At 43.3% G+C, this 57671-nt stretch carries 55 protein-coding genes, 2 pseudogenes and 1 riboswitch (2 of these 58 only partly in view); of the genes and pseudogenes, 19 read left to right on the top strand and 38 right to left on the bottom strand.

From position 1 onward, the window contains the following. A protein-coding gene (locus tag MFF31_RS09845; RefSeq protein WP_238187834.1) for a serine hydrolase domain-containing protein crosses the window boundary here: on the top strand, window positions 1-94 show its end. It extends 965 nt beyond the left edge of the window; only the last 94 of its 1059 coding nucleotides appear in the window; its start codon lies off the left edge, out of view; it ends in the stop codon at window positions 92-94. Window positions 95-105: 11 nt separating this feature from the next. On the opposite strand, the gene MFF31_RS09840 is transcribed toward MFF31_RS09845, so the two are convergent. The 6 genes from MFF31_RS09840 to MFF31_RS09815 form a co-directional block, all read right to left on the bottom strand. Next, complete coding sequence (locus MFF31_RS09840) at window positions 106-906, bottom strand: ABC transporter permease subunit (RefSeq protein ID WP_238187833.1); 801 nt, start codon at window positions 904-906, stop codon at window positions 106-108. Window positions 907-924: 18 nt separating this feature from the next. Next, window positions 925-1722, bottom strand: coding sequence for an ABC transporter permease subunit (locus tag MFF31_RS09835; RefSeq protein WP_238187832.1), 798 nt, complete (start codon window positions 1720-1722; stop codon window positions 925-927). Further along, window positions 1703-2614: an ABC transporter ATP-binding protein gene (locus MFF31_RS09830; RefSeq protein ID WP_238187831.1), complete on the bottom strand. Its 912-nt coding sequence runs from the start codon at window positions 2612-2614 to the stop codon at window positions 1703-1705. The genes MFF31_RS09835 and MFF31_RS09830 overlap by 20 nt, the downstream gene beginning before the upstream one ends. A gap of 64 nt (window positions 2615-2678) precedes the next feature. After that, window positions 2679-3299 (bottom strand): TetR/AcrR family transcriptional regulator, encoded by a 621-nt coding sequence (locus tag MFF31_RS09825; RefSeq protein ID WP_238187830.1) that lies wholly within the window; start codon window positions 3297-3299, stop codon window positions 2679-2681. A 367-nt stretch (window positions 3300-3666) separates the two neighbouring features. Further along, complete coding sequence (locus MFF31_RS09820) at window positions 3667-5019, bottom strand: ABC transporter permease (protein WP_238187829.1); 1353 nt, start codon at window positions 5017-5019, stop codon at window positions 3667-3669. Beyond that, entirely contained in the window at window positions 5009-5716 is a 708-nt protein-coding gene (locus MFF31_RS09815; RefSeq protein WP_238187828.1) for an ABC transporter ATP-binding protein, read from the bottom strand. Before MFF31_RS09815 ends, MFF31_RS09820 begins: the two co-directional genes overlap by 11 nt. Before the next feature lie 300 nt (window positions 5717-6016). Here MFF31_RS09815 and MFF31_RS09810 point away from each other — a divergent pair, with 300 nt between their 5' ends. From MFF31_RS09810 to MFF31_RS09780, 7 genes are all read left to right on the top strand, one after another. Beyond that, window positions 6017-7078 carry a glycosyltransferase family 2 protein gene (locus tag MFF31_RS09810; RefSeq protein WP_238187827.1) on the top strand — a complete coding sequence of 354 codons (1062 nt, stop codon included), beginning with the start codon at window positions 6017-6019 and terminating at the stop codon, window positions 7076-7078. Window positions 7079-7115: 37 nt separating this feature from the next. Beyond that, entirely contained in the window at window positions 7116-8180 is a 1065-nt protein-coding gene (locus tag MFF31_RS09805) for a glycosyltransferase family 2 protein (protein ID WP_238187826.1), read from the top strand. Window positions 8181-8229: 49 nt separating this feature from the next. Next, window positions 8230-9177: a helix-turn-helix transcriptional regulator gene (locus tag MFF31_RS09800; RefSeq protein WP_238187825.1), complete on the top strand. Its 948-nt coding sequence runs from the start codon at window positions 8230-8232 to the stop codon at window positions 9175-9177. A 108-nt stretch (window positions 9178-9285) separates the two neighbouring features. Further along, window positions 9286-9558 (top strand): zinc ribbon domain-containing protein, encoded by a 273-nt coding sequence (locus MFF31_RS09795; RefSeq protein ID WP_238188555.1) that lies wholly within the window; start codon window positions 9286-9288, stop codon window positions 9556-9558. A 122-nt stretch (window positions 9559-9680) separates the two neighbouring features. Beyond that, window positions 9681-11597 carry an ATP-dependent DNA helicase gene (locus MFF31_RS09790; protein WP_238187824.1) on the top strand — a complete coding sequence of 639 codons (1917 nt, stop codon included), beginning with the start codon at window positions 9681-9683 and terminating at the stop codon, window positions 11595-11597. Window positions 11598-12001: 404 nt separating this feature from the next. Further along, the gene (locus MFF31_RS09785) at window positions 12002-12772 is read left to right on the top strand and encodes a hypothetical protein (RefSeq protein ID WP_248565443.1); all 771 of its coding nucleotides are present in this window, start codon (window positions 12002-12004) and stop codon (window positions 12770-12772) included. After that, window positions 12769-13356, top strand: coding sequence for a hypothetical protein (locus tag MFF31_RS09780; RefSeq protein ID WP_238187822.1), 588 nt, complete (start codon window positions 12769-12771; stop codon window positions 13354-13356). Before MFF31_RS09785 ends, MFF31_RS09780 begins: the two co-directional genes overlap by 4 nt. Window positions 13357-13514: 158 nt before the next feature. Here MFF31_RS09780 and rlmN read toward each other — a convergent pair whose 3' ends face one another. From rlmN to MFF31_RS09725, 11 genes are all read right to left on the bottom strand, one after another. Continuing rightward, window positions 13515-14579 (bottom strand): dual-specificity RNA methyltransferase RlmN, encoded by a 1065-nt coding sequence (rlmN, locus tag MFF31_RS09775; protein WP_238187821.1) that lies wholly within the window; start codon window positions 14577-14579, stop codon window positions 13515-13517. 162 nt (window positions 14580-14741) lie between these two features. After that, entirely contained in the window at window positions 14742-15848 is a 1107-nt protein-coding gene (locus tag MFF31_RS09770) for a TlpA family protein disulfide reductase (protein ID WP_238187820.1), read from the bottom strand. 236 nt (window positions 15849-16084) lie between these two features. Beyond that, window positions 16085-17074 carry a hypothetical protein gene (locus MFF31_RS09765; protein ID WP_238187819.1) on the bottom strand — a complete coding sequence of 330 codons (990 nt, stop codon included), beginning with the start codon at window positions 17072-17074 and terminating at the stop codon, window positions 16085-16087. Further along, complete coding sequence (locus MFF31_RS09760; RefSeq protein WP_238187818.1) at window positions 17064-17639, bottom strand: sigma-70 family RNA polymerase sigma factor; 576 nt, start codon at window positions 17637-17639, stop codon at window positions 17064-17066. The genes MFF31_RS09765 and MFF31_RS09760 overlap by 11 nt, the downstream gene beginning before the upstream one ends. Window positions 17640-17699: 60 nt before the next feature. After that, the gene (locus MFF31_RS09755) at window positions 17700-18719 is read right to left on the bottom strand and encodes a hypothetical protein (RefSeq protein WP_238187817.1); all 1020 of its coding nucleotides are present in this window, start codon (window positions 18717-18719) and stop codon (window positions 17700-17702) included. Then, window positions 18709-19782, bottom strand: a complete 1074-nt coding sequence (locus MFF31_RS09750) for a hypothetical protein (RefSeq protein WP_238187816.1) — start codon at window positions 19780-19782, stop codon at window positions 18709-18711. The genes MFF31_RS09755 and MFF31_RS09750 overlap by 11 nt, the downstream gene beginning before the upstream one ends. Window position 19783: 1 nt before the next feature. Then, window positions 19784-20284, bottom strand: a complete 501-nt coding sequence (locus MFF31_RS09745; protein ID WP_238187815.1) for a hypothetical protein — start codon at window positions 20282-20284, stop codon at window positions 19784-19786. A 276-nt stretch (window positions 20285-20560) separates the two neighbouring features. After that, window positions 20561-21706 carry an ABC transporter permease gene (locus MFF31_RS09740; protein ID WP_238187814.1) on the bottom strand — a complete coding sequence of 382 codons (1146 nt, stop codon included), beginning with the start codon at window positions 21704-21706 and terminating at the stop codon, window positions 20561-20563. 45 nt (window positions 21707-21751) lie between these two features. After that, window positions 21752-22672, bottom strand: coding sequence for an ABC transporter ATP-binding protein (locus MFF31_RS09735; protein WP_238187813.1), 921 nt, complete (start codon window positions 22670-22672; stop codon window positions 21752-21754). 109 nt (window positions 22673-22781) lie between these two features. Then, window positions 22782-23192 carry a DUF3021 domain-containing protein gene (locus MFF31_RS09730; RefSeq protein ID WP_238187812.1) on the bottom strand — a complete coding sequence of 137 codons (411 nt, stop codon included), beginning with the start codon at window positions 23190-23192 and terminating at the stop codon, window positions 22782-22784. Then, window positions 23182-23640 (bottom strand): LytTR family DNA-binding domain-containing protein, encoded by a 459-nt coding sequence (locus MFF31_RS09725; protein WP_238188554.1) that lies wholly within the window; start codon window positions 23638-23640, stop codon window positions 23182-23184. The genes MFF31_RS09730 and MFF31_RS09725 overlap by 11 nt, the downstream gene beginning before the upstream one ends. Before the next feature lie 272 nt (window positions 23641-23912). On the opposite strand from MFF31_RS09725, the gene MFF31_RS09720 reads away from it, so the two are divergent. From MFF31_RS09720 to MFF31_RS09700, 6 genes and pseudogenes are all read left to right on the top strand, one after another. After that, window positions 23913-25094, top strand: coding sequence for a glycerate kinase family protein (locus MFF31_RS09720; protein ID WP_238187811.1), 1182 nt, complete (start codon window positions 23913-23915; stop codon window positions 25092-25094). Window positions 25095-25147: 53 nt separating this feature from the next. Continuing rightward, complete coding sequence (locus tag MFF31_RS09715) at window positions 25148-26599, top strand: SLC13 family permease (protein ID WP_375541310.1); 1452 nt, start codon at window positions 25148-25150, stop codon at window positions 26597-26599. 379 nt (window positions 26600-26978) lie between these two features. After that, window positions 26979-27185 carry a hypothetical protein gene (locus MFF31_RS09710; protein ID WP_238187809.1) on the top strand — a complete coding sequence of 69 codons (207 nt, stop codon included), beginning with the start codon at window positions 26979-26981 and terminating at the stop codon, window positions 27183-27185. A 165-nt stretch (window positions 27186-27350) separates the two neighbouring features. Next, window positions 27351-27680, top strand: a pseudogene (locus MFF31_RS25405) (transposase); the annotation flags it as partial. A gap of 265 nt (window positions 27681-27945) precedes the next feature. Next, window positions 27946-28137: a hypothetical protein gene (locus tag MFF31_RS09705; RefSeq protein WP_238187808.1), complete on the top strand. Its 192-nt coding sequence runs from the start codon at window positions 27946-27948 to the stop codon at window positions 28135-28137. A gap of 506 nt (window positions 28138-28643) precedes the next feature. Next, entirely contained in the window at window positions 28644-28823 is a 180-nt protein-coding gene (locus MFF31_RS09700) for a hypothetical protein (RefSeq protein WP_238187807.1), read from the top strand. A gap of 114 nt (window positions 28824-28937) precedes the next feature. On the opposite strand, the gene MFF31_RS09695 is transcribed toward MFF31_RS09700, so the two are convergent. The 17 genes from MFF31_RS09695 to MFF31_RS09620 all read right to left on the bottom strand — a co-directional run bounded on the left by MFF31_RS09695 (window position 28938) and on the right by MFF31_RS09620 (window position 45978). Next, on the bottom strand, window positions 28938-29975 hold the full coding sequence (locus MFF31_RS09695) for a hypothetical protein (protein ID WP_238187806.1): 1038 nt from the start codon (window positions 29973-29975) through the stop codon (window positions 28938-28940). A gap of 157 nt (window positions 29976-30132) precedes the next feature. Next, window positions 30133-30240, bottom strand: a complete 108-nt coding sequence (locus MFF31_RS25400; protein ID WP_375541309.1) for a DUF6444 domain-containing protein — start codon at window positions 30238-30240, stop codon at window positions 30133-30135. 343 nt (window positions 30241-30583) lie between these two features. After that, complete coding sequence (locus MFF31_RS09690) at window positions 30584-30958, bottom strand: MmcQ/YjbR family DNA-binding protein (RefSeq protein ID WP_375541284.1); 375 nt, start codon at window positions 30956-30958, stop codon at window positions 30584-30586. Window positions 30959-31108: 150 nt separating this feature from the next. After that, window positions 31109-31621, bottom strand: coding sequence for a DinB family protein (locus MFF31_RS09685; RefSeq protein ID WP_248565442.1), 513 nt, complete (start codon window positions 31619-31621; stop codon window positions 31109-31111). Further along, a complete protein-coding gene (locus tag MFF31_RS09680) occupies window positions 31593-32102 on the bottom strand; it encodes a HugZ family pyridoxamine 5'-phosphate oxidase (protein ID WP_238187803.1) in 510 nt (169 codons plus the stop codon). The genes MFF31_RS09685 and MFF31_RS09680 overlap by 29 nt, the downstream gene beginning before the upstream one ends. Then, window positions 32083-32898, bottom strand: coding sequence for an ABC transporter ATP-binding protein (locus MFF31_RS09675; RefSeq protein ID WP_238187802.1), 816 nt, complete (start codon window positions 32896-32898; stop codon window positions 32083-32085). Before MFF31_RS09675 ends, MFF31_RS09680 begins: the two co-directional genes overlap by 20 nt. 1 nt (window position 32899) lies before the next feature. After that, a complete protein-coding gene (locus MFF31_RS09670; RefSeq protein ID WP_238187801.1) occupies window positions 32900-33913 on the bottom strand; it encodes a FecCD family ABC transporter permease in 1014 nt (337 codons plus the stop codon). Then, on the bottom strand, window positions 33913-34899 hold the full coding sequence (locus tag MFF31_RS09665; RefSeq protein WP_238187800.1) for a helical backbone metal receptor: 987 nt from the start codon (window positions 34897-34899) through the stop codon (window positions 33913-33915). Before MFF31_RS09665 ends, MFF31_RS09670 begins: the two co-directional genes overlap by 1 nt. 238 nt (window positions 34900-35137) lie before the next feature. Beyond that, window positions 35138-35881, bottom strand: a complete 744-nt coding sequence (locus MFF31_RS09660; RefSeq protein WP_238187799.1) for a Bax inhibitor-1/YccA family protein — start codon at window positions 35879-35881, stop codon at window positions 35138-35140. A 155-nt stretch (window positions 35882-36036) separates the two neighbouring features. After that, window positions 36037-37569 (bottom strand): MDR family MFS transporter, encoded by a 1533-nt coding sequence (locus MFF31_RS09655; RefSeq protein ID WP_238187798.1) that lies wholly within the window; start codon window positions 37567-37569, stop codon window positions 36037-36039. Window positions 37570-37801: 232 nt separating this feature from the next. Further along, on the bottom strand, window positions 37802-39100 hold the full coding sequence (locus tag MFF31_RS09650) for a nucleobase:cation symporter-2 family protein (protein ID WP_238187797.1): 1299 nt from the start codon (window positions 39098-39100) through the stop codon (window positions 37802-37804). Between the two features lie 4 nt (window positions 39101-39104). Next, window positions 39105-39719 carry a xanthine phosphoribosyltransferase gene (locus tag MFF31_RS09645; RefSeq protein ID WP_238187796.1) on the bottom strand — a complete coding sequence of 205 codons (615 nt, stop codon included), beginning with the start codon at window positions 39717-39719 and terminating at the stop codon, window positions 39105-39107. 207 nt (window positions 39720-39926) lie between these two features. Further along, a riboswitch (purine riboswitch) is annotated at window positions 39927-40029 on the bottom strand. A gap of 73 nt (window positions 40030-40102) precedes the next feature. Beyond that, window positions 40103-40987 carry a carbohydrate ABC transporter permease gene (locus tag MFF31_RS09640; RefSeq protein ID WP_238187795.1) on the bottom strand — a complete coding sequence of 295 codons (885 nt, stop codon included), beginning with the start codon at window positions 40985-40987 and terminating at the stop codon, window positions 40103-40105. Between the two features lie 42 nt (window positions 40988-41029). Further along, window positions 41030-41902: a carbohydrate ABC transporter permease gene (locus tag MFF31_RS09635; RefSeq protein ID WP_238187794.1), complete on the bottom strand. Its 873-nt coding sequence runs from the start codon at window positions 41900-41902 to the stop codon at window positions 41030-41032. Window positions 41903-41981: 79 nt separating this feature from the next. Beyond that, window positions 41982-43316, bottom strand: coding sequence for an extracellular solute-binding protein (locus MFF31_RS09630; protein ID WP_238187793.1), 1335 nt, complete (start codon window positions 43314-43316; stop codon window positions 41982-41984). A gap of 92 nt (window positions 43317-43408) precedes the next feature. Continuing rightward, on the bottom strand, window positions 43409-44971 hold the full coding sequence (locus tag MFF31_RS09625; RefSeq protein WP_238187792.1) for a response regulator transcription factor: 1563 nt from the start codon (window positions 44969-44971) through the stop codon (window positions 43409-43411). Between the two features lie 287 nt (window positions 44972-45258). Further along, window positions 45259-45978: an HNH endonuclease gene (locus tag MFF31_RS09620; protein ID WP_375541308.1), complete on the bottom strand. Its 720-nt coding sequence runs from the start codon at window positions 45976-45978 to the stop codon at window positions 45259-45261. Window positions 45979-46387: 409 nt separating this feature from the next. Here MFF31_RS09620 and MFF31_RS09615 point away from each other — a divergent pair, with 409 nt between their 5' ends. Then, a complete protein-coding gene (locus MFF31_RS09615; RefSeq protein WP_238188553.1) occupies window positions 46388-47254 on the top strand; it encodes an AraC family transcriptional regulator in 867 nt (288 codons plus the stop codon). Further along, window positions 47248-47334: pseudogene (locus tag MFF31_RS09610) on the top strand (VOC family protein); the annotation flags it as partial. The gene MFF31_RS09615 and the pseudogene MFF31_RS09610, both read left to right, overlap by 7 nt. 109 nt (window positions 47335-47443) lie before the next feature. Here the strand turns inward: MFF31_RS09610 and aguB are convergent. After that, the gene (gene aguB, locus MFF31_RS09605) at window positions 47444-48322 is read right to left on the bottom strand and encodes an N-carbamoylputrescine amidase (RefSeq protein ID WP_238188552.1); all 879 of its coding nucleotides are present in this window, start codon (window positions 48320-48322) and stop codon (window positions 47444-47446) included. 24 nt (window positions 48323-48346) lie between these two features. Next, on the bottom strand, window positions 48347-49381 hold the full coding sequence (locus tag MFF31_RS09600; RefSeq protein ID WP_238187790.1) for an agmatine deiminase family protein: 1035 nt from the start codon (window positions 49379-49381) through the stop codon (window positions 48347-48349). Window positions 49382-49768: 387 nt separating this feature from the next. Between MFF31_RS09600 and MFF31_RS09595 the strand changes: the two genes are divergently transcribed. From MFF31_RS09595 to MFF31_RS09585, 3 genes are read left to right on the top strand one after another with little or no spacing between them, the layout of a single operon-like run. After that, complete coding sequence (locus tag MFF31_RS09595) at window positions 49769-51001, top strand: alpha-helical endospore appendage domain-containing protein (protein WP_238187789.1); 1233 nt, start codon at window positions 49769-49771, stop codon at window positions 50999-51001. A gap of 20 nt (window positions 51002-51021) precedes the next feature. Continuing rightward, window positions 51022-52239 carry a collagen-like triple helix repeat-containing protein gene (locus tag MFF31_RS09590; protein WP_238187788.1) on the top strand — a complete coding sequence of 406 codons (1218 nt, stop codon included), beginning with the start codon at window positions 51022-51024 and terminating at the stop codon, window positions 52237-52239. Between the two features lie 30 nt (window positions 52240-52269). After that, window positions 52270-53523, top strand: a complete 1254-nt coding sequence (locus MFF31_RS09585) for a collagen-like triple helix repeat-containing protein (protein ID WP_282570439.1) — start codon at window positions 52270-52272, stop codon at window positions 53521-53523. 90 nt (window positions 53524-53613) lie between these two features. On the opposite strand, the gene MFF31_RS09580 is transcribed toward MFF31_RS09585, so the two are convergent. Continuing rightward, a complete protein-coding gene (locus tag MFF31_RS09580) occupies window positions 53614-56718 on the bottom strand; it encodes an ATP-binding protein (RefSeq protein ID WP_238187787.1) in 3105 nt (1034 codons plus the stop codon). Window positions 56719-56789: 71 nt separating this feature from the next. Then, window positions 56790-57671: the 3' portion of a LysR family transcriptional regulator gene (locus MFF31_RS09575; protein WP_238187786.1), read on the bottom strand. 9 nt of this gene lie beyond the right edge of the window; the window shows 882 of its 891 coding nt (coding positions 10-891); the start codon falls outside the window, past its right edge; the stop codon is at window positions 56790-56792.

Below are 57671 nucleotides of genomic sequence, written 5' to 3'. Positions count from 1 at the left end.
CATGACAAATACGGATTCAGCCGTGCATCAACTAGAGGGGATTATTGGAGAGCTCTATCAAGTCTTGAAGCCGCAGCTGCAAGAATTTGCTTAATAGATTATAAGTTATATTTGAATATCTCTTCGATTATAGCTCCTATAGGCAAAGGCTAGCGCACCCACAGTTATAAACAGGGACATTACAATATAAATCGGTTCAAAACCATCTTCTATTACACTAGCTGCCTTGAAATATTGAAACGGGGTCAAGTAACCCATAAATGTCATTCCGCCACTTATTTCAATGACAATAGACAATAGAAACGTTAGCAGCATTATACCAGCCGATAGAGCTACCGCCCGTTTTGGCTTGCGGCTTGATGAGGCAAGTGCCATGCCCACACTCATGAACAATAGCTGCACAAGCAGCATGCCAATCGTAAGTGGAACAATATCTCCTGTCACCGATGTCACCCCGCCTTCGGCAAATGACCCAACGAAGGCAATAGAACTCACAAACATAACTATAGAAAAGATGAACACATTAACAACGGCCGCCAATAACTTAAACAACAACATATTCGTTCTAGAGATAGGTTTAACGAGCAGGAACTCCGACGTCTTATCCCGCTCCTCTTTAGCGATAATATTCGCACCTAACATAGAAGCATGAACAGCTGCCATAACGATCAAATAGAGAAAAAGGATGCCATAATAACCAGTTGGTGTAGAAATATCGAGCCCGTTTACTCCAACTATTGCTTGAAGCGCCTTTGGCATATCTGCCATAAGCTCATTCATCGCATCTCCTGATTGGGATAGTCCGGTGAATTTGCTCATTCCGCCTCCAACCATAGCAATAATACCAACTATCCAGATGAGCAGCGACTTCCTGCTCGCCTTCATTTCTCGCCAAAACAGATTCATAATAGATCTACCTCCCTCTTAGCCAACATGAACATCCCGCCTCAGGTAACGGAAGAAACTAAATATGGTACAAACCGCAATCACAGCAGCACCAACAACCACATATACAGCTTCATATCCGCCATGCGTAATGATGTAGGAACGATCGAAATACTGAAACGGGGTCAAATACCTTAGTTTGCTGTCACCGCTTGAAGTTCCAATAGCGGAGATCATAAAGAAGGCAAACACCGTTCCGAGCGACAACGGAAGCACCGTCTTCATCCTTGGAAACAATAGCGCGGCAGCTATGCCGAGTGCCAAAAAAATCAATTGAATAAACAACAGTGTAAGTGAAACCAGTGTAAATGCGCCGTAACTATATGACTCGGTTTGAACAATTGTCGCTATTACACTAGCAATGCCAAAATAAATTACATTCGTTATAACCAAAAGCGTTAGTGCAGCAAGCGCCTTCGACGTTAAGACAACCCCTCTAGCAACTGGCTTAGTCAGTAAAAAATCTGCCGTCTTTTCCCTAGTCTCTTTTGATACAATCGAGGCACCGAGATGCATCGCTTGAATTGCACCGCATAATGTCACATACATAAACACATAGGAATAGAAGCCCAGAAGAGAAGTGATGCTGTCAATCTGCAAACCAATCGCCTTGAGCATAACATCCGGCATCGTCTCCAACACTTCTTTAAATGTTTCAGCATCTTTGGAGAAAGTCGGGAACATGGCAAGCATCAAACAAACTACACCTGCGAGAGACAGCGACCACAATATCGTTGCTTTCCGATTTGCCCACAGCTCATGCCGATACATGTTCATGGCGTGATCCATCCTCCTTCACGTAATAATGCATGAAGATTTCCTCAAGGTCTGGCTCCTCCACCCAAATATTAACGAGCGTAAGCTCAGCAATTTTTCGCATGACATCGTTAATATTGCCTTTAAAGAGAAAGCTAATCGTTCGTTCATCCTTCTTCCACTCCGTCACCCCTGGAATGGCGAAAGATGCCGCATCCACCTCTGTTGCTGTCTCAATTTTAAATTTTTTGTACGTGTTATCCTTTAAATCACTTATCTTCTCTAGCGCAATCAATTTGCCATCTTTAATAATCGCCACTCTATTGCACAGCCTTTGCACCTCACTAAGAATGTGGGAGGAAAATAAAATGGTTGCTCCTTTTCGGTTCTCCTCCTCCAACAGTTCAAAAAACCTCTGCTGCATAAGCGGATCAAGGCCACTCGTCGGCTCATCCAAAATAATGAGTTTTGGTTCATGCAAAAGTCCTTGCACAATACCAACCTTCTTCTTATTGCCGAGCGACAGATCATCGATTCGTTTAGTAAGATCAAGCTCCATTATTGCTGCAAGCTCTTTGATCCGTTTACTGCAATCCTTCTTATAAAAACTAGCCGAATATTGAAGCAGATCCTTCACTTTCATATTGTCGTAATAGAACACCTCAGAAGGCAAATACCCGATCTCCTTTTTAATCTCCGGCCCATGTGCAATACAGTCCTTGCCGAAAATCTTTGCGCTGCCGTTTGTAGGATAGATCAGTCCAAGCATCGTACGAATTGTTGTCGATTTCCCCGCCCCGTTAGGTCCGATAAATCCAAATATCTCCCCTTGCTCCACCGTAAAGCTAAGATCCGTAATCCCTCTAGCTCCGCCATACGTTTTGGTCAGATGATTCAATTCAATTGCATGCATGCTTAACTCCTCCTTCTCTCTACTTCCTTCATCAAACTTAGAACCTTCATTACACTTAGTACTATTATTTATAAAAGCTCATCCGCAGTAATTCCATATAACGATCAAACTCTTCCATTAGCAATGGAATATCGATTTCTTTGCCATCCAGCTTATGACGCGCCTTCACTGATTCACCTAAACCTTCAAGCGTCCACAAAATTACGTTGATCGCTTGAGCCGCATCGATACCTTCTTTAAAACTCGAGCTATCTATATCCGAAAATAATTTAAAATATTCGCTTGTAGCTACCTGCTTTTTCCTATCTTCTAGTTCTTGCTTAACCTCTTCAGCCTCCTCAAAAAACACCCGCTCCAAAAACTTCATCAAATCAGGCGACTTTTGAAAGATCGTGAGCTTAAGTCCCGCAACTTGACTCATTCTTATAAACAGATCCCTTTCATCGAAGTTCACCTTCTGACCTATCTCTTCACTTATAACTTGAATAGAATAATCGTACATATAGAGATATAGCGCCTTTTTGCTTGCAAAATAATGAAACAACAGTCCCTTGGAAATACCTGCCTCCTTTGCAATTTCGTTAGTGGAAGCCGCGCTATAGCTCTTCTCAGCAAATTGTTTCAATGCAGACCCAATAATACGAGTCTGTTTCTCTTCATCTGTAGCCAAAAACTTAGTAAACAATTGAATTCCTCCTACCAAAATAGAAACTATGCGGCACATTTATTTAGACGTTGTTTAAATCATTTATTCAATTGACCAACCTGGTCAATTACAGTATATTCCTATTGACCATGTTGGTCAATAACAATTTTATTTAACTTGTTTTCCCATAAAAACAGAAAAAGGCCATCCCATAGCAGTTTTGCTGGCTAGAACAAACAGAGTAAGACATATGCTGGAGAAGCGATAGCGTTCGCCTTTGTATCCGAATTCCACCCATAACCCATTCATTTAGGGAATTTGGATACAACAGCGATCGGAAGCATATGTCTTGCGCAGTTTGAACGATAGCCATGCATGCTTTTGGGACAGCCTTATCCTAATCTATTTACATATCTCGGCGAAGCGCCCGAAGCACATCGATGCGAGTTGCTCTTTTGGCCGGACGATAACCCGACAACATTGCCACACCCAGCGAGATTAAACACGCTAAAATAGCCAAGTAAGGTGGAATAAGCGAAAATACAAATCCTTGCGGTACATCCTCTTCCATAAATGATTTAATAAGCAGCGGCAAGCCTGCATTGACGGCAAACGAGATGATGTAAGATACAACGGTCCCAATTACCGCCCCCAGTACGCCAATAATGGCACTCTCCAGCAAAAAGATCTTTTGAATGACCGTTGGATGTGCGCCTATCGCCTTCATAATACCGATATCTTGCGCTCTCTCCGTAACAGCCATCGTCATTGTATTGAATATACCGATTGATGCAATAAGGACTGCAATTGTACCAACAAAAACTAAACCAATCTTCATAATAAGAAACATCACATTAACCTGCTTCAATTCATCTGCAATGGAATAATTAAAGTAATGTTTTTCGCGAATGACATCTGAAATCTCATTCACATGAGCAGCGCTATCTGCAATAACTTCAACCTTATGATACGATCTAGCTGCAGTAGGTTTTGCTATTTCCTGAAGACGCTTATCTACCTCTTCCGGGGTTGGCTCCTTTTCAAAATAAGGAATTTCTCCATTCAGAGTACCTGTTATCGATTCGATCTTCTCCAAAGTACCTCTCCCAGTATAAATAGTAGTATCCTGTATCCATTCCTTCGTTGGCTTCTCCGTTATACCTACGATCGTAAGTTCAATCGTCTCGATTAACTTCTTCCCGTTGACATAATAAGTTACATCCAGCAGCATTTTTTGATTGATCCATTCAGCTGCATCAGGTATTTCTTGAACGACCTTTCCTTCACTAGTCTCAAGTGGCTTTCGAATATGATAACCTATTACAACTTCATCACTATTTTGTGGAAGGCGACCTGCACTCAGCTTAAAGCCTGCTGCCATCTCGGCTTCGAAATCAACTTGCAGCGCCCCTCCGTAATTTACCTTCGTCTCACCCACCCGTGGAAGTAACGGTTGTCCGATATAATTACGATAAGTGACTGCTTTTACATGTGGGATTTCGCGGAAAAAGGCGATATCTGTATCATTTAGTTCCGGGGTTTTGTACTCATTTGGATTTTTGCTATTAATATCGATTGCGGTAACGAGTCGATCACCAACAATATTGTCCACGATGCTCTGCTGGAGTCCGAACCCAACGGATGCTAGAACAATAAGAAACGAACAGCCCATCGCAGTTGCAAGCACCGTCATAAATAATCTCATCTTGTTTTTTTTCATATTTTGCCGGACGAACCGGAGCTGATCCTTAAACTTCATAGCTACCCCTCCTGCTCTCTGAATTCACAATTCGCCCATCTCGCAGCCCAATCGTACGATGAGCGATTGACGCCACTTGCTCATCATGGGTAATAATAACGAAAGTGATGCCAAACTCATGATTGAGCTGCTGAATCATCGTAAGCAACTCTCTTTCGTTATCACTATCAAGGCTTCCCGATGGCTCGTCAGCAAGCACAATTGGTGGTTTTAGAATGAGTGATCGAGCAACTGACACCCGCTGCTGCTGCCCTCCAGACAACTCCCCAGGATAATGGCTCATATATTGTTGGAGTCCTAACTTCTCCATTAACTCATCAACTCGTTTTTCCCGTTCAGCACTCGGTACTCCTTTAAGTACAAGAGGCAGTTCTACATTTTGATAAGCGGTCATGCTGGCAATCAATTGAAAGCTTTGAAAGATAAAGCCGTAATTGGCTAATCGAAAGTTCGCCCATTGTCCTTCATCAAGCTTAGTAACCGCTTGTCCTTGCACGGTAATGTCTCCAGCTGTTGGACGAATGTAGCCCGACATGAGGTTAAGCAACGTTGACTTCCCCGAACCACTGCGACCAACAATAGCGACGATTTCCCCCTTTTCTACTTTCAAATCAATATTATGTAGAACGGGGACAACCCTCTCTTTTCCCTTCGTTCCAATATTGAATTGGTGACTTATACCTGACAGCTGAATCATGCCATCTCCACCCTTCATTTCTTCTCGTTTATCTATTTATTTAACATTAGCAGTAAATATTTAAACTGAAATAAAGAAAACCTTAAATTAAGCTTTATATTCTCACAATATTCCGATAGGATATGTTACCATTTTACTATTTAGCAAAACACCCTAAAAGTACCTTGAATAGTAAAATTTTAAAGTTTAAACTAAATGAGATACCCAGAAAATCCCTTTCATTTTTGACCATATTTTCGATAATATCTATCCACCATCAACAGAAATGCAAATGAATACAATGCTGAAAGGAATGATGTTTTGAATAAGGACCCACTCATAAGTGTTATCATACCTACCTACAACCGTGCACAAATAATCTCATCTTCCATTGAATCCGTCATGGCACAAACCTATACAAACTGGGAGCTCATTGTCGTTAGTGATCGATGTACCGATGATACAAAAGCGATTATAAACGCATACAGCCACAAGGATCAGCGAATAAAATATGCACTAAATGATAGGGGTAAGGGAACAAGCGGAGCTAGAAACTGTGGCATGTTGCTTGCAAAAGGGGATTATATTGCCTTCCTAGATTCTGATGATCAATGGTATAACTTTCATTTAAAAGACAGTATCGATACTATCAGGGAAGTGAAAAGCGATGTTTCTTTTGCATTATGGGAGGAACGCCATGGTGATGTCGTCTATCAAAATTTCAATAATAAAACCGAGCAACAAATCTTACAAAATATGCGAGAGCAATTTGAGGTTCATGGAAATGCAATCGTCTTTGAAAAGGGATTACTAGAACGATTTCTTACCGAGAAAAAACACTTCCATTGCATTACTACAATGGTTTTTAGGAAAGAACTCCTTCGAACGTCCGGCCTGTTCAATGAACAATTCGGAATTGCAGAGGATATCGCTTTTATGATCCCCTTTTTCGACCGGTGCCGAATTGCTTTAATTACAAAATCTCATTTCATATATAACCAATCTCCAGACAGCGTTTATTTATTTTGCGATAGACGTCATCTCGATCCTGACACGTTGTATAGTGATAAGGAGATATTCAAAAAGATAGAATCCATCGCCTTGCAATCGATTAAATATAAGCTTTTTCTAAAGCAGTGGGTACAAAAGGCGGACGGGCTTACTAATAAAAAGAAGCTTAATCTCATTGCAAATTATACACTGGCACGGCAATATTACACGTTAAGTTATGTTTGCAAACCTAATAAACGAAAAGCATTAAGCTATTGCGTTCAGTCCCTAAAGCATAATGTAAATCTATATAATGTGACGCTTCTCTTCCATATTATTTTGACCAAAAGAAAAGGTGGAGGGTTCCTAAAAAAACCGTTAAATCTATGGTAACAACGTAATTAAATGAAAGAAACGAGGGATTATTTATATGAATCAGCAGCCACTAGTTAGTGTCATATTGGCGACATACAACCGTGCAGCGATAGTCTCAAGCTCGATTGAGTCTGTAATTGGACAAACGTATACGAATTGGGAGCTTATCGTAGTTGATGATAGGAGCACAGATCATACGAAGGAACTTATAGAACAATATTGTCTTAAAGATGCCCGAATTAAATATGTGGTGAACGATAGAACGAAAGGAGTGCCAGGACCAAAAAACTGCGGGATGTTGCAGGCCAAAGGTGAATATATCGCCTTTCTCGACTCTGATGATCAATGGTTTGATTGTCATTTGCTAGATAGTATGAGAATTATAGAGGAGAAGAAAGTTGATATTTGCTTCGCCTTCTGGAAGGAACAAGTTAACGGGAAAGTAAATGATGTATTTGACGATATTAGCTATCAACAACGATTGGAAAGTGTCCAAAAAAACTTCGATGTGCAGGATGATGTTATTGTTTTCCCAGCTGAATCAGGGTTGCTGGAGAAATATATTACAGATTCGCTTAGTATTTTCAACATTATTACAATGGTATTTAAGAGGTCATTACTTGAAACATTTGAAATGTTTGGCGAAGGTTATGAGGCCGGCGAGGATAGCGCGTTTATTATTAATTTCTTCGATCATTGTCGTATCGCACTGCATTGCAAACCTCATTTTGTGTACAATCTATCACAGGACAGCGTTTATTTCTTCTGTGATCGCCGGGCGTTAGACCCGGATACGATCTATGAAAACAAAGAGGTGCTGGATAAGCTGGAATTGATTGGGCTCAGGACGGTGTCTTTTAAGATGCATCTTAGACAAAAGATGGAAAACTTCGATCCGAAAAAGAGGAAACGATTGTTGCTCCTATCCAATTATGCCTTGGCAAGACAATTTTATACGTTAAGCTATATTAATAGAGATGAACAGAAAAAAGCTTTGCGTTATTGCTTCATGTCGATGAAACATAATGTGAATGTGTTCAACATTTTGCTTATGATTTATATTTTGATATCGAAAAAGAAAAGAAATAACTTTCTAAAAAGACCTGTAGATCTGTGGTAATTTCAAGCCCGACCAAAAACAAATTACAGATCATTTGGAGGTAGCAACTATGAAGCTAGACCGACTGCTGTCCATCGTCATATTACTGCTTAATCGCAGAATCGTACAAGCCAAAGATTTGGCAGAACAATTCGAGGTATCTGTACGGACTATATATCGTGACATCGAAGCTATTAATCAATCCGGGATTCCGATTGTCACTTATCAAGGGACGAATGGCGGCATCGGGCTAGCAGAGGGGTACCGGTTAGATCGCAATCTGCTAACAAATGCGGAATTGACAGCGATCGTGACTGCGCTTCGCAGCATGTCCACATCCTACGATCAACATCTGAATGCGCTCCTTATGGAGAAATTAACAAGTATCATTCCCGCAAGTCAAACCGAAAGTTTTGTACAACAAACGAATCAAGTGTTGATCGACTTCACAACTTGGGGTGAGCAAGGACCGTTAGAGAAGAAGCAGTACATATTAAAGAAAGCCATTAACGACAACCTTATCGTGCAATTTCTCTATTCAGACGCCCAAGGTAAACTCTCCTTGCGACAGGTTGAACCTCATACCTTACTTTGGAAGGTGAAGCATTGGTATTTGCAAGCATTCTGTCTTGATCGTAATGATTTTCGCACATTCAAGCTGCTGCGAATGAAGAATCTTGAAACAATGACGGCAACATTCATCCGTAAACCAGTTCCCTCGCTAGAATATAGGGTAGACGAAGGTTGGCACGATTCGAATAACATGGCAACCCTCACCCTTCATATTCATAACTCGGCAACACACATAGCCGAAGAATATTTCGACATTGAAGATCTAGAGCCATTAAGCAAGGGTGATTGGTTAGTAAAAACGACTTTACCCGAAAACGATTGGCTCTATGGATGTTTACTGGGCTTTGGTCCGGCAATTGAAGTGATCGAACCTGCCCATATACGCGTCATTATTGCCGAGAAAGCAGCACGTATTCAACAGCTGTATTCAAATAACGAGCAATAAAAGAGTGGGCATACATATAAAAACAAATAACCTAACTTGACACAGGGCTGTCAGGTTAGGTTATTTATACTGTACATATATTCCAGAAGGAGAGTGGTTACATTGACGATGTTAGATCAATCACAATTATTGTATTGCCAAAGCTGCGGCATGCCTATGCCTAGTGCAGATTTATTGGGGACTGAAGCAGGTGGCAAGAAGACTAATGACTATTGCACCTATTGTTATGAAGAAGGTTCGTTTAAACAACCAGACCTCACATTAGAGGGAATGGTTACCGTTTGCTTGCCCTATTTGATTGAGGATGGGATGGAAGAAAACGCTGCGAAAGCGATGCTTGAACAAAATTTACCTGAACTAAAGCGTTGGAAGGTAGAATAACTGGAATAACAACCCATTTCTATTAAATAAAACATGCAGCGTGCAGCTTCGCTCACATCTTGCTCGGATTTAAGGTATAATGGAGGGATGGTTTTAATTATTAAGCTGGAGGCTCCCTGCAATTGAGTAATTACCCTTTCAATTTTGATCCCAAAGTTCCTTTTATTGAGCAAGCAAGCGACTGGATCGCTGATGTGTTTTATGAAATTTTGCCTGATGCGGGCTTCGAAACCCGTGATGAGCAAATCTATATGGCTTTTCAATTGGAGCGTGCCTATAGCACCAAAGGTACGATTTTCGCTGAAGCTGGCGTAGGTACAGGTAAAACGATGGTGTATTTGTTATATGCACTTTGTTACGCCCGATATACGAGAAAACCAGCAATTATCGCATGTGCGGATGAATCACTTATTGAACAACTAGTTAAACCAGAAGGAGATATTGCCAAGCTTGCCCGCCATCTCGGACTTACGATTGATGCACGGCTAGGCAAATCGCCAGATCAATATATTTGTCTAAACAAGCTAGACGATGTGCGTACTTCCGAGGATGAGGATGACATGTATCGCAACATATACCGGAGTCTACCTGAATTTGTTCATTCTCCGAGTACGATGCAAGCCTTTTACCCATACGGAAATCGCAAGGACTATCCTGATCTTACGAATGATGAGTGGGACAAACTTGGATGGGATGTATTCCAGGATTGCCTTGTCTGCAGCCAGCGTCATCGCTGCGGTCAAACGATCTCACGGGAACACTATCGGAAATCGCCTGATTTGATCATTTGCTCTCATGATTTCTACATGGAGCATGTGTGGACGTACGAAGCAAGAAAGCGCGAAGGACAGTTGCCATTGCTGCCGGATCATAGCTCGGTCGTCTTTGATGAAGGACATTTGCTTGAAACAGCTACGCAGAACGCATTAACGTACAAGCTGAAGCACTCTGTCTTTGAAGCTATTGTGACACGGCTATTGCAAGGGGAAGTTCGTGAAAGCTTCGCGGTTGCCATTGAGCATTCCATTGAAGCAAGCGAAGCGTTGTTCTATCTGCTTGAGCGGACAAGTCGTAAAGTTCCGGCCTCTGATCGTAAAGAGGTTGTGCTTGATGGAGAGATGCTAAGGACTGTAGCCCGTCTCCGCGATCGGCTAGCTCTTATTGAAGAAGAGCTTGTATTCGAGAGTGGCATGCATACGCTAGATTCTTATCAAATGAAGATTGTAGAAGAACATATCGAGATGATCGGAATTGCTTTGGCATTATTTGATAAGCCGAAAGATCTCATCTCTTGGGTAACTGAAGATAAAGGTGAGCTTACGTTAGTGCTTATGCCTAAAAAGGTTAAAGAAGTGCTTCGTGACCGCGTATTTGCACAACAAATGCCAGTTGTGTTCTCCTCCGCTACCTTATCGGTTAACGAGAGCTTTGATTATATTTCACAAAACCTAGGTGTGGAAACGTTTCTTTCCTTCTCAGTGCCTTCTCCATACGATTATTCTGAGCAGATGGAAGTTGCGTTATTGCCTGATCAAGAAGTGACAGACAAAGTCGGGAAAGTGCTTTCCTTGCTTGAGCAGTCAGGTGGCCGTGGCTTAATTTTGTTCCCTTCCCAAGAGGAATTGAATGCCTTCAAAGGGCAGATTGATAAGCGTGGAGCGTCGGCTCAAGCGGACTATCGCTTCCTCTATGAAGGAAGTGCAGAAATTAGCCATCTCATCTCCATGTTCCAAAATGATGAGACAAGCGTTCTATGTGCTGTGACTCTATGGGAGGGACTTGATATTCCTGGTCCATCTTTATCTCATGTCATCATCTGGGACTTACCGTTCCCTTCGAATGATCCAGTATTCACAGCAAGACGCAATGACTCGGTAAGTCCTTTCGAGGAAGTCGACATGCCTTACATGCTCCTTCGCTTAAGACAGGGCATTGGCCGCTTGATCCGCTCGCGCGGAGATAGCGGTAAGGTTACGATTATGGGCCGCGAGCTTATGCGTCCCGATGTACAAGACAAAATAAAAACGCTGCTTCCGTGAGGAGCAGCGTTTTTATTTTACAAGGGGGACAAACTTCCTCAACTATACAAACTAGCGCGCGGTGCAGCTATGTTGTTGTCGGATTTGTAGCTAACGAACCGTATAGGCCTTATTTACCGGAAATGTAATGGTGTTTGTCTTGTCACTATAGATATGCTCCCCCCTGCCTGTAAACGTATTACACATTGAATAGATGCTTCTACTCTCCTCAAGATTTCGAGTAATAGAGCTATTATTTTGAAGTATCCAAACTTATATCATATGTCTCTTTATTAGTAATTAATGTAAAATATGGATTTAAGCTGCTCATTCTATTGGTTATGACGTGTTTAGCCTTGCTCGGGTGTACTTCCAATCAAAATAATCATTTACCATCTAACAATACAGAGACACCTCTCATTGTCGTGGCTTCTAGCGTCACCGAAAGTCCAGCCAACAAACTAACATTCGTCAGTGATGATGATTATAGGATAATTAACTTAGACACGATGCATCTTATTTTGCTTAATCAGATACAAGAGAGTGATTACAAAAGAACGAAGGAATTGCTGGTCGACGCGTCAATGAAACCTTTAACACCAAAAGAGCTGGAGTCTCTGAATGATAAACCTGGCGTAAATACTAGTAAAAACATCTTGCCTGATGGACGTTTCCTAAAAAATAATTGGGAGGAATCCCAAAGGCACATGATTGCAGATTTACTTACTGTTAACACATTTGATGGCAGTCATCTAAGTCCACCCCTTGTCACAGAGAAATTCGATGTCTTTATTCGGTCTGGACACCATAATTCCATCCTTAAGATGCAGAAATTACAGGTAAATAACAAATGGATCAGTATACCTCAACATTTAGATCACTTAGGCGCAGGATTTGACATTACATCATATGGGGAAAATTCGATCCTTAGTAAGGAAGATGGTATTTGGCTTGTAAACAACACCAACAATCAGGTCAAACCACTCATACCGAGTACTTATAACGGAAAAACTTATGAGGCATTAATGCAAGAATCTCTCGACTTATATAAGACAAACAACGTTATTTGGAATGGAGGGTTCACATTAAGTCCCGATGACACTAAATTAATGTATTCTTCTAACAGACACGACATTGCAAATAGAAATCCCTCTCTTTTTTATACGATCTCACTACTGGCATCGAAACCAAAGTGACTAATACACCAAGTGAATATTATTCCAGAAATACATGGTTAAATTCCAAAAGCATCATCTCCGAAACAAGTAATGGTTTGAGTTCCTCCTATGAGCTAGTTACATTAGATGGTAAACAATTTGATTTAAGCCTAAAAGGTATAGACCCTTTTATCTATTCTGTTCATGATGGTCTGATCGCTTATTCCACGGAACGGGGGGTACAATATTTTACGGATAGAAAAAATCCCGAAATTTTTATAGCTAAAGTAGATCAGTCAGGATCAGTCGAAGAAATTGCATCATTTATACTCGATGATTTTGCTACTCTAAGTACCACTTTAGAAATAAGAGGGTTCAGTCGAGACAATTCATACTTTGCCTTCTTCATTAATTTGAATGATGGGTCAAAGGAGCGTTATTTAAAAGTTATGGATATACGAGATAACACTTTCTTTACTATCCAGTTCCCCAATACCGATGCTGATCTATCAATAAAACCTATACGCTTCTTTTGGATCGACGAAAACACACTACTTATGACAACTGAGAGTAGTACATCTGATGAAACAAGAATATCTACTTGGACATATTCGATAAATTAAAGAGAAGAATATAACTTTTTGCTAAATAAATAATTTATGGAATTCCCTCTCTCTATACATCAAAAAAACAGAGCCCCACAACAGTTTTCACTGAAGTAGAGCTCTGCTCATTTCTCTAAGTTGTCCTATTCTTCATCTAGTTCTCAATTGTAGATTCCTTATTCACTCGCCGCGCGCATCTGCTTGCTTCGCAATTGACCGCAAGCCGCATCGATATCCGCTCCGTGCTCAAGACGCACGCTGACGCTAATACCCTGCTTCTTCATCACGTCGTAGAATGCTCGAATGGACTCCTGCTCGCTACGCTGATATTGGCTATGCTCATCAACTGGATTGTACGGAATGAGGTTGACGTTAACGAGCTTACTACGGCTGCGCATCAGATCAGCAAGTTCCATCGCTTGCTCCACACCATCATTGACGTCCCTTAACAATATATACTCGATCGTCATCCGGCGTCTTGTCGTCTCCAAATAATAATCGATCGCTTCCATCAACTTTTCAATTGGGATAGCTTTGTTGATTTTCATAATGCGAGTACGAAGTTCATTGTTTGGCGCATGCAGTGACACAGCTAAATTAACATTCAAATCGCTATCAGCAAACTCTCTAATCTTGCCTGCCAGACCACTCGTCGAAACGGTAATATGCCTCGCTCCGATAGCTAATCCTTTGTGATCCTTCACAACATGAATAAAGTCAGTCATATTCGTAAAGTTATCGAACGGCTCGCCAATGCCCATTACAACGATATGGCTGACACGTTCCTCTTCACCTCTTGCATCCAAGTGCAATTGAGCACGCATAATTTGCTCTACAATTTCCCCGCTCGACAAATCACGGCTCTTAGCAATTAAGCCGCTTGCGCAGAAACTGCACCCAATATTGCAACCAACCTGCGTTGTTACGCATACGGATAAGCCGAACTTGTGACGCATAAGTACTGTTTCAATTAAATTGCCGTCAAACAGCTTGAACAAAAATTTGATCGTACCATCCTTGGATTCCTGCTTCACATGCTCAGCCATCGTACTAATAGCAAAGTGCTCCTGCAACATGGCGATACATTCTGGTCGAACTTCCGTCATTTCCTCGAAGGAAGTGACTCTTTTCCGATATAACAATTCCCACACTTGCGTCGCCTGAAACTTCCGAAAGCTACGTTCCTGAAGCCAAGCTGTTAACTGATCTAATGTTAATCCATAAATGGATGGTTTATTCATCGTATAATCCTTCTTTCAAGCCTCTATATTAAAGTGCTTTCCGCTCAAATCCCGTATGGGCTTGCAGTCTGTCTCTTATTGTCCCAAAAATAGAAGCTGAACACAAGGGGGAGGCTCTCCTTTCCCTATGCATAAAGTTAGCACTCCCTTATACCTTCAACATTATTTTTCCTTAACTACACGATCTATCCGCTTTTTCATATCATGATAACTAATTGCCCCAAGAAATCGCTCTCGTATAATGCCATTGCCATCCAAAATAAATGTAGTCGGATACGCATTCACAACGTATTGAGATGCAGTATCTCCTCGTTCATCCAGTAAAACTGGAAATTTAAATTTCTTCCCTTCAACATATTGCCTCACATGTTTTGCGCTTTGCTCTTGGCTCGTAACGTTCACCGTAACTATCGCAACGTCCCCGCCAGCAGATTCATAATGCGCAAATAGCTTCTCCACATGCGGCATCTCTGTTTTGCACACTTTGCACCATGTTGTCCAAAAGTTAATCATAACAGTCTGTCCTCGGTAATCGTCGAGTGAAACTTTTTCACCCTCCCAATCAACAAGTTCAAAGCTCGGAGCAGTCATCCCTTCACGCGCACCAACTACAGCTTCGCCAACTCCGCCATTCGACGTTTGATTAGACAACACACCATTTTGGGTCTGGTCATATAAGGTATAACTTAACAATCCCAAAACAAGCAGCAGCACCGCAACTTGTGTGGCGAATCGAGGGTCTCGCAACTTGCCCTCACTCCAGGATTTATTAATCCTTGACCACCATATAGGACGAAGTAGTAGCATTCCCGCTCCGACCGCTAGTAGAAACCCAATATAATGCAAGAAAACTACAGACTCCCCAAACACAATAACGATCAACAAATAAGGGGCTGACCACCACGTTAGCAGTATCCCCATCCATTTCCACATCTCTGCACGACTACCTATTTTCCTATAGCTATACCAGCTGAGACCTGCGGCCGATAAGGTCGCAAGCCAAAAACCCCCTGCTCCTCCACTAAAAAATAGCAAAGAAAGGGGGTTGCGAATAACACTCATTGGATCAAATAAAAGCAAACTTCCCTTCCAAACTACAATCCAAAGAATGACCGCATTCCATCCTATAGATACAATTTTGTCCTTTAGAGGATGTCCCTTGCTTCTCAACTGGAGGGCGAAGACAGCAACTACACCTGCAGCCAAATAAATCAACAGCTCTGTATTCAAAACTAACGACCCTATTTGTATATTCGTCATTTCATTCATCGCCCGACCTTCTACGAGACATTAACGAGAGGAAGCTTCTCTCATCTTTTCGTATAATCATTATAGCATGATGAGCTTTGCGAATTAACATTACGAATGCTGGTCCTTAGTCTCATTATATCCCTATTAGAATACTAGTAATTATTCCAAGATCACTCCATTACCAGCTGTGCAGCTGTACAACTCTACAATCCTTACGCTACTTCAACAACTCAGCAATCTGCACAAACTCTTCGCTACTCTAGCAGCTTAGCAGTCTGCACAAGAGTCTCCTTCTTCACTTTTGGCGAGTCAGATCCAGCATTAATTACATATTGTGCCTTCCCATTCACTTGAGTCCACATTAGATTTTGAAAATAGTTGCTATTGCTTAGAAAAAACTGGCTGTTGCTCGTATAGTGAGCATTCATCCCATTCACTTTGAACGTTTCATATTGTACGGATTTAGGCGCTATCATCTTTTGTGTCGTTCGATCTGAGGTAATCGGTCTAATCGTAATCGTAATTTGTTCATTGAGCGCATTCGAATAAATAAATGTGATATCGCCTGGTATATGGCTATCCTTTAGTGCTCTCATCCACGTTACCTGTTTGCCAGTATCTTCACTCTCTTTCTGAAGCTTGTCCACCATATCCGGGGGAACAATAACAGGAATATCATATTGGAATCCACCCTGATGAGCACTTTGAAAGACGAACTGATCCGGCAGCTCCCTAGGCATGTTTACAATAGACGTCTTCGCTTTCAACATCTCCATAGCCCGTTCCCAGTCATTTATTTCAACTGGCTGGTAGATACCAAAGGTTCCCATGATTCGAATGAAGGATTGGGGTGACTCTGCCAACGCTGCTGAATAAATATATGCGGACTCCCCTGGCTGAAGATGTGCCCTAATTTCTGCAATCGATTCCCGAACCTCTTTGGCTGTTGTATCATCTAACGTTATCTCTTCACTGCTAGTCCGAAGCTGAAACGACCATTGACCAAACTTATCCTCCATCAGCAGCTTGCTTCCCCCATATGCAAACCCAGAAAGGAGTACAACCGCAATTACGATACCGATCGTCCAGCGCGTCGTCCCAAAACTTCCTCGAAGCAAGCTTTTCCGCCCCTTCATTACACTTTTCCGGTACGCACCCATCACTTTCGGGTCCATTTCTCCTGTACCATTCAACTGTTGCGACTTCCGTGCAAACTCATTTGTGAGCTTCTCTTCAATGGACATAAGAAGACATCTCCTTCTCTCCCGACTTGCCTTCCAACCGTACTCGTAGCTTTTTTAATGCAGCATGGTTTCTGGATTTCACCGTGCCGACAGGTATATTCAATATCTCTGCTATCGTTTCTAACGAATAGTCTTGAAAATAGCGCAGTACGATAACTTCACGCAGTTGATGAGATAACCCGTTTACATGTGGCAATATTTCCTCTCGATAGCTTACCTCATCAAGACCGGAATCTATAAACGAATAGTCGGTTGGCTGTACAGACTTCATCCGTTCTAGTATTCGAAAACTTCGCCACAATCTTCGCTTCCAGCCACGTGCTTGCCGAATAATTAAACCATTAAACCACGGCAGGAATGGTCTTTCGACATTATAGCTATCCAGCGAACGAAATAAGGCTATATATACTTCACTCAAAATATCATCTACATCACGCTCACTTCCAACGAGAAAATAGATCATACTATATGTATGAGCGCGCGTAGCCTCAAAGAGGGCTTGGAAAGCCCTCTCATCCCCCTCCTGTATGCGAATAAGCAATGCCGCTATCTGTTGTTCGTTCATTCCCGCAGTCCCCATTCCGTATATCCTCTATTCACTCTGCAACTGCCTCGTATCCATTTCCTACTTAACCTCCACTAGATAAGGAACGATAATAATTTTTCCCTTATATTTAAATTGCCCCCATACTTTATATAACCCTGATTTAGGAAATTCCGCATGAAACATTACATTACCTTCACTACTCATCCCGTCAGCAGCATGTACATGTACATATTGTTCAGCCTTCATGTCAAAAATAACGCCGTGCCCACTGGTCCCCAGAAACGGCTCCAGCTCAATAGACTCTCCGGTTATTGCATCCTCATAGTGAAAATTAAGCATGACCATCTCACCAGCGCGAAGCTCCTTGAAACTCGGCATAACGGATAGTGTGAAGCTAACACCGTCGACCGTTGTCGCATAAACCTCATCTAGCGTTTCATGAATGGGCTCCATCACTTTCCCCGCTGCATTCAGCCATTGCTTATAGACTGTAACGCCCTTCTTATCTGGAATAAATTCGGTAACAAATAGATAATTTCCTCCATACGGCACAGTAAGCTCCGCTCGAAATATTCCATTTCCCTCATAGATCGGATGCACATGGGCGAAAAAACGCAAGCTTTTATCAACCACAATGAGATGCATTAACTTCGTCATGTCTTCGGAAAATACGTTCACTGGTATATCTGACGAGTTTAGTACTTGCAGCGTAATCACCAGCGTCATCCAGTTGTCGACCTCTTGCGGATTACCATGTGCTAACTTTGCATAGTGGTACGCATCTTCCACATCTCCCCCTGCCACTTGATCATTTCCACTATTTCTTTGTATATCGCTATCTACTATTTCTAAAATGTCGTTAGCCTCTACCATATCTTCACTAGAACGTTGTACAACCTTCGGTTTCATATCTACAACTACTTTATATCCATTATCAGAAAAGCTCGGCATGTCACCTTGCTGCAAATACGGCAATAACCCGCTCGTAGGCGGCTCTATTTCTGTATTAAAGATCGGGGGTATCGATCGGATTATCATCGAGATGACGACGAGCCATAATACGAAAATAATACCTGCTTTCCTCCACTTAGCCCCCACTCGCAACACCTCGCCTTGGTGAAAACGTCAGTAGACTAATGGCAATAGAAGCAAGTGCCGATTGCACAATAGCGCCTGTCCATAGTTCAATCTCCCAACCGATGGCTGATGATAGATGAACCCACATAAAGTACGAACTCCACAGTACCATTGGCACCGCAGCGGCTACGATGCGATATGCCCAAACACGCCCATCATACGGACGTAGTAAACTATATAGCGCATCTCCAACGAGTCCCGCCGTCATCGCAATAACGATAACAGGATAGTGCCTGAATCCATCAAGAAAACTATTAAATGTCGTAATAATGCCTAAGTACAACGTAATTGATCCCATTGGGAGAGTCCAACTTTTCATAAGGAGAAACAAAGGAATCATTAAAAATAATGTAGTGATTAGAATATAACTTAATCCTCTAGACTCATTAATCGTTTTAATTATCTCGAGTCCATATTCATTCTGCATCCAATCAATGTTCAATTTAGAGGGAAGATTATAGTGGAACATCCACGCATAAATGAGAAAAAATCCAGAAGCAGCCGTAGCCATCGTAATCGATAAAAATGTCGGAAGAAACTTTCGCCACTTGAGCTTCTCTTCCACGATAACTTTCTGGGCGGCAAAGTACGGACTCGACAGAATGAGCAGCGCACCTACAAGAAGGATTATATGTGAAGGACTGAGCAATGCAGCAAGATCCTTTTCAATGCCAAAAACGGTATGCCACATCAAATCGAACAGCCCGCCGGAGAAAAACAGTAGTACACCCCATAGATAGAGACCATAGCCAGCAGGAATAGATTGCTTCCAGCTCGTATTATTTCTCCTCCTATTGCGATAGACCAAATAAACGATCCGAAAGGCTGAGACTAAAAAACCAGCGTACAAATTAGCGTGCCAAGGTGTGAAAAAGGTTTCCACAACGCCATGACGATGTGCATAACCATCGATAAAAATACCTACAACCAACCATATGCCAAATAAAATCGTCACATAATGCTGACCCGTCGTCGCTTGTCCAGCATCAGTTGAAGCTAGCCTATGTCCCCCCAGCACCCTCATCTTATTTGAACATCTCCGTTCGTAATCCTATTGTTTGCACGACTACACCATCCCTTAAAGCAAACTCTAAGATGAGTCCTCGTTCCTTGTCTGCATAACCGATTATAAGCATATCGTCCAACTTACTTTCGGTAAATTGCTCGCCATAAAGCTCCTCAACACGACTTTTCCCATCTCCAATCTTCACACCTTTGCCTGTTGCTTGCCCTTCCTTCGTGGAGAAGCCCGTCAGCTTGTCCTTCGCAAACGTATATTGATAATCGTTATATTCAAGCACCTTCCCGCCACCCTGCATACTACCATTAACATTCGGCTCACCACGCTCTTCTCTAACTTCTTTCTCTGTACGATCAAGGCTGCTGAGTCCACCTGTCTCCGAGCTTAAGTTAATGCTCTGTGCATCTTTGTAATGATCAAGTGTCAGCACCTTATTACTTGTACATCCACTTAAAATCAATGCTGAACTAATTAACATAACAACGATAACAATAATTTTTTTCATAACTGTTTCATCCTCCTAATCTATCTCTGTATTGCATCTCTTCCTATATTGGCTCGATCGGTAGAAAAGGTTCATTTCAATTAATGAAAATGTTAAATTAGTGATCTAATGGTATCTAAAACTAAAAAACGCCCCTGAGGGCGTTCTATTAGTGAGTACATTTATTTATTTATTTGTTTGCTTATCTGCTCATTAGTCCGTTTATTTATCTGTTTATCCATCTGTTTATCTATCTGTTTATCTACCTGTTTATTAATCCGTTAATTGACTTATTTATTAAACAGTTTTCAGCGCAAACCGTTTAAACCTCAGCAATGCCACAGTTAATCCTACAAGTCCAAAGCCAAACAATACGAACAGCGTTATGCCGATATCTGTTACATCCGCTCCCCTAATCATCACATCCTGCATGCCCTTCTGTGCCCAATATTGAGGCGTGAACTTGCCGATTGTTTGCAATATTTTCGGAAGGAAGTCATACGGGAACCATAGTCCGGCTACAATAGCTCCACCCAAGGCGATCACTTGAACGATGGCGATACCTGTGTTCTCGCTGCTCACCAGCAAAGCGAGCATCAGTCCAATTCCCGTTGCACAGACGGCTAACGCCAACGCAATCAGAGCAATTGCAAGCAAATTACCGACGTTAAGCCCATATACTAAACGCCCGAAGCCTAGAAGTATGGTTGACTGAATGAGCAGAATGAGTATATGCGGTATCCACATGCCAAGCAGATAATGCAACGGCTTCATCGGTGTACCTTGCAAGCGAGTCAGCATACCTGACTGACGATCCTTCAAAAAATTAGTAATCATGTTGATCATAATAAAAAATACAAACATGACCGTATAACCAGGTACAATTTGTGTAATAGGATCGGCCTTTGCAGCGTTTTCCTTAATCTCCTTCACTTGTACGGGTGGTGCCATCATGGCATCTACTACAGTCTCGCTTTGTCCCATCTCTAACAAAATACCACGAAGCTTATGCTCTTGAAAGCTGCTAGAAATGCTATCTAACAATGCCATAACCGGCGCAACAGCTTCCTCCGCTGTAACATCCCGATAAAGCTCCAACTCTGTACTTTCCTTGCCGCCAACTTTGTTTCCATACCCTTTAGGAATAACAAGCAAATAGGTTTGAGTGCCGTCTTTTACACCCTTTAGCTGCTCTTCAAGCGTGTTCTCCTCATCCAGCTTTAATTCAAAACCTTTAACCTGCCCTAACATTTCTACTAATTGCTGCGATTGCTTCGTTCCATCAGCATCATAATAAGGTATGGAGTATGTCGCGGTCTCTTGCTTACCGAAGATGGATGCAAAAATAACAATGAACAAAATAGGCAATACGATCAGCCAGAAGAAAGTACCTTTATCCTTTAATACCAGCACTATTTCTTTACGAATGATTGTTCCAATCATCTATGTTCAACCTTCCTCCCTAAATGTTCACCTCGCTATTTCCCTTTAATCTCTCAGCTTAGTCCCCGTTAGCTTCAGAAATACACTGTCCAGTGAAGGCTTCATTAGCTCCAGCGCTCTTACAGCTCTCCCAGAACTTGCGTATTGTCTTGAAAGTTGCCCAAGCATCTCCATCGGTCGCTCGCATTCCACTATCCAGCCTGCTCCTTCTTGCCTAACATGCGAGGCTCCATTAATGGAAGGAGCTGCAACCATTCCTTCTGTCTCTATATACACCGCTTTGATCGCATGGAGCTCCAGTAGTTCTCGTAGCCCACCTTGCGAGACGATTGCACCATGATCGATAATCGCAACCTCATCGCATAACGCTTCAACCTCCTCCATGTAATGCGTGGAGTAAATGACCGTTACACCATCTCGTTGCAGTCCCCGTATCATTTCGAAAATATGATTTCTTGATTGTGGGTCAATTCCTACAGTAGGTTCATCGAGAATAACGAGCTTCGGCTCATGCAGCAGCGAAGCAGCTATATTAATTCGTCTCTTCATTCCACCCGAGTAAGAGCCTACAGCATCACCCGCCCGCTCCAATAAACCCACTTGCCCAAGAACACGCTTCATGCGCTCCTTAAGCTTCTCTCCACGAACGCCATACATCTTTCCAAAGAACGTAAGATTCTGCCAAGCGCTAAGCTTCTCATAAAGGGTTATTTCCTGTGGTACGTACCCTACTTGACGGCTTATCGCTGCACTCTCCTTACGAATACTCTTGCCAAACAACTCAATTTCTCCTTGATCCGGGGTCAGAATGCCTGTCATAATCTTCATCATCGTAGATTTACCTGCGCCATTCGGACCTAGCAAGCCGAAGCAGCTTCCTTCACGCACATGCAGATCAACACCTCGGAGAGCTGGGTTCCCGTTATAGCTTTTAACTACATTTTCAACCTTCAGGATGTAAGACATGAGCTATCTCCCTCTCGATTTCAATCGTCTGTATTGCCTTAGTATGACTTCTCCGCGCTAACTTTGTGTTCAATTCCGGATGAACTTCCATAAATAGCGTATCAACTCACTAAAATCTGTCCTTTACGGATGCATTTAATGCTTCCGTCTGCTTCTTGAAGTAATAGTACATCGCCAGCCAAAAGATCGCATAAATGACTATAAACATAACTAACCCAAGAAGGAGCGGCCTCAGCTTCAAAGGAAACCATCCTACACTTATTGCTACAGGAAAAAATACGATAATAGACAGAAAAAAATGAATAACAGTCGCTTTAAGTGGACTCCATCGTTCATAATCGAAAATAAAAGATGCGACTCCAAAGAAAGTACCTATTATTATACTGGCTAACATATTCACCCATAATTGCCCTACCTGGACGTTAATATCATTCAGCAAAAGTATCGTTAATGTAACGAAGGTGTTAATTGCAGAGCAGCCCAATCCGATCATTATTCGTACAAATATTTTACTCGCCATCTTTGCCGCCCCCTCCTAATATGACTCTCTTTTTCATTTGTGACACATAGGGACGCGACACATATTCCTTGCTTCCTGATTTGAAGTACACGCATAAATTACCGTTAAACGATAATTCAAACCGTTCGATTTTATCCAAGTTACCGATAACCGATTTCGAAAATCTCATAAATTGATGCGGAGCTAGCAATTCTTCTATTTCATAGAGCTTCATCTTAAGCTCAATATTTTTCCGGTTCATAGACGCAAACACTTTGCGATTTTCGGCAAATACATAATCGATGTCCCCTAGCTCCAGCAGCACCGAACGATCTTCTTCCATACCTACAAGCCGTTTAGCTGTTGGGCTTTGTATTTTCTTCACTAAAGCAGCTAACTCTTCCGTCCATTCCTTCGCTTGTATGGTGATCACCGTCTCGTCAAAGTGATCTTTGATGTCAATTTGCACCTTCAATAGTCCTTCCCCCCACACTTGTTAAGTACCAATTTAAACCACTTGTTATTGATCATACCACTAGGTCCGAAAGTTCAGCACTAGATAATAAAATATCTCAAGAGATGTATATGAAAGTTTAAAACAATGAGAATGGAAGATCCCCTCTCTCATCATTTTCTAATCTGACTCTCATGGCGTTCTCGGAATTGACCTTTAGAATAATCACATATCAAAGGAAAAGTATTCCACATGTGTGACGCTAACGATTGAGAGGAGAATGTGAGATGAGAATTGTTGTGATCCCGTCGGGATTTAAAGAAAGTTTGAATGCAGAACGAACTGCACATTGTATAGAGAAGGGTATTAAAAGGGTTTTGCCAGAAGCGACGATCGTATCGCTTCCAATGGTTGACGGAGGAGAAGGCTTCGCAGAAACGCTCGTTCGAATTACATCCGGGCAGCTCGTACATCGTACGGTAACGGGGCCTGTCGGAGAACCGCTTGAAGCCATCTTTGGCTTTCTTGGAGGTGATGGACCACGCACTGCTGTACTCGAAATGGCTGCTGCTGCGGGGCTTAAACATGTGCCCCGCACAATGCGTAACCCAGCCTTAACTACAACATACGGCGTTGGTGAGATGATCCGTGCAGCACTGGATCTTGGTGCGGAGCGTATTCTACTAGGCTGTGGTGACTCGGGTACGTCGGATGGTGGAGTTGGGATGGCGCAAGCACTCGGTGCTCGGCTTCTTGATGATAGTGGAAACGAGATTATAAAACGTGGTGCAATTGGTTTGCTTCAATTGGATCAGATCGATCTATCAGGCTTAGACCCTAGATTGCAGCATGTACCAATCGATGTAGCTTGTAATTGGCATAACCGACTATGTGGTCCAAAAGGAGTTGCACGAGTGTTTGGCCCACAGAAGGGTGCTTCTCCTGAACAGGTGCATGAATTGGAGGCCGCTTTGGAGCGTTATGCTGATGTCATCGAACGAGATATCGGACTAGATGTACGCCAAGCCCCAGGCTGCGGCGCATCAGGTGGACTAGGAGCGGGCTTGAAGGCTCTGCTCGGCGCTAAGCTGCATTCTCGTTACGATATTATCGCGCAATATATGAACCTCGATGAAGTTCTGCAACATTGCGACCTCGTATTTACGGCTGAAGGAAGCATTGATCATCAGACTCCACATGGCAAAATCCCATCGGAAGTCGCATCCAAAGCGAAAAAGCGGGGTATTCCCGTCTTTGCCTTCGCAGGTACAATTGGCAAGGATGCACGGGTCAATTATGACTGCGGCATTGATGCTTATACAAGTATTTTGCAGGCGCCATCTACGTTAGAAGAAGCTTTTCTACTGGCAGAGGAATGGTTAACGGATAGCTCAGAGAGTGCTATGCGGACAATCCTTGTTGGCTATCGACTTGGAGTCAGTATGATGAGCGAGGATCACGCTTCATGACCGGAATGATAAAAAGCTTCGTCCGGCGTTCGTGGACAGAATTGTGTTCAACAATGCCGCCGAGTACGACGCTCTCTTCATGGCTTCGAGATTGGGTGCGAAAGTACCGCCTACCTTTGTTGCTATTTATCGTGCTCGCTATAGCTGTCCAAATTCCCGCCGCTCTCTCTACGAACGGAAGAATTACTCTCTTTGCATTAGGAATGGCTACTATTCTTTGGACAACAACTTCTATTAATACCGCCTATGTTGCTATCTGCACTGTTTCCTTTATTATTTTGCTAGGCGGCGGTACGCAAGAGCTATTATTCGATTCCTTATCTTCCGATATCGTTTGGTTAATGATCGGTACGTTTATACTCGGCGGGGCTCTGCAAGTAACTGGCCTTGCTGGAAGATTGACGCTGGCTTTGCTGCTCAGAGCGAAGACCGTCGGGGGCCTATTCTGGTTGCTCGCGACTGCCCTTCAGCCGCTCGCTCTATTCATTCCATCCACGTCAGGACGGGCATCTGTGACACTTCCTGTGTTCCGCAGCTTGGCTGGATACATCAATGATTCAAAGATTGTAAAGGCGTTAGCATTGCTAATGCCAATGATTATTCTCGTTTCATCCGTGTCCACACTGATCGGAGCTGGTTCCCATCTCATTGCAGTAGATTTGCTCAAACAGTTTTCCGGTGAAAACATATCATTTCTTCAATGGATCTTGTGGGGATTGCCATTCGGAATTGTATCCAGCTATTGCTCTTGCTGGGTGTTGCTAAGGCTATTTCTATCTAAAGAGCAGCGACTTAGCTCTGTAAATACAGATGCTATAAAAATGGAGGTTGGACTAGCCGGAAATTCTACTTCGCAAACATCCTTCTCCAATTCAGAAAAGAGAACAATTGGCATCGTCTTCGTTATGATCGTCGGCTGGCTAACTGAATCGTTGCACGGATTAGATATTGCCATGATTACTATATTAGGTGTATTAGTATTGACGATGCCTAGGCTCGGTGTCATCACTTGGAAGGAAGGACTCAAGCACGTATCCTGGAATTTGATCGTATTCGTCGGGGCAGCATTGGCAATAGGTCAGTCGCTTATCGATTCTGGTGCATCGAATTGGATTAAAGATTCTCTCTTTGCCGCTACCCAGTCTTTAAATGGGCAATCAACATTTGCAGTTCTGGTCGCCGTCATTATATTATCTCTGACCTCTCACATTTACATGACTTCACATACAACACGTGCTGTCGTTATGGTGCCACCATTACTTTACTTGGCATCCGCTCTAGAGCTGAACCCAATTGCAGTTCTGTTTATCGGTACCGTTGGTATGGACTATTGCTTAACGTTCCCTGTAAGTTCGAAGGCACTCCTTCTCTTTCAGGAATTGGAAACCGAAACATTTGCACCTCGTGACTTGTTGCGATTAAGTGCAGTACTCATCGTACTTCATGCGCTATTAATGATAGGATTTTATTACGGATACTGGCAGTGGACGGGGCTTGAATTGTAGCAAGGGTAAACGGCTCATCCATCATCTGGAAGGTTAGCTATAATAAATATATCTAAAAGAAGAGGTGTGCAGTATGTGTGAAAAAAGACAGCGGTACAATGATTAATTTAAAGAGCAAACAGTTAGATACGTGCAGGAGCAAATGATAATAATTCCGCAGATCACAGAAGAACTAAATATTCCTACAGGCACGCTTCAGAATTGAGTATCCATCAAAATGAAAAGCAGATTCAATAGCAAGAACTTGAGATCGAAGACTTAATAGAGGGATTAGCGACCTTAAAAACGCCATGCACATCTTCAGCAAACCAAGGAACTGAGGTTCTAATTTATCGAAGATTATCACTCTCAGTTTCGAATGGAGAAGATGTGCGAAGTCATGAACGTTTCACAAAGCGTTTACTACAAGTGGTTACACGCTGAAACAAGCCAGCAGGAACAGCATAAGGCATTTGTTCTGGAGCGAATTACGTACCATTATCATGATAACCTTGGACGGTATAGCAATGGCAGTCCCAAAATATCGTACATGCTGTCCCTAGAAGGGATTAAAACTTGTGAGCGAACGAACAGCACCTATATGTAAGAGTTAGGTTTACACTCCTACGTCTCAAAAAAATATAGAGTGACAACAACCGATTCCAACCATAAGCAGCCAATTGCAACTAATCTATTGAACCGGCAGTTTGCTACAGAGAAAATAAATAAAGTGTAGGGAACCAATATTAGCTACATTCCTTGCCCTCAAGGACGACTCCACCATTCGGATCGAGGATCACAATATGCGTCAACAGATTACTGCGAGAAGCTAATTGCATATAAAATGACAGCCAGCATGAGTCGTAAAGGGAATTGCTACGATAATATTTGTATAGAGTCCTTTCAAAGTATTCTTAAAAAATTGGTTTACTGTGTCAAGTTACAAACGAAGCAACAGGCATACAATGACATTTTTCAATACATCAAGTTCTTTTACAACCGCAAGCGAATTCATGGCTCGCTTGGCTATTTAACACCAGTCCGCTTTGCTACACTCTTCCAAAAAGAAGAAGATTACTTAATCGTTAACTCAAAATTGTGACTACTATTTTTACATAGATCCAGTCTATTTATTCTAGAAAGATTCTAAAGTGCTTATGTGTATTAGAACGTGCAATTCAGTTGCTATGCTCATTTATGCTGTTTAATCTATGGGGATCTATGAAATGTTCTAATATGTTAGTATCAATTAGGGTGGTAGGGAGGTATGAGATATGTTATTGTAAGACTGTGAAACTAGCCGAGATCCACTTTATGTTACTACTTGAATAATATATGGATTTAAAGCAATTCGGGAGGTTTTCAAAATGACGAAATTAAATGTATTATATATTTCTTCTGCTATTATCGCTGTTTTCTTCTTAGGTGTAATTATTTATTCGACAATTCATGACGGTGGAGATCTCACGGAAGTAATAAAAAGATTTGAATGGATTACTATGTACATTCTTCCTTGGTTGATTGCTTTCTTGTTATATAAGCTAGTAAAAAAAAAATAATTGGCTTTGTTTTTTCAAAGTAGGGACTGTCTCAAAAATAGATCTTTTCACTTACTAGGATAGTAAAGCCATCCGATCTCTAGGCTTACTTTCGGCGGGCCTGAAGCAGAGAACGTCTGAATCCTCGGTTATTTTTCATTTGCCCAAACACAATCTCCGGTGCAATCATTCGTTGAACCTAGGAGCGTGTATCCTTCCACGCTCCTAGGTTTCTCAGGGGCTTTATGCTTGTAATGCAGGCACTTCTTCCCGATTCTTTGGTGCTTTGTACAAGCAACTTTGAGCAGACAACCTTGGCAGCTTTCACTTCCTTATCTCATATCCATTTTCAACTGGGACTCACGTCCATCTCGCAAACACAGCTCAGTCGTAAGCACAAACAGGTGAATCCAGAGCTACTCCAGTAGGTGTTCGAGCGTCTCGTCAAACGGATTTTCACAAAATAACACGCCCCGACTCATCGCCATGCGATTAAGATTATCGACTCGTTAACGGTGGCTCTGTTCTTGCATACGTACAAATGGGCAACGTTTCGCAAGACGAAAGCGGGTATTAAACTCCATATGCGACTGGCATTTGTCGGTGAACATGATGTTATACCGGATAAGGTGACAATCACTGCCGCTAAGAAAAATGACCTCATCCAGCTTGAGCAGCTTATTACAATCGATTACAAGCAAAATTAAAAGGCCTAAGTCCAATAGAATTCGGGACAAAGGCCGCTAAACGGTTTTTAATATTTTTGCTGTCTACTTGACGGGGTCCAGTTCAATTTTGAGACAGCCCCTTCTTGTTTTAAATTAGTAGCTGTAATCAAGACTGACCATTGTTGGAGTGGCATATTGCGAATTTGCTACAGTAATGGCGAACGTTCCATTCGAATTTGCTGTAATCCCAGTAATCGTTGCTTTATCCCATGTGTGGACGTAATAAGTGGCTGCATTACCAGTAGCAGCGGCGAATCTGCTGTCATAAGAAAGTTTGACTGCCCCTGACCCGAAATTATTTGCGTACTTGGCATAACCGTCCGAACCCAAACCGAAGCCAACACTTTTGTCTTGGAACATAAACATTCCACCAGTATTACTACTAAGGCCACCTACCCGAGTTGTAACTGCAGGTGCAGAATATTGCCCCTTTATTCCACCGTTAAAGTTGCCGGGTGCATCACGATAGATTGGTTGCATAGTGGCAGATTTTAACGCTGCCCCATTAGTACCGCCATCGAGGTTAATGCCAACCGTGTCTGATCCACCAATATTACCAGTCGGATTTGCAAATCCCCAATAGTTTCTAGCTTCATTCCACCATGCAGTGTCGTTGACGAAATTAAAACCACCCCATATTTCGTACCAGCCATTAACGGAATCATATGAGCCAAATGGTGTGTTTACCGATATGTCAGACGTTGTGCTTAATGGCATAATACCACCATCAAGAGGCGAAGCCTGTTTCCCCAGCTCATAGTAAACCAACTCATTTTCCTCTAAGAAGTCAAAGAATTCTTTTGTATATTTTGATTCTTGCCCGGTAGCAATGCGAGAGAAGTAGCTATCAATTTTTGCTCGCCTCGCTTCATTCTCTTTCGGAGTCAGTTCACGACGGTGACTTTTAGTTTGTTCTACAATCAGCGGCTTAACATTGGAAGGGTGATACTTTACGATTTTGCCCACGGGGTCTTGAATCTTATTTTCATAGAGTTGAACCACGTGGGACGAATAGAGCGCAAGCGGAGAAATAACTTGCGTTTCAGTAGCTGGGGATGCAGATATGGACGACACAGCGGCGATAATTGCGGTGATGCTCAATAAAGAAACTACGTGCCTTTTCTTAATCATATTAAATTACACCTCCTAATATTTACTAACATATTTATTATAAGTTTTGAATAATTGTATTTATATAGTATAAATGAACTGGATTTATAACATTTACATTTGTAGAAATTTGTATTTAATTGTTTAATGATCATAGAAAATAAGTTACTACTTATGTCTAGCTAGGTTTACGAAATCCTTCGCCAGAGGGTGGATTGCTGCTATTGTTACTATTTTGTCCACGCTTGTGCTCAAACTCATGTATACGTTCATCTAATTGTTTAATGCATTTGACTTACTTCCCAACCAATGCAGTTTATTTTCTACTTCTGCGTAATATAGCATGAAAGTAACCCCCGATTTCCTAATCGCTTTTGCAAATTTGTATGCACTTGTTAATCGGATAGTTCCGTCTGTCAGGCAGCTTTCACTACCCATTTCTATATCCTTTCGACGAACATAAATGGAAACTATTCTAAAATCAAAAAATTCTATCTTTAGAGAGACCTACATAGTAGCGATTTATCAAGCAGACTTATCATGATAACTAAGTTTCTATCATTATAAAAGAAACGTTACACGACGAAAAAACGCCCTTAAAGGCGCTCATCTCATTTGACAATATCCGTTTATGAGGGAAGGATTTCCGCTCCTGCAATAGCTGTCCGCTGCGCCTTCGTTAAACTCTTAACGACAAGTTCGTAAGAGTGATCAATCATCGATATGAGCTCAGCATCTGGTACGGTGCCATCCATTGTGACTGTGTTCCAATGCTTTTTGTTCAAATGATATCCAGGCTGCACTGCCTCATGCTCCAAGCGCAGCAACTCTGCCATGTGCGGCTCACATTTCAGCGATATGTTCGCCATACTTCCGTTAACTCCGATGATGGCAAACATCTTTCCGCCAACTTTCATTACAAGAGGCTCGGGACCGAATGGATAGTCCTCTACAGCTCCTCTATAAGTCATACAATGATTTGTAAGTTCTTGTTTCGTCTGCATGTACATCAAGCTCCTTTCCCTATCAAAACAAAGAGAGTAGATACCCATCAATTACAGGGTTTCTACTCTTCTTTTTACACGAAGATGGAACATATGGCAACTTACCTGTTCTACGGTGCAATGTTACGCCATCATGTATAACGAAGCAGATTACTTCGCTTCAACAGCAGGTGCATTCTTTTGGATCAACGAAATTTGACCAGCATGAATGCCCGTATGGTACATCAAGCGGCCAATTGCTTCAATTGGAGTAGATGGCCCCATCGGAGTTTCTACAGACTGATGCCATTTCTCATCGGGTAGGCTACGCATCGCTTCAATTAAGTAGCTATTTGACGCTTCGAGCAGTGCAACCAGCTCATCCAAATTTGTAAATGTAGGCTTGTTCTTCCCGCCTCCTGGTCCACGGTTCGTTACAACCTCAAGCTCAGACGGCATTGGATAACCAAAGAACCAATCTGCGAACATGTACTCAACTTCCGCATTATGTCGCAACATATATCCAATGGAAGCTGGTCCGATTTGCAGAACTAAGTCCCCTTCTGGCAATCCTTTTACCATTTTGTGAAAACGACTCTGAATTGCTTCCCATATCGGCAATACAGTAGAAAACGTCATCTCAACTTCACTCCCTCTACTTTTTCGTTCCAGCGGTATGTCCATCTCTTGAAACATGATCGAAGCGGTCGCCTGGTAAGTCAATGTCGTACGCTTGACCAAAACCTACAACGTAACGACCTTCTGACAAAGTTAGCTCGAATAAGGAGAAATCTAGCCCCCGCAACATGCCGACTAAGTTTTTGCCAAAGCGCTCCTCGAACTTCTCGAACACTTCTGGGTATCCTTCGTTGCCGACATTTACAGCAATTCCTACAAATCTAGCACGCTGACGTGCGAATAAATTCGCTGTGCTCGCTTCATCCTCAATAAGCATGACGTCTACATCTGGCTTCTCTTCAAGATAGCGGAAATGGTTCGCAATACGGCTAATATAAATGTACACCTTACCATTGTGCTTAACGAAAGGAGCATACGAAACAAACGGCTTGCCATCTACACTTGCAGTGCTCAGCATAACCGTCTTTACACTCTCCGTGAATGCTAGATATTGTGACTTGATCGCATCAAGATCCAGTGTTTTCAAGGATATCCCTTCTTTCTTCTCTTATTTTCCTCAAAATATGAATGCGTGGAGTCTGATCATATTTATCATACTCTATTTCTGTTTCTACCCCATAGACACTTCGAATAAGCTCCGTTGTAAATACTTCCTTCGGCTTACCGTACACATATTTGTTGCCTTCTTTAATGACACATACTTTATCGCTATATGCACTGGCATGATTGAGATCATGCAGAACCATTACAATCGTAAGATTAAGCTCGTGATTTAGCTCACGAACAAGCTCCAACACCTCTAATTGATGACCGATATCAAGAAACGTAGTCGGCTCATCCAATAAAAGCACCTTCGGGCGCTGTGCCAAAGCCATCGCAAGCCATGCGCGCTGAGCTTCCCCGCCTGACAAAGATACAACTAACCGCTTTCTGTAATCGAGCATTTTCGTATGATGAAGCGCCCATTCTACAATCTCTTTATCTTCAGTCGTTAACTGCTCATACCATTTCTTATGTGGAATTCGTCCGTATCCGACTAGTTCCTCTACCGTCATATCAGCAGGGCTGCTATTGGATTGGCATAACATACACATAAGCTGGGAACGCTGTTTTGCACTTAGCGTCTCCAGCCCTTGGTTAGCAATACATACCGTTCCACTCTGGCAAGGAATCAACTTCGATATTCCTTTCAAAATGGTCGACTTACCCGATCCGTTCGGACCAACAATAGAGACGACCTCTCCTTCATTAACCTCCAGCGAGAAGTCCTTCACAATCGTTCGATCTGCATAGCTGATGCCTAAGGATTGTATTTGTAGCATATTATGCTCCTCCCTTTCGCATGAGATATAAGAAGTACGGGCCGCCTATCATCGCCATTACAATACCCGACGGGATTTGCAGCGGACTAAACATTGTTCGTCCTACAGTATCAGCAACTAGTAAGATAAGAGCGCCAAGCAGCAGGCCTAGAGGCAAGCTATATTTATAATTTGTCCCTATGAGCAAGCGGGCAATATGCGGAACAACTAATCCAACGAAGCCTACAAGACCGACTGTCGATACGGATACTGCTGCCAAATAAACAGCAACTAGTGACAATAAGAATCTGGTTTGATTCATATTTTGTCCTAAGTTGTGGGCAGTTTGTTCTCCCAACCGCAATATATTCGCCTTCCGAATACATAAAATAGCTGCGATCCAGCCTAAGATGGAATACGGAAGAATGGCGAATACGTCATCCATACCTTTTCCATTCAAGCTGCCATTCAGCCATTGCAATGCCGACGGCAGTTGATCACTATAGAGAATAGACAATAATCCAATTATTCCGCCGAACACTGCATTGACTGCTACACCGGACAAAATAATGCGGATTGGCGTAAAGCCTCCAACCTTCTTCCAAGCCATCGCATAAACCATTATTGCGGCAATTCCTCCGCCTACGATAGCCGCAAGCGGAATAAATGCAGAGTAACCTGGCACAACTAACATGATGAACAATACGGACACAGCAGCTCCACTCGATACCCCTGTCAATCCGGGATCAGCGAGCGGATTTTGCATAACCGCTTGCAGTAATGCACCTGATGCTGCTAGATTTGCTCCGATAATGAGTGCGAGCAACACCCTTGGAACCCGTATATCCCAAAGAATAGTTGTCGAGCGCTCATCTCCTTGCCCAATGATCGTGTTAAACGTCTCCGTTATTGGAAAATGCACACTGCCTATCCCGATCGCGACTAAAGCAGCCAGAGTCAGCAGTATAGCAACAATAACAGTAAGCGCAATCTTGCCTCTTCCTTTGCTGTCATTAGCCTCTGATTGGTTCGTCATTATTTATACATAATCCCCGCTAGCTCAGTGTACGCAGTAACTGCTTTCGGCAATGAAGCGATACCGAACAAGCTGTAATCTAGGGAGATCAACTTATCATTTTTGAATGCATTAAGCTTATCCCATGCGCCGTTAGTTTTAACGTCTTCTTCAAATTTCTTTGCTACTGCAGTCGGATCACCATGTGCAACTAGCAAAATAATATCCGGGTTAGCTGTAACTACATTTTCCATATCCATTGGCGTGTACGTTTCAGTCGATTTCAAGACATCCGTTACAACGTTAGTACCGCCCAAGTTTTCCACTAAGCTTCCTACAAATGTTTTTTCGTTCATTAGCATCAAAGATTCAGCAGATCCGAAAAGGATCATGACGCTAGGAGCTGTTTTGCCTTCTACTGCAGCAATAGCCGCCTTTTCGTCCGTATTAAACTTCTCGATATATGCCTTAGCTTCTGCTTCTTTGTTAAACAATTTGCCCAGTACAGTTGCAGACAACTTTAACTCATCCAAGGAATCAGAAGGCAGATAAGCTGTCGACAGCTTCGCCGATACGAATTGCTTCTCTAGATTATCTTTGATGGAAGATGGTCCAATAACAACATCAGGCTGCAAACCAGCAATTGCTTCAATATCCGGCTGATGTGAAGAACCTACACGCGGAATTGCATCGAACGCTGCAGGTAATGTGCTCTTTGTCGTAGGCACACCTATAGGTGCTACGCCCAGTACATCAAATAACTCTGTAAGTGAAACAGACATTGTTACCGCTTTCGATGGAGACTTGTTCTCAAACTGCGCAAGCAACTCTTCTACTTTTTTCTCGTCAACCAAACTAACTGTTTCTTTCCCTGCATTCTCTTCTTGTGGAGCTTTTGTAGGTTCAGGTGAAGCAGTTCCGCCGTTTATTCCTGTATTGTTACCACATGCGACTGTTAACGCAAGCATAAGTACGATAATTCCTGTTTTCCAACTAGCTGATTTCATGATGTTGCCCCCAATGTATGTTGTCTTTATTGATACTGATTATCATTATAGATAGAATGATTATTATTATCAATAGAAATAAATTACAAATGATCAATCCCTTTCACCCCATAACCTCCCATTTGAAGATCTATCGTGAGTAAATGCTATACAAAAAAAGAGCAAGGACATAATGCCCTTACTCTCTTCAACCATTATTTAATCATATAGCGATTTACTTTCCTGCTAAACAATAACGTTAGTCGCGGCTTGCGATTTTCGAAAGAAGACGAAGCATCTCGATATACAACCATACAAGTGTAACCATAAGACCAAATGCACCGTACCACTCCATGTACTTCGGAGCACCTTGCTCAGCGCCCTGCTCGATAAAGTCGAAGTCCAGCACAAGATTAAGTGCAGCTACAACAACAATAACAAGCGAGATTCCGATTCCGATCAAGCTGCTTTCATGCAAGAAAGGAACTGTCATTCCAAAGAACCCAAGAACGAAACTAGCAAGATACATTAGCGCAATACCTGCTGTTGCAGCAAATACGCCAAGTCTGAAATTTTTGGTCGCTTGAATTAGACGTAGTCTATAAGCTATAAGTAGCGCTAGAAATACACACATCGTTAGTAGCGCTGCTTGCAACGTGATACCGTTAAATTTTGATTCATATTGAGCAGATAAAGCTCCTAGAAATAAACCTTCACAAGCTGCATAAATAGGTACTAGGAATGGAGCTGTTCTAGGCACAAAACTAATAATTAGTGCTAATATAAGTCCGGCAATTGCGCCGCCAATCATGAAGCCTAAAACGTTCGCATCCTGCTTCATGTACATGCCCCAAGATACAACCGCACCACCTAACAAAATGGCCAGCATAATAAACATTTTGTTTACTGTACCATTAATGGTCATGCCCTCTCCAGATAAAGCCTGTCCGTGCTTCTGGAATGTATCGTCTCTTAATGTTGGATTACCACTACGACCGATCACGAAAAAATCACCTCTTCTAATAGATTGTCACTATGTTATCATATTCTCATTGAACAATCATCATGATTATACATTTCATAGTGTATTTGAGGGTGCAAAAGGAAAAACGAAGGGCGTGAATAGCCCTCCGTTATATCTATTATCACTTGCTCCAATTAATGCCCCGAAACGTATGCTTCCATCTCCGCCTTCGTATCATATTTTTCTCGTCCCATGGCACATGCCGCAATAAGCGCTAATACAGCTGGAATGAGACTCCATAAAAATATGTCTGTTATCGATGAAGAAACTCCTGACAACAATTGATTCAAGAAACCTTCTGGTATTGCATTTCTAATCGTTGAATCCATTAATACATAAGGATCTTTTAAATCGATCCCCTGAGGTATTGCACCCTCATCGCCCCCTTGGAACGATTCCGTCAACTTACGAGTCATTAAATGACTTTGCACGATGCCGAATATCGTTATGCCTAACATCATTCCGAAGGAACGCAGGAAATTGAGCGTCGATGTCGCAGCTCCTCTGTCTGCTACTGGAATGCTATGAATCGCTGAGTTGGTAAGCACGGAGAAGGAAGCACCGATGCCCAGTCCGACGATTATCATATAAATCGTAATTACAAAACGTGAAGTATCTACCGTAATCGTCGTCAACATACCAAGACCAATTACTAATAGAAATAGCGTTGTTGAAAGAATGGTGCGATACGACATTTTGGTCATGACAACTCCACCCAAAGTTGCCGTCACTACCGTGCCAACCATCATCGGCAGCAGCATTAATCCAGAATTCGTCGCCGTACCACCGAGTACACCTTGGATGAAGATCGGTAAATAAACGGATGCTGCAATGAACGCTGCCCCGCTAAGTACGGCGATCATCGTGCTTGCAGCGAACAAACGGATTTTGAACATCGCAAACGAAATGATTGGTTCAACTGCTCTCTTCTCCGCGATAAGAAACAGTATGCTAAGCAGACCGAATCCAGCCAATAAACTAATGATCTGCCACGAATCCCATGTGTATAGCTTGCCGCCCAGCTCTAGTGAGAAGATCAAACAAATAACAGCACCTACCAATGTAATTGCACCAAGCCAATCAATCTTCTGTTTGGAGTGGTTACGAGTTTCCTTATACCCCTTGGCTACGAGTAGAAGTGCAACAATACCAATAGGCATATTAATATAGAAAATCCATTCCCAGCTTATTTGGTCGGTTATAAATGCTCCTAGCAGCGGACCAAAAATGCTCGACAAGCCGAATACCGCACCGAACAACCCCATAAGCTTACCACGATTTTCTGGTGACACTGCATCTAGAAGGACGGTGAACGTAATGGGTATAAGTGCTCCCGCACCGATTCCTTGAATCGCACGGAATATACTAAGCTCCATGATGGAGCTGGCTGTCCCGCACAATGCAGACCCAATCATAAACACAATGATCCCGAATATAAAAAATCGTTTACGGCCATACATATCCGACAGCTTCCCGAAAATCGGCATACCTGCCATCTCCGCCACCATATACGCAGAAGTTACCCATACGAATTGATTCAATCCGCCAAGCTCACCAACGATTGTCCCCATTGCCGTTGCCACAATCGTATTGTCCATGGAAGCCATAAGGATTGATAACAGCAATCCCGCCACTACCCATCCTGATTTACCTTTTGTTGTTGTCATACTACACTACCCTTCACTACTGAATTTGAACCACTACGTGTAGTGTAGAACACAATGTCTGACAGCTGTATGTCAGTGTTTCTGAAGCAATTTTTCGGCCAAAATGGTAATGTAACTACCGAGCCTCTGATTAAATATGTATCGAGCTGACACTGTTAAAACGTAAAGAGGACCATGCCGAATGGCATGGTCCTCTTTTAGTTCAAGCAGCAACTTTCCACCTACTAGTACGTTAGCTCGCTGTACTTTGTATGACTTGCTCAGATGAAACAGCCTTTTTCTCAGGTAAAAGTATATTGAGTACAATAGCTGTTAACGAGCCTGTTACGATACCGTTCTGTAACATCATTCGGGCAAATTCGGGAAGCTGATCGAACATATGCGGCACCGTAGCTGAGCCAAGACCAACTGCGATACTGCAAGCTGCAATAAGCAAGTTGCGCTCCTTGCGCAGATCAACCTCCGATAAAATCGTCATACCTGACACAGCAACTGAGCCGAACATGACGATCATAGCACCACCTAGCACAGAGCTTGGAATAACTGTCGTAATTGCCGCAAGCTTGGGCAATAAGCCCAGAATTAACATAATGCCTCCTGCCGCAAAGATAACGTCACGTGATTTTACTTTCGTCAACGTGATGAGTCCTACATTTTGTGAAAATGCCGTATACGGAAAAGCATTGAAAATACCACCAAGTGTGATTGCAACACCCTCAGAGCGAAGTCCATTCACAATTTGCTTCTGCTCCACTTTTTCGTCTATCGCTTTGCCAACCGCGAAGTAAACGCCTGTCGACTCAACCATACTGACGATATTAACTAGAATCATCGTAATAATTGCCGTAATGCTAATTTGCGGCGTACCGAAGTAGAACGGTTGTGCGATGCTAAAGTGTGATGCTTTGCCAACCGCTGAGAAATCGACGATGCCCATAAAGTAACCAACACATGTGCCGATTGCAAGACCTATAAGAACAGAGACAGCACGTAGAAATCCTTTCGCAAATCGATTAATGAGCAAAATAACGACCAGCGTAATAAGCGCCAACAATAGGTTGCTCGTCGCACCGAAGTTAGGTGAACCTTGCCCGCCAGCCACATTATTCATTGCTACGGGAATAAGCGACAAACCAATTATCGTCACGACGGACCCTGTCACGATTGTCGGGAAAAATCGCAGAATCTTACCATAAAGCGGTGCTGCTAAAATAACGAATATACCCGATATGATGATAGCTCCATACACAGTAGCTAGATTGGACGCCAAACCTATCGCAATAATAGGACCAACAGCTGTAAACGTACAGCCTAGCACGACTGGAAGCTTACTTCCAAAATATTTGCCGCCCCACACTTGAAGAATCGTCGCAATTCCACATGTGAACAGATCGGCAGCGATCAAATACGCCATCTGCGTTTCATTAAGTTTGAGCGCTGCACCTACGATTAGCGGTACGATAACAGCTCCCGCATACATAGCTAGAACGTGCTGGAAGCCTAAAGTAATGACTCTCTGTTTACTTAACATGCTGCTATACTCGCTCCTTTATGGATAGCTTGTGCTCACTTTGCTCTTCTTCTGCGAAGTGAACCTCGCCTGGCTTCATTGAAGTGATGCGCGCCAGGGAGTGAATTTTCACACCCTTCTCTTCGAGTAAGCCTCTACCCTCTTGGAAGCTCTTCTCAATGATACAGCCAACACCGACAAGTTCCGCTCCGGACTGCCGAACAATATCAACTAAACCTACTAGCGCCGCTCCCGTTGCAAGGAAATCGTCCACAATGAGCACTTTATCATCTACACCAAGGTACCGTTGATCGACGGTAACCTGATAGGTTTCACCACGAGTAAAGGACTGTACCGTTGCCGTATAAACATTGTCTGACTGCGTTACTGCTTTCTTTTTCTTTGCATATACAAAAGGTACGCCAAGTGCAATGCCAGCAGCCATCGCAAACTGGATGCCGCTCGCTTCAATCGTCAGCACTTTCGTAATTTTTTCTCCGGCGAACACCTTTGCGAATTCTCGTCCGGTTGCAAGCGCCAGCTCCGTATCTACTTGATGGTTCAAGAAGGAATCTACCTTCAGCACCTTATCAGAAAGGATCGCTCCTTCTTGGCGTATACGTTGTTCAAGTTCTTTCATCCCATGTCATCTCCTCGTTGTGTGTAAAAGCTTTAATGTTCAGCATCCAACCATACCCCTGAAGCCATTCCTTAGATATTCCGCTTAACATACAAAAAAGACAGACTTCCTTGAGCTAGTTTCTCTCAAGTGAAGCCTGTCCTATTGGAATTTCATCCCTATTCGCACATGCGCGGCGATCCAGCATTGAAACACCTACGGTGTTCCACTGCTCTCGCACTCACTCATAGTCGGACAAATTAACGGTTATCCGGTAGAAACTTATGGGCCATATTCCCAAAATTATACGAGTTCTATTCGATTGTATCTTGTAATAGTACACACTCCGGCTAGTAGTTTCAAGGGTTATTTTTCACTATGAAAAAAAGACCCGGAAAAGGCAATTAGCCTTTAACCGAGCCTGCAACCATACCTTTCATGATTTGCTCTTGGAAGATCAAATAGATAACAATCGTCGGAATAACTGCGATGAACATCGCACCCATCGTTAATGCATAGTCTGTACCAAATCCATCAGAGAATAACGATAGACTAAGCGGAAGTGTTTTAAGCGCTTGTTCATTAATAAAGACGAGTGCAAATGAGAAGTCATTCCAGAAACGAAGAAAGGCAAGAATTGTAACCGTCGCAATAACTGGTAGGCATAATGGGAAAATAATTCGTCCGAACACTCCCCACCATCCGTTGCCGTCAATCATTGCTGCTTCTTCTACTTCTCTAGGAATCGAAGCCATATAAGCCATACCTAAGAAAATTGCTATTGGCAGCTCGAATGCTGTATAAGGGAAAATAAGTGACCAGTGCGTACCCAATAGTTTATATTCACCTATTCCAATTTTGCCCATAAAAATGAACAACGGAACAAGTGTACTATGAATCGGGATTAGCATGCCTAACAGGAACATCCCTTTTATCAGACCACTGAACTTAAATTTAAATCGGGATAATACATACGCTGCTAACGTCCCTAAAACAATTGTCAAAACGACTGATATAAGGGTAACGTAGGTTGAATTAAGCATCGCTCTTCCCATATTGCCTAGTTCCCACGCACGAGTTATATTATCAAGTTGCCACTGCAACGGCCAAGCATAGGAACGGTTGAAAAACTCTTGATTCGTCTTAAACGCACTTATAACGAGCCAATAAAGCGGATATAACGTAACGATTGCATAAGCCAAAAGCAATATTTTGAGAATAAAACCAACCGGCTTTTTCCATGCTGGCGTCTTAAAATCATTCGCCTTCACGTTAGTATTTACTTGCATTTGATTCACTCCTTCATCGGCCTCACTAGCACCCCACTGTGCTTAGCTCCGTCTTTTCGTGATGATATAGTTCAGACCTATGAGCAAGGCGCTGATCAGAATGATCATAGTTGAAACGGCTGACCCGTAACCGTAGCGATAAACATCGAAGGTGTTATTGTACATGTACGTAGCAAGAAGCTCCGTAGATTGTGCAGGGCCTCCACCTGTCATAACGATGACATGGTCGAACGCCTTCAAGCTTCCCGAAATACAAAGTACGATCGTAACAATGACTGTATCCCATACCATCGGTAGTGTTACAGAAACCAGCTTACGATAACCAACTGCTCCGTCAATCTTAGCTGCATCATTCACCTCGGAAGAGATATTCTGAAGCGCAGCGATAAAGATAATTAAATACGGCCCAATGTTTGCCCAGTTGATCGGAATGGATACGGCAAACATGTTGATCTTTGGATCTGACAGCCATGCACGAGTCCAAGAGTCTAAACCAACCATCTCTAGAAATGTGTTGAGCAGGCCAATTTGTGGGTGATAAATATAACCCCAGATAAGACCAACAACAACTGTTGATAGAACCATCGGCATAAATACAGCTGAACGAATCACGCGGTTAAAAAATGTGTTTTTCAGTAGCAGCAATGCAAGTAGAAGTGCGATCGGCACTTGACCAACAATAGCCGATACGACAAGAATCATATTATTTTTGAGTGCTCTCCAGAAAATCTCATCTTGCAGCATCGTAGTATAGTTTTCAAATCCGATAAACTTAGCTGCACCAAGGCCCTTCCAATCGAAGAAACCGTAATATGCCGACCATATAATCGGGATTATCGCAAATACTAGAAAAATGAGTAATGCAGGAAGCAGCGCCAGGGCGACGAAGCTTCGGGTGCGCACTGATGTTAGCATGGCGACAGCCTCCTTCTAATTCTATATCACGACGCGCACCGCGGACGGTGCGCGTTATGATAATGGTGTTAAGAGTTTATTACTTCGTCGACCTTGCTTGTGCTTCTTGCACCTTCTTCGCAACGTCTTCTGGCTTGCCGCCCATCATGAGCTCCTGTAGACCATTATTAATGGTTTCGCCAGCTTCAGCGGACAGATAAGCATCATATACAGGTGTAATTTTTGCGTTCATAGCTACGTTGAAAGCTTTCAAGTACAATGGGCTAACTTTAGAGTTAGCAAGATCCATTTTGTACATAACCATGGAGTTGCTCTCTGCAATTGCCTTTTGACCATCTGGACCACTAATCGCGTAGATTAGGTCAAGAGCTGCGTCTTTTGCAGCACCTGAAGTCTTCTTGCTTAGTGCGAAGCCTGCGCCTGGACCACCAGAGATCGTACCAGCTTCACCAGCTCCGCCTTCGATTGTCGGAAGTGTTGTTACTTCAATTGGAGCTACTTGCTCAGCTGTTGCGGAAGCAGCAAGGTTCGTAAGTGTCCAAGCACCGCTCACCATCATAGCTGCTTTGCCTTGCACGAAGTATTGCTCTGCTTGTGTATTGTCGATGCTGTTCGCACCTTCTTGGAACGCTTTGTTGTCAGCTAGCTCCTTGAACTTGCCAAGAGCGTCTACGAATACTTTGTCTTCGAACGAAGCTTCGCCTTTAACCGCTTTCATAAACCAGTCTGTTCCAGTAACACGATCAGCAAGCGAACCAATAATTGTCGATTGTGCGACCCATGGTGCTTTGTTTCCTAGTGCAATTGGTGTAATACCTTTTTCGTTAAATACTTTTACAGCTGTCATCATTTCAGCCCATGTAGTTGGCACTGTAACGCCATTTTGCTCGAACAAGTCTTTGTTGTAGTAAAGGAAAGATGTAGCGGACAATCCGATCGGAGCGGAGTAGATTTGATTCGGCTCGAATGTGAAGCGATCAAATGCACCGTCCATGAAGTTGTTTTTCCAGTCTGGGTTTTTCTCAGCTAGCGGTGTAATCGGTTGCAACAATCCAGCATCAAAAAATTCTTGGGACTGGCTGCCTGCATATACGAAAAATACGTCTGGCATTTCATTAGCTGCTGCGACTGTACTCAAACGTTGACGGTAGCCGTCAACTGGAATCGCTTGTGCATCTAGCTCGACGTTAGGATTAGCTTTTTTGTACTCGTCAATAAGACCTCTGACCGCTTTTGCACGCAAGTCGTCGCCTGCAAAGTTATGCCATACCGTTAATTTTACTTTCTCTTCTTTGCCGCCTTCTGCTGGCTTATTTGTTCCTGTGCCTGTGTTTGTTTTGTTATCGCCGCACGCAGCGACTAGCAGGGATATTAATGTAATAAGCGTTACAACTAATGTAAGTCTCTTCTTCATAAGTAAGTCCCCCCTCGGTAATGTAACTCAAGTATAGTTTCTATGCCGAACATGTCGTAGGGGGGATAATTCAGGTGTTAGGGGGTCAAAATTCACCGATTTACCTCATTACGGAAATAAGAAGGCGTTTCTCCCGTGTATCGCTTAAAAAGTCTATTAAAATGTTTCATATCCTCATAGCCTACCCGCTTAGCAATCTCGCTAACTTTTGCAGGTGTTTCTCTTAGGAGCCTTATCGCCCATTCTATTCTTGCCTCGGTGACGAATTCAATATAGTTTTTCCCTGTTTCCTTCTTAAATAACTCACTGAAATAATTGGGATTCATATGAACAGAAGCGGCAACTTGGGAAAGGGTTAAGCTTTGATCCAGATGTTCTCTTATATAAGTAAGCGTGCGCTCGATAGTTGTGTTTCGGCCACTTTTCCCACCAACTACTTGCTCGTATTGTACTGTAATGGCTGATAAAATTTGTATAACCAATTGTTCGGGCTTAACGGAAAGTTGCTTCATGTCGAGTTGTTCAAGCTGAGACAGCTTCGGTAAGGATTTTCCAACAGAAACAGCCCCTCGCTCTAGCCAACGGAAACCAGCAACTAGGAAGGAATGGAGGAATGATGTCATGGAGCCTGGTGTTACTTCTAAATCATGTCTAATCATTTCAAGCGTGTTAGCCATCCACGTACATAATCGATCCTTGTCTGCACTTCGCAATACAGCAATAAGAACTTTCTCTTCTTCCTCTGTACATACAGTACGCATGCCTTTACGATGTTTAATTTCCTCGTATGTTACCATACTGGAATTCCCTGTAATCCAGTGAAATGCTGCGGTCTGCTCTGCTGTCTTTAGCGATTCCCTAAGCTCTACTAAGCTCTTCACGGGCTTGCCAGCAGCAGCAAAATAACGTTGATCCATCGCACGCTCTGCTCGTTCAATCGCTGAACGAATTGTCCGCTTCGCACCAGGTTGTCCCGCACGAAAAATAAGAAGCCAGCCCGTATCCCAGTCGAGTACTGCGCAGTCCTCTGTCACATGTAAAATATTGTCCACGTCCGCAAGCTCAGCTCTAGTCTTCGAAGGGATGGTCATCATACCAGCAGAAGTAACAAGCCACAGCTCAAGTGATTCCCACGCTGAAGCGATACGAAGCTCAGGATAATGAAGAAGGACTTCTTCAGCTTCTCGTTCCGTAATGGGCTGATCGCCACGTAATAATCGTTCTAGCAGCTTCGAGCGGAACGCTGTCTGATGAGCCTGTCCCTCTATCATTGCAATACGTTTGTCAGCTATTCTCTTCTTTGCACGCAAAGCAGCCGCCATAATATCCGCTGGACGGCTTGTTTTCAATAAATAGTCGCTAATTCCCTCACGAATCGCTTGCTGAGCATAAGCAAACTCCTCGTACCCCGACAAAATAACGATTTCAGTAAGTGGATAATCCCTCTTCACTTCACTAGCTAGCTCTAACCCTGTCTTGCCCGTCATCTGAATGTCCGTCAATATAATATCTGGTCGCTCTATCGGAATACGAAGCAATGCTTCTTCCGCAGATGCGGCAGGCTTAAGAAGAGTAAATCCACCCTCTTCCCACTGAATAACTGTGCTAAGTCCCTCTCGAATAATAACTTCATCATCGATAATCAATAGCTTCATTCTCGTCCCCCCTCTCCTGATGTCAATAAAGCTAGTTTGCTCGGCTACCATCTACACCCCTTTCTCTCGATCTTCAAAACCAAAATATATAAGTTCAACATGATTATTGATCTAAAAAAATGATCAAAAGTTGAAAGCGTTGTCAAATGAAAATTCAACTTATTACAAACATAGTAGAAAAACAAGAAATTAGTTTACGTCCGTGCGCACTTACCTTGATATAGTATCAGAAATGGCGCTCGAACATCATGTTCGCTTCCGGTGTCCATCTAATACTCTTCATTGTGCTAATCCATCGCTCGCATAAACTCGTCAACATCGCGATTTGCCTTCAACTGATTACATTCATAACAAGCGCAGATGCAGTTAACTGGGGTCGTATGTCCGCCTTTGGCACGAGGTAGCTCATGATCAATAGTATCCCCGTATTTCCCACAGAATCGGCATGTGTAGTTGTCTCGTGTCAGAATCAACAACCTAAACTCTTTGTTGCTATATAAACGGCGAATAGTGTGACGGTTTACGACAACAGCAGCACCCTCCTTGACCAACACATAGGCCAATTCCGGTTCAATTTCCTGATACCAGCGGCGTCCGTTATCCGTCTTTCCGCGCATTCGAATAAAGCCCCCTCCGGTTGGTTTAAGGAACGATACGTCGGAGGGACTTTCCTTTTCTCTTCGCGGGGGTGATGCCGCAACTTCGGCTGTCGCTTGTCGACCAGGCACACTGTTGCCTCTTCTGCGCTTGCGTGCAGGCTTTTTGCGAGATGCAAGCGTTGCGCTTGCAGCAGATTCGACCACAACTGCCTGTGATTCCGATGCTTTCGCAAGCACTTCTCTCGAAGCAGAAGGAGCTGCAGTCGCCGGTTGTCGGCATGATCGGCATGTCCCTCGCCTACTATGTCTTCCCGATCTCCTGCCTGTTCTCCGAAGGAAATCACCAAGCGGCTTAATTGCTCCGCAAGCGGAGCACCGCTTTGACTCGCCATTGGGTTGTTCTTTCATTTCCGAGTGTTGTATATTCATGATTTGAGTATAGCATGTAGCTTCCGCTTTATAAAACGATTCTCTTTTATTAAAAGGTGAAAAAGACAAGTTGCACTCCTCCAATTTGCGAATGCATTCATGAACAATCCCATCCATGGTATACTATTTTCGAATTATAAATGATTAATAAATCATTTCCTCTGCACCCCGCGAATGATTACATAAGAAGCACTGAGCATATCAAACCCATTGCATAACAAATATTAGCAACGGATTGGACATGCTTAGTAAATACGCGTGACTGCATGGATTGCTTCCCAACTACAAACAATCCCTATACAACATAAACAGATACCTGTTCAACAAAAGCACGGAATGACAGGAACAACCAAATGACAAATGATACGATAACTGACATAGGGAGGTGATACGGTTGGAATCGCTTATTAAACTAAAAGACGCACTAGATTATATGGAAACGCAAATGGAGGAAAGGCTGAATATCGAAGAGATTGCCAAGGTTGCGTGTATGTCTACCTTTCATTTTCAACGTATGTTTCAGATGCTCACTGGATTTACGGTTGCCGAGTATATAAGAAAACGCAAGCTAACGCTCGCCGCGCAGGAGCTGGCTGCCACTGCTATTAAAGTACTAGACCTCTCTTTGAAATATGGCTATGACTCGCCTGAGTCTTTCTCCAAAGCATTTCGAAAAATTCATGGCATTACTCCATCAGAAGCTCGGATCGAAGGCGTTAATTTAAAGGCCTTTCCCCGTATCACCTTTAACCTATCACTAAAGGGGGACAAAGAAATGGATTATCGAATTGAAGAAAAACCAACATTTACAGTAATCGGAAAGATGTTGCATACGACTTGCAAGAACGGCGAAAACTTACAAAACATACCTCGTTTCTGGGAAGAATCAAACCAGAATGGAACGGTAGACGAACTGATGGACATGGCAGTAGACGACAAGTCGCTTGGTATCTGCTTCGACATGAACTTCGACACGGAAGAGTTTTCTTATATGATTGCCTGTAGAGCAAAAGCTAACGCAACATCCGAAACGTATACGATTCGTGAGGTCCCAGCATTGAAATGGGCGGTCTTCACTAACATTGGTCCAGTTCCAACAACATTACAAAAAACAATCGCACGTGTGTACCAAGAGTGGTTCCCAGCTACAGGCTTTGAGCATTCCGGCGGACCTGATATGGAGGTTTATGACTCCGGAGACATCTTTGCCGATGATTACAAGACGGAGATTTGGGTGCCGATTATTAAGAAATAAGATGGATTAGAACGCCTTTCCCATCTGAAGCAGGTCATATTGCGGTTATGGAAGCTCCTGATAAGAACGTATTTTTATTAACTCGTTTAGTGAAATTAAACCAAAAAAAGAAGCCTCCGGTGGCTTCGCTTTACGGATTCCCTATGTGGATACCGTAGCTGCGAAGCTCATACGAAGGCTTCTTCTCTTTTATTTAATCCGAAGCTCCCCATCATAGGAAGCAATGATGCCGTAGAGATCAGGTCTGCGATCACGGAAGATCCCCCACTCAATACGCTGTGTTTCTAACGCATTCAAGTCGAATTCGGCAACTAGCACCGTTTCCTCCGTACGTCCCGCTTCCACAATCTTGTTGCCCTGCGGGCCAGCGATAAAGGAAGAGCCATAGAACGTAATGCTGGAATCTTCATCAGATTCCAAGCCAACTCGATTGGATGCGATGACAGGGACAAGGTTGCAAGCTGCATGCCCTAGCATACAAGTCTGCCAATGATCTTTGGAATCGATCGAGCCGTCCTGCGGTTCCGAGCCGATTGCAGTTGGGTAGAACAAAATTTCTGCACCCATTAACGCCATGCAACGCGCTGCTTCTGGATACCACTGATCCCAACATACGCCAATTCCGATCTTCGCATAACGTGTATTCCACACTTTAAAGCCTGTATCGCCTGGGTTGAAATAAAACTTCTCTTCATAACCTGGACCGTCTGGAATATGACTTTTGCGATATTTGCCAAGCACTGAACCGTCGGCATCGATAACCGCTAAGGAATTATATCGAGCATTGTTTTTCTTCTCGTAGAAGCTGATAGGAAGTACAACCTGTAATTCCTTTGCTACTTTGCGGAAGTGATTAATTGCTGCATTTTCTTCAAGCTCTGATGCATGGATATAATAATCCGACTTTTCCTTTTGGCAGAAATACGGTGTTTCAAACAGCTCTTGCAGCAAAATAATTTGTGCGCCTTGCTTCGCTGCTTCACGTACCAACGCTTCCGCTTTACGAATGTTATCATCTCTATCTGTAGAGCAGCTCATCTGAGTAGCTGCAACCTTTACTGTTCTCATCATTATAGTATGCCTCCGTTTCTATTAAGTCCGCCCTGCTGGCATCTGTTGTGTTGTACAGTGGACATTGCCGCCTTCGCTAATAATTGCCATTCCGTTTACTGTGCGGATTTTGCGGTCTGGGAATGCTGCAGCTAATACTTGCTCTGCTTTGCGATCTGTTTCTTCCGCTGCTCCTCCGAATACTGGCAGTATAATGCCCCCATTCACAAAGTAGAAGTTCAAGTAGCTCAGAGTAAGCCTTTGACCATCGAACTCTCTAAGTGGCGGCTGCTCGATCGGAATGATCGTAAGCTTACGGCCTTTTGCATCTATTGCATTTTCCAATATGCGCAAGTTCTCTTGTGTAATCTCGTAATTGTCATCCGCAGGATCATTGCATACTTGCAAAATAACTTTGCCCGGAGCTGCGAAGCAAGCAATGTTATCGACATGTCCATCTGTCTCATCTCCGCTAAGTCCACGCTTCAGCCAGATGATCTCATTTACATTTACGAAACTCTTTACATGAGCTTCAATCTGCTCACGTGATAGCTCCGGATTACGATTCGTATTGAGCAAACATTCTTCTGTTGTAAGTAGAGTTCCCTCTCCATCGGAATGAATAGAGCCGCCCTCCATCACAAGCGGAGCATCGAATTGCTTGACTCCAACATGCTTTAATATTTGTGGAGCTACTGCATCATCTAGATCCCACGGGGAATATTTACCGCCCCATGCGTTGAAGCCCCAGTTCACACCAGCAAGCTCGTCCTGCTCGTTCAGAAGGAAAGTAGGTCCATTATCACGAAGCCAAGCATCATTATGCTCAATCGGCAAGCAATTTACAACGTCATTGCCTGCGAACAAAGCGCTAACCTTCTCCATATCATCAGGATTAACAATGACTGTTACTGGTTCAAACTCCGACATAGCTGTAATAATCTCAGCATAACCGGCAGTCACTTGCTCATAATGCTCTGGATATACCATTGAATCCTGTACCGGCCAGGAAATAAAGGTTCGTTCATGGGTTGCCCATTCAGCAGGCATTCTATAGTTCAATTCATTTGGTTTCATTGTAAGTTCCCCCATATCGCAATCTATTAAGAAAACAGCCCCTTTAGGACCCTACTTATCATATAACAAATCGTCAATATGCTCAATTATTATGATCCTTTACATTCAATCTCTGTTTGAAGAACGCTTGCGGTAACTTTTATCTTATTCTTGTATGCTCTTTAGCAGATTTCAGCAGTTTTGTAACGATACAAATGCCTTTTTTATTATACATCCTGACCATTGTCCATTAAGTACATTCCTTGTTTCTTTGACTTGCATATTCTATAGCAATGTATAGCTTTTCTTATATCGCTAGATGTGAGACTAAGCTCAATATTTCTTACGTACGTCACACATACGTAGGATAACAACCTGCAACTCTTAGTAACGGGGAGGGATTCAGTAATGTCGCAAGCTAATATACCCAATATTACTCCGGATATCAGCATAACACGGGATGATGCTATTAATTTGCTGCTAGCTTCAATCGCTTTAGAGGAATTGGGGCTTAGTCATGTTATTAACGCAGAAGCTGAAAAGATCCAATTTGTACTCGGCACAATACCAGGAATAAGCGGTACAAGCAGCTTTAGTGATCTTCTAGCAATTAATCAAAGTGTAACAGACATGATTAAAGTTATAACCAAAAAAGAATTACTTCTGGAAAACCAACTGTGCAGTATACTCAATTCTGAATTAACAGTTGGCGCTACGGGAGCAACTGGCGCAACCGGGGCGGCAGGGGCATCACCAACAGGTCCTCAAGGGCCAACGGGGGCGACTGGTCTACCTGGTGGAACAGGTTCTCCCGGCAGTACAGGAGCAACTGGCAGCACTGGAGCAACTGGGGCTACGGGACCGACTGGACCAACCGGAACAGATGGAGCTACCGGAGCTACTGGGGTGACGGGGGCGACGGGGGCGACTGGAGCGACTGGAGCGACGGGGGCGACTGGAACAACAGGGGGCACAGGTACCGCTGGAGCAAATGGCGTAACAGGGCCGACCGGGGTGACTGGCATTACCGGAGCAACTGGTGATCCAGGGCTTAATGGGGCGACGGGCGCTACAGGGTTAACTGGACCCTGTCCGGATTGTCCACCAGGACCAACTGGAGCGACTGGGGCGACTGGGGTTGGAGCGACGGGTGCAACTGGCGCTACGGGTGTAACTGGAGCAACCGGGGCGACTGGAGTTGCTGGATTGACTGGAGATACAGGTGCAACTGGCGAACTGCCAACTGTCAGTAACGCAAACTTCGTTACTGTGGGCATTCAGACTGTTGCGGACGACGCTCCACTTATTTTGGCTACAAATCAAACTGTTAATGGCTCATTAATAACGCATACTCCTGGCACATCCGCTATTAATCTTGCCCCGAACCATACGTACTATGTCGAATATGAAACGATGGCGACATCAGCAACTACGACAGCTTCAACGATCCTTCAATTAGATGGTATACCTGTATTGTTTACAGATTCCATCTATCTATCGGATTCAACTATGATCTCAGAGTTAACTAATCATACAATCATTCAGACCGGAGGCACCCCGGGGACGTTAGAGTTAATTAATACTTCTGGAGTAGCAACCGTATTCGATAATATTTCAATATCCATTATTACGCTTCTATAGGTAGAGAGGAGTGCAGGTATATGTCACAAGCAAATTTGCCTAATATTACACCAACGATCTCGATATCAAGAGATCAAATGATTGCCTTATTACTATCTTCCATTGCTTTAGAAGAGATGGGACTTAGTCATATTCTTAATGCTGAAGGTGAAAAAATTCAATATGTGGTCGGCACTTTGCCAGGTCTATCATCTCCCGCAACACTCAGTGATCTACTATTAGTAAATGATAGTGTACAAACTACAATTAAAAATATTTCTAAGCATACTGCAATCTTGGATATGAAATTAGGAGCAATATTACAAACTGACGTTTCAACCGGAGCGACGGGCGCTACTGGGGCGACGGGCGCTGATGGCGCTACGGGTGCTACTGGAACAACGGGAGCGACTGGGGCTACTGGCGCTACTGGCGCTACGGGAACAACGGGCGCAACGGGGGCGACTGGTGCAACAGGTGCAACGGGTGCAACGGGCACTACGGGCATAGCTGGCAGTACGGGAGCGACCGGGCAGACTGGAGCAACTGGCGCCACGGGTGACCCAGGAGTTACGGGTGCTACTGGTGCTACGGGCGCCACTGGTTCATCAGGCGCAAGTGGGGCGACTGGTGCCACGGGCGATACCGGTGCTACAGGCCCTACTGGTGTTGCTGGTCTTAATGGATTAACTGGTACCGATGGACCAATTGGACCGACGGGTGATTGTCCTGTCGATTGTCCAACTGGACCGACGGGAGCTACTGGAGCAGTAGGAGCAACTGGGGCGACTGGTGCAGATGGAGCTACGGGAGCGACTGGTGTAACTGGGGCGACTGGTGCAGGTGTTACAGGAGCTACAGGAGCAACCCCACTAGCGACTGCAAACTTTTTAAGTGTAGGCTCAGCAGTAGTACCAGCCGGTGCTCCAGCCACCTTTGATGTCATTAGATTATTGAATGGAACACTTATTACACTAACCCCAGGCGACAGTGTTATTTTTCTTGAGGAGGGTCATACCTATTTTATCGTTGTCAAAGCCATATTAACATTTGTTGATCCCGCTTCCTCAGAATCACTCAGTGCTTTCTTTAATACCGACACCATACTTCAAGCATTTATGAATGGAAACACCGGGAACCAGGCCACATTGATGGGGAGCTCGGTAGTAAACGCGACGGGCGCAACTCCTTCAACACTTCAAGTACTATCTACTAGCCCCGGTACTAGTCTTAATGTCAGTATCTTTGCTTTAAATTAACTAAGTCTTATATGCGAAGGAGTGATATTAATGTCACAAGCCAATATACCCAATATTACACCCGATATAACGGTCAATTTAGATGATGCATTGAATCTGCTGCTCGTGTCCGTTGCACTCGAAGAGCTTGGCTTAAGCCATATCATCAATGCTGAAGCTGAAAAGCTACAATATATAATTGGTACATTACCAGGCCTATCGACACCTGCAACTGTCAGTGATCTACTCGCAATTAACAGCAGTGTGAGGGATACAATTGCACAAGCGATAAAATACGAATATCTATTATCGAATAAACTAGTTAACATTATCGATACTCCCTTAAGAGGAGCAACTGGTGCGACTGGTGATCCCGGGATCGACGGGACTACAGGCAATACGGGACCGAACGGTAGTACAGGGGCGACTGGCGCTACAGGAAGTGCAGGCATAGGAGGAGTTGCTGGAGCAACAGGAACGACTGGTACTACAGGGGCAACAGGGGCGACTGGCACAAATGGGCTGGTCGGGCCAACAGGTCTTGCAGGTGTAACAGGATCTACAGGTGCTTCTGGAACAACGGGCAATACAGGAAACACTGGAGCTACTGGCGCTACGGGGACACCAGGTATTACAGGACCTACTGGCGCCACAGGCACTACAGGAGTAACAGGTGCTTCTGGCGTGAATGGCAATACAGGTGCGACGGGAGCGACAGGCGCGACGGGTATTTGTCTCTGTGTGACAGGGCCAACCGGACCAACAGGTGCCAGTGTAACTGGAGCAACTGGAGTGACTGGAGCAACTGGAGTGACTGGGGTGACTGGGGCAACTGGAGCAACAGGAACGACTGGGCCGACTGGAGCAACAGGTGTTCAAATAACGGAAAATAACGCCTTTTTACAATTTCCAGCCTTCACTCCACTTATTAACCCTGGTGATCCAATTCCTTTTAACACCGATACCACTCTAAACGGTACCGCTATTACCCATGCGCCCGGCTCAACAGATATCTTCCTTGCTCCCGATCAAACGTATTATATTTCCTATCGTACAAAAACTGAGCTTCCAACACCAGGAAACATCATTGCTCAAGTCGGCTTAGAATTAAATGGGGCAATTATTCCCGGTACGAATTCTACGTCGCAATCATTTCCTAATAACGGTCAAGCAATTACATCATTAATTTCTAATACAATTATTAATACAGCAAGCGGCGCTCCAAGCTTGTTAACGTTAAATAATCTAGATGCTGTCGCTCGCTCATATGACCTAACCACCATTTCAATTGTGAAGCTGCAATAGCTATCTCGTCTATCAAATATTGACTATCAATAATCGTAACTCACGAACAAAGAGGTGGTGCCTCTATCATTAGAGCGCCCCACCTCTATTTTATTTCCTGACAACAAATGAAACGGTTGTGCCTTTGCCAACAGCACTCTCTATACGTAGCCCCACTCCAAACAATTGCTTCAGGCGATAATCTGTATTAGCTACACCAACACCTCTTCGCTTGTTACCATCGGGTGCGTGCCATGCCAGTAGGCCGTTTAATATCTCTTCTTCCATGCCAACCCCATCATCTTGAACAAAAATCTCCGCATAATCTACAAAATGCCTGACCCGGATACGAATCGTTCCACCCATGGCTCGCGCTAACAAACCATGCTTAACTGCATTCTCGATAAGCGGCTGTATGGAGAGCGGCGGTATAAGGAGAAATTCCTCTTCATCGATATCCCACTCGACACTTATTCGCTCTTCGAATCGAGCAATCTCTATCGTCAAATACGCACGAACAAGCTCCAGTTCCTGCTGCAACGGTACAAGCTGCTCTGCATTATGAAAGCCAAAGCTTGCTCTCAGATAATCTCCGAACACCAACAACAAACTGCGCATTCGATCAATGTCTATCTCACTAAGAGCAACAATTGCTCCAAGAGTATTAAACAGAAAATGCGGCTCAATCTGTGCTTGGAGCCAAGCTGCTTCCATCCTTGCTTGCTCTCGTGCTGCCTTTGTAATCTCCGTTAGTGCACGTACCCGTGATCTTAGCTCCATCGTATCAACCGGCTTCGTAATATAGTCGTTCGCCCCAAAGCGAAAGCCCGTCTCGATATCTTCCATACGATTTCTCGCTGTAAGCAACAAAATAGGTAGCTCCGAATAAGAATATTGCTTCCTCACAGCTTGCGATAATTCATACCCTGACATATGCGGCATCATAACATCAGTAATCAACAAATCCCAAATTCCCGAATCTAGCAGTTTTAATGCTTCCTCACCATTTGTAGTTGTAACGATTTCGTATCGTTCCTCTGAAAGCACGCTTTTCAACACCGTTAAATTAACAGGATCATCATCGACTATAAGAAGACGCGGGCGGGCATAGCTGACGATAGATATGGACTCGGACTTGTACTGTCCAGCCGCCACACTATCGGATGTTACTTGCAGCTCAGATAGGATGTTAGGTATTACATTCCCTTCTTCTCCCGCTTCAATCTGCTCCGAAATCGAAGCTGATTGCTCCGCACATGGTAGAGTAAATGTAAAGGTTGAGCCTGTGCCTTCAACTGATTTTACAGTAAGCGTACCTTGATGCAGCTCTACCAGTTGCCTGCTAATGGAAAGCCCAAGTCCAAGTCCCGTCACACTGCCCGTCATTGAGACATCACCTTGCTCGTATGGTTCGAATATTTTGGCAATGGTCGCTTCATCCATTCCGACTCCTGTATCAGAGACAGAGATATGGATTTTCCCATCCTTATAGGATGCAGTAATGCTTATCTCACCTCCACGTGTAAATTTCACGGCATTATGAAGGAGATTGAGCAATATTTGAATAAGTCTGTTTTCATCTGCATAAACGGCTGGCAGACCTTCCGGTACACGATTTATAAGCTGAATCGGCTTTCCATCAATCATAAAGCGAAGCATATCAAGCACGCCTGCGCTGACCGTCTGTAGCTGTACATTTGTTTGCTGCAACCTTATCCGATTTTCTTTAAATCGGGTTAAATCCATTAGATCATTCAGCATATAAGACATCCGCTTTCCAACTAGCACAAGCAGCTTCATACGTGCTCTATTGTTCTCCTCATCATAAACAGTACCACTGTCTATAACCGACTGGGCTATGCTTAACATACCGTGAAGCGGGTTTCGCAGCTCATGTGAAGTATTAACTAGAAACTCATCTTTGCGCTTATCTTCTGCTCTCAATCGTTCAGTAAGTTTAGCTGTCGCCTCCGATGTTCGGAAGAAACGTCTGAACCAATACAGCGCAAGCGACACGAATGCGGCAATCGTATCAACTGGATAATAGCTGCTTTGGATTGCACCGCTATTTTTCACAATTCCCCATACAACATTCGTCATTATGGCGACTGCCCCCAGCAATATAAAGATCATGTCGCTATTACCCCTTCTAATATCGAGTACCGATAAGATTGGCACAATAAAAAAAGGAATAATAACTAAACTGGCATGCAGCGGTTCAACGTAACTGAGCAATCTAGCAGGAAATAACAATACGAATATCGCATAGACTACACAAAGGGCTGTATACCACCAGATCCAGCGAAGCATCATCGGCTTTTGGAGCAAGTTAATTGTATAGTGAAACATACATGCAGCGACACCAAGAAATGAAAGATAATAAAGCTTCCAAGTCCACTCGTAATCAACTGAAAACCAATCAGATAAAATACGTTCATCGTCTATTAAAATAGTAATAGTGGCGCAAAATATCATCAATGTGAAAGGGATTAACGCTCTATGGCGTGCACCAATAAAAAAGAGGACGACAGCATAAATAATATGCATAAATAGTATCAAACACACCGCTAATTGAGTACCAACAGAAAAGAGATACGCACGGTTCATCGCCTCTTCTGTACCAAATTTAATCGGTTGCATAATGCCACTCATTATACGATCATCGAAATTGGCAACTTGAATGATAATATCAACGAAACCATGCTTAGCCGCAAACGTTGCAGAGTAGGGTACATTGCCGGTTATATAATTGGCTGCCCGCTCCGCAGGCTGACCAGATTGTGCAAGTAACTCGCCATTCACAAATAATGCAGAAGAGGCTGGTATCGCAGGCATTCGTATCCTATACTGCTGGCTGTCGTTAGACTTCACCTGGATCTGAAGTCTATAAGATGCAAAGCCATATGCTGAATTAGTATCCTCGTTTAATGCCTTTCTCCAGTTGGATGGGAGTGTAATGAATCGACTCTCCCCAGAGACTCGCTCTCCATGGGGGTGGTTTACTATTGGTTCTACAAGCTGATACGGATAGAACACCCACTCACCATTCAAAGTAAGCTTCGGCTCTACTGACCAATCCCACTCTTGCAAATCCAATTGTCCGTTTGTTGCATTCGCATGTGCTGGCGAGTGTTGAAGCTGTAGCCAAACTGACCGTATTCCAGTCAATATAAGCAGGAAAATAACGATAATAAGCGTAATTTTTCTTTTTTTCATAGATTTAAAGTAAGCTCTTGTCATCTCTCGTATCAGAACAATAAACTAGCTATTCTTCGATGACTGCTCGCCTATTCCCCCTCCTTCATCATAACTGCAATAAATTGCTCCGCCGCTACGGACAAAGGAAGTTGCTTTAACTGCACGATGCCAAGATCGATTGGAGGAATATGTTCTTTCACTTTCACCTCGAACAATGTCCCATCTGCAAGCTCCCTTTGAACAAACTCTTTTATGACATAAGAGACTCCGAGTCCCGCCGCCGCAAACCCAGTCAACAACTGCAAACTTGCGATTTCGAACGCCGCATTCAAAACAAGCCCATGAGAAGCTATAAACTTGTCCAGTGCTTTGCGGGAGGTCATATTTTGAGGGAAGAGGATATGAGGATAATCCGCTAACTCTTTCAAAGAAATACCCGGCTCTTCTGCTAAATGCTTATATTTCTCTCCAACGACAAAACGATCTTGGATCGTTATTAACTTGGTCGATAATAAAGCTTCATCCTGAACAGGCAGTCTAACTACGCAGAAATCGATTTTCCCTTCTTTAAGCAGCTTCAGGCAAGCTGATGTGTAATGATCGGATATATTAATTTTAATATTAGGATATTGATGATGGAATGACTTCAAATAGGGTAGAAGTACATTGCGAATAACCGATGTGCTCGATGCAATCCTTACTTCTCCGCCCTTAAGACTCGCAACGTCGCTCATCTTGCTTTCACCTGACATTAATAGCTCATAGGCTTGCTCTACATAGGCAAACAGCGTCTCCCCTTCATTCGTAAGCGACACGCCTTTTGTTGTCCGTTTAAAAAGAACAGCACCCATCGCTTCCTCCAATTGCTTAATAGCAAGACTTGCGCTGGGCTGCGTAATATGGAGTTGCTGCGAAGCTTTGGAAATACTCCCTGCTTGCGCAGCAAAATAAAAGATGCGATATAGCTCCAA

This window comes from Paenibacillus sp. L3-i20 (assembly GCF_022180385.2).
Lineage (GTDB): Bacteria > Bacillota > Bacilli > Paenibacillales > Paenibacillaceae > Pristimantibacillus.
This window is presented reverse-complemented; position numbering and strand designations above follow the sequence as displayed.

Excerpts from the sequence above, each read along its gene's own strand:
- MFF31_RS09840 (WP_238187833.1), bottom strand. The coding sequence starts at position 906 with ATGAATCTGTTTTGGCGAGAAATGAAGGCGAGCAGGAAGTCGCTGCTC.
- MFF31_RS09835 (WP_238187832.1), bottom strand. The coding sequence starts at position 1,722 with ATGAACATGTATCGGCATGAGCTGTGGGCAAATCGGAAAGCAACGATA.
- MFF31_RS09830 (WP_238187831.1), bottom strand. The coding sequence starts at position 2,614 with ATGCATGCAATTGAATTGAATCATCTGACCAAAACGTATGGCGGAGCT.
- MFF31_RS09820 (WP_238187829.1), bottom strand. The coding sequence starts at position 5,019 with ATGAAGTTTAAGGATCAGCTCCGGTTCGTCCGGCAAAATATGAAAAAA.
- MFF31_RS09815 (WP_238187828.1), bottom strand. The coding sequence starts at position 5,716 with ATGATTCAGCTGTCAGGTATAAGTCACCAATTCAATATTGGAACGAAG.
- MFF31_RS09805 (WP_238187826.1), top strand. The coding sequence starts at position 7,116 with ATGAATCAGCAGCCACTAGTTAGTGTCATATTGGCGACATACAACCGT.
- MFF31_RS09800 (WP_238187825.1), top strand. The coding sequence starts at position 8,230 with ATGAAGCTAGACCGACTGCTGTCCATCGTCATATTACTGCTTAATCGC.
- MFF31_RS09795 (WP_238188555.1), top strand. The coding sequence starts at position 9,286 with ATGTTAGATCAATCACAATTATTGTATTGCCAAAGCTGCGGCATGCCT.
- rlmN (WP_238187821.1), bottom strand. The coding sequence starts at position 14,579 with ATGAATAAACCATCCATTTATGGATTAACATTAGATCAGTTAACAGCT.
- MFF31_RS09770 (WP_238187820.1), bottom strand. The coding sequence starts at position 15,848 with ATGAATGAAATGACGAATATACAAATAGGGTCGTTAGTTTTGAATACA.
- MFF31_RS09765 (WP_238187819.1), bottom strand. The coding sequence starts at position 17,074 with ATGTCCATTGAAGAGAAGCTCACAAATGAGTTTGCACGGAAGTCGCAA.
- MFF31_RS09760 (WP_238187818.1), bottom strand. The coding sequence starts at position 17,639 with ATGAACGAACAACAGATAGCGGCATTGCTTATTCGCATACAGGAGGGG.
- MFF31_RS09750 (WP_238187816.1), bottom strand. The coding sequence starts at position 19,782 with ATGAGGGTGCTGGGGGGACATAGGCTAGCTTCAACTGATGCTGGACAA.
- MFF31_RS09745 (WP_238187815.1), bottom strand. The coding sequence starts at position 20,284 with ATGAAAAAAATTATTGTTATCGTTGTTATGTTAATTAGTTCAGCATTG.
- MFF31_RS09740 (WP_238187814.1), bottom strand. The coding sequence starts at position 21,706 with ATGATTGGAACAATCATTCGTAAAGAAATAGTGCTGGTATTAAAGGAT.
- MFF31_RS09735 (WP_238187813.1), bottom strand. The coding sequence starts at position 22,672 with ATGTCTTACATCCTGAAGGTTGAAAATGTAGTTAAAAGCTATAACGGG.
- MFF31_RS09730 (WP_238187812.1), bottom strand. The coding sequence starts at position 23,192 with ATGGCGAGTAAAATATTTGTACGAATAATGATCGGATTGGGCTGCTCT.
- MFF31_RS09720 (WP_238187811.1), top strand. The coding sequence starts at position 23,913 with ATGAGAATTGTTGTGATCCCGTCGGGATTTAAAGAAAGTTTGAATGCA.
- MFF31_RS09715 (WP_375541310.1), top strand. The coding sequence starts at position 25,148 with ATGCCGCCGAGTACGACGCTCTCTTCATGGCTTCGAGATTGGGTGCGA.
- MFF31_RS09710 (WP_238187809.1), top strand. The coding sequence starts at position 26,979 with ATGAACGTTTCACAAAGCGTTTACTACAAGTGGTTACACGCTGAAACA.
- MFF31_RS09705 (WP_238187808.1), top strand. The coding sequence starts at position 27,946 with ATGACGAAATTAAATGTATTATATATTTCTTCTGCTATTATCGCTGTT.
- MFF31_RS09695 (WP_238187806.1), bottom strand. The coding sequence starts at position 29,975 with ATGATTAAGAAAAGGCACGTAGTTTCTTTATTGAGCATCACCGCAATT.
- MFF31_RS09690 (WP_375541284.1), bottom strand. The coding sequence starts at position 30,958 with ATGCAGACGAAACAAGAACTTACAAATCATTGTATGACTTATAGAGGA.
- MFF31_RS09685 (WP_248565442.1), bottom strand. The coding sequence starts at position 31,621 with ATGGACATACCGCTGGAACGAAAAAGTAGAGGGAGTGAAGTTGAGATG.
- MFF31_RS09675 (WP_238187802.1), bottom strand. The coding sequence starts at position 32,898 with ATGCTACAAATACAATCCTTAGGCATCAGCTATGCAGATCGAACGATT.
- MFF31_RS09670 (WP_238187801.1), bottom strand. The coding sequence starts at position 33,913 with ATGACGAACCAATCAGAGGCTAATGACAGCAAAGGAAGAGGCAAGATT.
- MFF31_RS09665 (WP_238187800.1), bottom strand. The coding sequence starts at position 34,899 with ATGAAATCAGCTAGTTGGAAAACAGGAATTATCGTACTTATGCTTGCG.
- MFF31_RS09655 (WP_238187798.1), bottom strand. The coding sequence starts at position 37,569 with ATGACAACAACAAAAGGTAAATCAGGATGGGTAGTGGCGGGATTGCTG.
- MFF31_RS09650 (WP_238187797.1), bottom strand. The coding sequence starts at position 39,100 with ATGTTAAGTAAACAGAGAGTCATTACTTTAGGCTTCCAGCACGTTCTA.
- MFF31_RS09645 (WP_238187796.1), bottom strand. The coding sequence starts at position 39,719 with ATGAAAGAACTTGAACAACGTATACGCCAAGAAGGAGCGATCCTTTCT.
- MFF31_RS09640 (WP_238187795.1), bottom strand. The coding sequence starts at position 40,987 with ATGCAAGTAAATACTAACGTGAAGGCGAATGATTTTAAGACGCCAGCA.
- MFF31_RS09635 (WP_238187794.1), bottom strand. The coding sequence starts at position 41,902 with ATGCTAACATCAGTGCGCACCCGAAGCTTCGTCGCCCTGGCGCTGCTT.
- MFF31_RS09630 (WP_238187793.1), bottom strand. The coding sequence starts at position 43,316 with ATGAAGAAGAGACTTACATTAGTTGTAACGCTTATTACATTAATATCC.
- MFF31_RS09625 (WP_238187792.1), bottom strand. The coding sequence starts at position 44,971 with ATGAAGCTATTGATTATCGATGATGAAGTTATTATTCGAGAGGGACTT.
- MFF31_RS09620 (WP_375541308.1), bottom strand. The coding sequence starts at position 45,978 with ATGAAAGAACAACCCAATGGCGAGTCAAAGCGGTGCTCCGCTTGCGGA.
- aguB (WP_238188552.1), bottom strand. The coding sequence starts at position 48,322 with ATGAGAACAGTAAAGGTTGCAGCTACTCAGATGAGCTGCTCTACAGAT.
- MFF31_RS09600 (WP_238187790.1), bottom strand. The coding sequence starts at position 49,381 with ATGAAACCAAATGAATTGAACTATAGAATGCCTGCTGAATGGGCAACC.
- MFF31_RS09595 (WP_238187789.1), top strand. The coding sequence starts at position 49,769 with ATGTCGCAAGCTAATATACCCAATATTACTCCGGATATCAGCATAACA.
- MFF31_RS09590 (WP_238187788.1), top strand. The coding sequence starts at position 51,022 with ATGTCACAAGCAAATTTGCCTAATATTACACCAACGATCTCGATATCA.
- MFF31_RS09585 (WP_282570439.1), top strand. The coding sequence starts at position 52,270 with ATGTCACAAGCCAATATACCCAATATTACACCCGATATAACGGTCAAT.
- MFF31_RS09580 (WP_238187787.1), bottom strand. The coding sequence starts at position 56,718 with ATGAAAAAAAGAAAAATTACGCTTATTATCGTTATTTTCCTGCTTATA.